Consider the following 57,671-nt stretch of genomic DNA (forward strand, 5'->3'; position numbering starts at 1 on the left):
CCGTAAAGGGGCGTTACTGTGGTTAAAACAAATCGTGAATACCTATAATGCCGGTTTGCAGGAACGCCCGCAGTCCTCTGATGTCACAGCCGGTCTGAACACACTGAGTGGTATGCTGCGCCCCGGTGCCCGTCTGGTAGTCATCAGCGATTATTATCGCTTATCACAGAAAGACTTTCTGATGATCCGTTATCTGCGCAAACGGCATGAAGTCAATCTGATCCAGGTTTATGATGCTCTGGAACGTCAGGTTACAGGGGACGGAATATTAGGTGTGGCAAATACCAGCGGAACCGGTTTTTTATTGGAAAATGAAGACTTCAGAAATCATTACGCCCGACTGGCCAGCTTTCGCCAATTTGAGCTGGAAAGAAAACTCTGTGGCTATGCCAAACAATTAGTCGCTTTTGATGCATCAAAACCACTGGCAGAACAACTATAAATGAAAGTACCACTGGCACAATTGCATGATATTTTACCCGGACCAGATACAGGAATTATTGATAATCTGAATCTGGTTGCGTCTGCTTTTCTGATTTTTATTCTTGCAATTTGTTTTCTGTACAGAATATATCATACATGGCCACGGCACCGGCTTTTCCGCCAGGCAAGACGTGAATTAAATCTCATATTTAAAAACCATCAGAGCAATTACATTCCGGCCGTAAATGCGCTGTTGAAAAAAACAGCATCCATTTACTGGAAACGGGAAGATTTTGCTGGTTTATATACCCATGAGTGGCTGAAATTTCTTGACGACGCATCCTCATGTCATTTTTCCAGATATTCTGATCAATGGGAAAGCTGGTCCTATTCTGGCTCGGAAATCTCAGCAAAAGAAAAAAAAGAAGTCCTTCGTGAATGCAGAAAATGGCTCAGATCAAATCGTAACAGGAGACCGCTGTGATTAACTTTGCCTGGCCATGGTTTGCCTGTTTATTACCTTTACCATTATTAATATATTGGTTCGTGAAGCCAAGAAAGACGCAGCATGTCGTGATCGATGCGCCTACCCTGCCCTATTTTGTAAATAATGCGTCAGGTAATAAATCCAGACATTTTCTGACAAAAATATTATTAGTAGTAAGCTGGTTATTGATTGTTGTTTCACTGACGCGGCCTCAATGGCTGGATACCCCCGTCGTTCAGACTTTTCCATCCCGCGATTTATTGCTGGCTATCGATATATCTCAAAGTATGCAAATTAAAGATATGTCTATCGAAGGGCAAGTAGCAGATCGCCTGAATATGGTTAAATCATATTTGCAATCTTTTATCAAACAGCGTCAGGGAGATCGTATCGGCGTTATACTGTTTACAGATCACGCCTATCTTATGACTCCGCTAACTCAGGACTGGCAAACGACTGGCCTTCTGCTGAATGAAATTAATGCGGGTCTGGCGGGTCAATTTACTGCTACCGGTGAAGCCATCACTCTTGCAGTGAAAAAAATACTGCATGATTCCATGCAGAATAAAACGCTGATCCTGCTCAGTGATGGCAAAGATAATGTTAATACAATCAAGCCGCTTGATGCTGCCGCTCTGGCCAAAGCCAGCGGATTGAAAATTTATACTATCGGAATAGGTGCTGACTCGTCCGAAGCTAACGCAGAAGATGAGTTGAACGAAACTGAACTTGAAGATATCGCCAGAATCACAGGTGGACAATATTTCCGCGCCCTCAGTGAACAGGATCTATCCGAGATCTACCAACAAATTAACCTTGTTGAACCACTGTCATTAAAAACCATTAAATATCAACCACATAAAGAATTGGTGGAGTGGTTTTTGTATTCTCTGTTGCTTGTCATCGGAATGTTGCTCTGGATATTAAGAAATGACTGACATTATCTTTCTGAGACCATATGCCTTTATTTTAATTTTGCCTTTGCTGGCTCTGTTCTATTTTTCTACATCGAGGAAAGTAAAACAGCAGAGCTATATCTCTGCTCATCTGCTAACCGTATTAACGAAAATCGCCCCACGCAAATCAAAACTCAATATCTCATTGCTGCTATTCGTTCTGCTGTGTCTTATTATTGTCGCATTAGCGGGTCCCGCCATGCCAAAGAAAACAGCATTAGTTAAGAGAAACATGCATACTATTATTTTATTCAGCATGGATAAAACCATGTATGCAGATGATTTAAAACCTTCCCGTCTGGTTTTAGCCAAACAGAAAGTCAATGCTTACTTAAAGAGCAATAAGGCTGTCAATACAGCTTTAATTGCATTTGCCGGTTCAACACATATTATTTCACCATTTACTGATGATTATAATACACTAACTAATTTTATCGATGCGTTGGATCCAGCATTAATGTCTGCATCAGGTTCAAATGTCCTCGATGCCATGAAACTTGCCGGCACGCTCGTATCACAAATGAAACAGGATAGTCAGCTAAAGATATTATTAATCACTGACCAACTGACTACTTTACAATCAGAAAAACTGATTGATTATATTAAACCTCTGGGCTGGCCAGTTGATATCATTTCTGTCGGTACACAAAATGGTTCGGTCGTTCCCTTACCCGAAGGTGAATTGCTCCGCACACATACCGGACAGTTAATTGTGGCTAAAACCCCATTAACTGTATTAAAAGATACCGCTTCAAAACTGGGCGGACACCTAATTGACATCACGACACTGGATCAGAATTCGAATGATAACAATCCGGACGGTGATAACAACAAACTACAGGAAGTCATTGTTTATAATGAAGTAGGTTACTTGATACTAATACCATTGGTCTTTATTTCTTTGCTTTTCCGCCGTGGATATATATTCATTTTCCTTTGCTTTTCCTATTTACCGGAAAGCGCATATGCTCAGGAATCCGGATTAACATTATTCAATCAAGGGAAATACATCCAGGCCGCTGATGCTTTCAATGATTATACATGGAAAGGCAACGCGATGTATCGCGCTGGTAACTTTAATCAGGCGATTAAATTCTATGAAGAAGTAAACACGCCGGTAGCTCATTATAATCGTGGGAACGCGCTGGCACATTCAGGAAATATTAAAGAAGCCATCATTGCTTATAATCAGGCCATTCAATTACAACCTGACTTTAAGGAAGCAAAAGATAATAAAGAAATTCTTGAACACTGGTTAAAAAACAACAACACAGAAAACACTGACGCTGCTATAGCTGCTTTACAAAAAAAAGATGGAAATATTGAGAAAGCACTGAATTTTCTTAAATCACTTCCTGAAGAATCTGGTAATCTGATGCAGAAAAGATTACAACTACAACAACATAATAAGTCAAACTAGGTTATTAATGTGAAATTACCTTACTCCGGTTTATGTGGTTTGGCACTTATCTGGTGCACATCAGGCAGTGCTGTTCAGCTCACTGGTCAGGTTGATTCACAAACATTGTCGCTGGGTGATAACCTGACCTACACCGTGACTGCGGATGAACATCTGGCTGATGATGCACTGGATATTCGCCCCCTGTTCAGAGACTTCATCATTGGTAATATTCAGGTCACCCATGCCTCAGCAACCGAAACAAGCTGGGTTATTCCGTTACAGCCAGTGATTACCGGCGACATTACGATTCCGGGGTTAAGTGTTCCTAATGCAGAGTCTGCGCCTGTGACCATCTCGGTCAGTGGTGATGCGCAGGAAACAAATTACGAGACTCCAGCGCCAGAAGCGTCACCGGAAATGGAAACTCAGGCCCCAGCTCATCTTATAGAAAGCCAAATTGGTGCTGAAAGTGCCTATCGGGGAGAACTCATTACCTATAGCGTCAAAGTGGCGAAACGAGCCGATCCGGAAAACCGCCCGCCTGTTCTATCATCGGCACAGGAAAGCAAAATCATCCCGGTTGGCGAGCCAACAGAAGATAAAGAGATATTTGCAGACCATTATCAGGAAACCGTCACCTATCACTACATTATTATCCCTGATAACACAGGTTCACTGAAAATTCCGGCCGCTACCCTCGCCTCCGATGCAGCACAAATGTCGGATGAACATATTATTGCGATCAAACCCATTCCAACCGCTTTTCAGGGAACTGAAAAAGAATGGCTTCCAAGTGCAGGTATCACGATCGAAGATCGCTGGGAACCGCAAACAAGTTACGTAAAACCCGGCCAGCCTTTAACGCGTGTTATTACACTGACAGGCATCAATAACTCACAGGAACAATTACCAGACCTGGATCTTCCCGTCATCAATGATGTCCGTGTTTACAGTGACGGTCAGAAAAATGAGCAGGAGTACCAGAATGGTATGTTGATCAGCCGTAAAACCTTCCGGCAGGTTTTTGTTCCTGAAAAAAATAACGCTTTCACTGCGCCTGCTGTGCATTTGAACTGGTGGAATGCAATCAGTGATCGTGCCCAGGTTGTTTCTCTGAGTGAACGCAAATTTCTTGCTTCTATTGCAACAGAAAACCTTAAGGAAAAGGCTGTTGTTCCTGCTCCTGTCAAGAAAGAACAATCCATTATCAGTTATCTGATCCCTTTGCTGCAAAAAGTATTAATGGCCTTTGGATTGCTGATTGCTTTGCTAACCCCGATCCTGGCGATCACCTGGTATTATAAAGAAGCACTCAGGGCTCGTTATGAATGTTATAAGCTATGGCAAGGCCTGCAGCATGCCTGTAGCGTGAATGATGCGATGACGGCTTACCAGATGCTATTGTTCTGGGCATCTCATCGCTGGAAACAAGCCTTTACCGGTATTGAGCAACTGCCTTTTTACTCTCATCTGAAAAATGAATTAGACGAATTGCAGGCAGCCTGTTTCAGTGGTTGTGAAATGACATGGAACGGCCGGAAATTAATTAAGAAATTACGCCGTACACGGGTTATCAAAACGGTAACCCCTGTGTCTGAAAACCAGTTTGATGAGTTCAGTTACTGAATATTGGATAACAAAAAGCCGGTCGTTATGACCGGCTTTTTATTTACTCATCACCCTCACCGCCATCGGTTTCTTCAACCGGACGGGCATGTTCTACCCGCGATTTCAGTTTCTGTCCCGGACGGAAAGTAACGACCCGTCTGGCAGTGATCGGGATATCTTCGCCTGTTTTAGGATTTCGCCCTGGACGCTCGTTTTTCGTCCGGAGTTCGAAATTACCAAAGCCAGATATTTTAACCTGCTCGCCATTTTCAAGGGCCAAGCGGATATCTTCAAAAAACGTCTCTACCAACTCTTTGGCGTCACGTTTGCTTATTCCCAACTCAGTAAAGAGATGTTCTGCAATATCGGCTTTGGTCAAGGCCATAGCTAGTCCCTCAAAGTAGCATTGAACTCTACCCGGAGCGCTTCAACAACTTGTTCCATTGTTTCCGCAATCTCCTTATCTTCCAGAGTGCGTTCTACATTCTGCAGAATCATGCTGAAGGCCAGACTCTTTTTGCCATCCGGCACACCAGCACCCTGGTATGTGTCAAATAAGTTTATGCCAACTACCTGATTTCCGCCAACTTTTCTTGCTAATCGGAGAATATCATCTGCAGAAATTGCTTGGTCTACCACAATTGCCAGGTCACGGCGGTTGCCCGGGAATTTGGAAACTTCGGCAAATAACGGGATATTCCGCTGCAGAATAGCCGCCAATTCCAGTTCAAAAACAATGGCTTTGCTCTTCAGACCCAGTTTTTTCTCCAGTGAAGGATGAATCACACCGATATAACCCACTGATTTTCCATTGAATTCAATGGCAGCAGACTGACCAGGGTGCAAAGCCGGGTGTTCACAACGCACAAAACGGTAAGCATCCGCATTGGCTGTCAGCTCCAGCAGAGCCTCAACATCGCCTTTCAGATCGAAGAAATCAACAGCACGGCTAGGAATTGTCCAGTTTTCATCAGCCGCATTACCTGTGATGACACCAGCCAGCATCTCTTCCTGACGGATGCCGTTTTCCGCATTTGCATCACGGATAAAACGCAAACCTGATTCAAACAGGCGAACACGGGGCTGCTGACGGTTCTGGTTATAAACCACAGCACCGAGCAGGCCTGGCAGCAAAGATACGCGCATTGCTGACATATCTGACGCAATCGGATTCGGCAGAACGATTGGATCTGCAGAGGGTTCCAGTAATGACAGCACTTTAGGATCAACAAAGCTGTAAGTAATCGCTTCCTGGAAGCCACGATCAACCAGCAGATCGCGCAAGCGTTTCAGCGGCTGCTCTGCTTCTTTATGCTCTGACATGGTCAGGTGTGCTTCCGGAGCAATGTTCGGAATATTGTCATAACCGAAGATACGGGCGATTTCTTCAACCAAATCTTCTTCAATGGCAATATCGAAACGCCAGCTTGGCACAGTTGCCTGCCAGCCAGCTTCTGTCGCAGTAACAACCAATCCCAGACGAGTCAGAATATCGGTGACTTCGGCATCATCAAATGCCATACCAACCAGACGGGTCAGTTTTTCACGGCGCAGTGACACTGTTTTAACCGCAGGCAATGCCTCTGCAGCGGTTTGATCGATAACAGGACCACAGCTACCGCCACAGATATCCAGCAACAGCGCAGTAGCGCGTTCCATGGCTTTATACTGCACCTTTGAGTCAACGCCACGCTCAAAACGGTGGGATGAATCAGTACGCAGGCCATAGGCACGAGCACGGCCAGTGATAGACAGCGGCTGGAAGAAGGCACATTCCAGCATAATGTCAGTAGTAGTCTCAGCATCAACACCGGTATCTGCGCCACCGAAAATACCCGCCATAGCGATCGGACCACGGTCATCGGCAATGATCAGCGTGTCATCACGCAGGGAAACTTCGGTCTGATCCAGCAGTGTCAGCTTCTCACCGGCAGTTGCACGACGAACCTGAATCGCGCCCTGCAGTTTGGCCAGATCGAACGCATGCATCGGCTGACCCAGTTCCAGCAGAACGTAGTTGGTTACGTCAACGATCGGATCGATAGAACGCAGGCCACAACGACGCAGACGCTCCTGCATCCACAATGGTGTATCCGCTTTCACATTCAGACCACGCAGAACACGGCCTAAATAGCGTGGACAATCAGCGGGAGCCTGTACATTAATCGGATAGGTATCTGTCAGCGCTGCGTTGACAGTTTTGATTTCCGGCTCTTTAAGTTCACAACGGTTTAATACGGCAATTTCACGCGCCAGACCCAGCATACCCAGGCAGTCAGCGCGGTTAGCGGTCAGATCAACTTCGATGCAGGAATCATTCAGTGACAGATATTCACGCAGATCCGTACCAATCGGCGCATCAGCAGGTAATTCGATGATACCGCTGTGATCAGAACCAATGCCCAGTTCCGAGAATGAACACAGCATGCCGTGTGAAGGCATACCACGCAGTTTCGCTTTCTTGATCTCGAAATCTCCAGGTAACACCGCACCAACAGTAGCAACCGCAACACGCAGGCCCTGACGGCAGTTTGGCGCACCGCAGACGATATCCAGCAGTTCAGCTTCGCCCACGTTCACTTTAGTAACACGCAGTTTGTCAGCATCAGGATGCTGAGCACACTCAACAACTTCACCGATCACAACGCCATTGAATGTACCGGCAACAGGCTCGATACCATCAACTTCCAGACCGGCCATAGTGATCTGCGCAGCCAGCTCTTCTGCAGACAAGGAGGTAGGAACCAGCTCATCAATCCAGGCTTTATTGAATTTCATGTTGATTGATCCTTATTTGAACTGCTTGAGGAAACGAAGGTCATTTTCGAAGAACGCACGCAAATCGTTAACGCCATAGCGCAACATTGTCAGACGCTCTACCCCCATTCCGAAGGCAAAACCAGAGTATTTTTCAGGATCAATGCCAACTGAGCGCAGTACATTCGGATGTACCATGCCGCAGCCCAACACTTCCAGCCAGCGACCATTTTTACCCATCACATCCACTTCAGCACTTGGCTCGGTGAACGGGAAATAGGAAGGACGGAAACGGATCTGTAAATCTTCTTCAAAAAAGTTACGCAGGAAATCGTGCAGAATCCCTTTCAGGTTGGAGAAACTGATATTCTCATCAACCATCAAACCTTCTACCTGATGGAACATCGGTGTATGAGTCTGATCGTAATCATTTCGATACACGCGGCCAGGTGCGATGATCCGAATTGGTGGCTGCTGTTTTTCCATAGTGCGGATCTGCACACCAGAAGTATGAGTACGCAGCATCAGTGTCGGATTGAAGTAGAAGGTATCGTGATCAGTACGCGCAGGATGATGACCCGGAATATTCAGCGCATCGAAGTTATGAAAATCATCTTCGATCTCAGGACCATACTCAGCACTAAAACCTAACTCGCCAAAAATGCGCTCAATGCGTTCAATGGTGCGGGTAACCGGATGAATGCCACCATTTTCAAAACGACGACCAGGTAAAGAAACATCAATGGTTTCCGCTGCCAGCTTTTTCGCCAGCTCAGCAGTAGTTAATGCTTCACGACGATCATTTAATGCATTCTGTGCTTTTTCTTTTGCCTGATTGATCAGCTGGCCTGCGGCAGGACGCTCTTCCGGAGACAAACCCGCTAACGCTTTCATCTGTTCAGTAAAGACACCTTTTTTACCGAAATATTCAACACGTAATGCTTCCAGGGCATTGTTGTCCGTAGCTTCGGCAATTTTCGCCAGTGCACTGGCGACGACTTCTTCTAGTTGCTGCATGTTTCCCTCATTACCCTTGTCCGTACAAGGTTTTGTTCTGCAGATTTTTGCTCTCTCGAGCGATAACCAATTACGCTTTGATCATAACCCCCTAGTATAAATCGGGAATAATGTGATCAAAAGGATGAATCACAGATTAGATCAGGTTGATGACAATTAACTGCTTGATCGCTAACTGGATCAGTTAAAACAGATTGGCTTATGGCGGCAGAGAGAATTCATATTGCGAAAAAATAAAAAAAGGGAGGCAAATTGCCTCCCTCCTTCGCACTTGTTCAATTAAACCAGAGCGGCTTTAGCTTTCTCTACCAGAGCGGTAAAGGTTGCTTTGTCATGAACTGCGATATCGGAAAGGATCTTACGATCGATTTCGATAGAAGCTTTCTTCAGACCGTTGATGAAACGGCTGTAAGACAGGCCGTTTTGACGAGATGCAGCGTTGATACGTGCAATCCACAGTTGACGGAATTGACGTTTTTTCTGACGACGGTCACGGTAAGCGTACTGACCAGCTTTAGTAACTGCTTGAACAGCTACGCGGTAAATACGGGAACGAGCACCGTAGTAACCTTTAGCTGCATTCAGAACTTTCTTGTGACGCGCACGTGCAGTCACACCACGTTTAACTCTTGGCATTTATCAATCCTTCCCTTATGCGTATGGCAGCATTGCTGAAACTTGAGCCAAATCAGATTTGGCAACCATGCTTGGCGCACGCAGGTGACGCTTACGCTTGGTAGTTTTCTTGGTCAGGATGTGACGTTTGTTGGCGTGTTTGCACTTAAAACCACCGGAACCGGTTTTTTTGAAGCGCTTAGCAGCACCACGGTCAGTTTTCATTTTTGGCATTTACGAACTCCGCATTGTTTTTGCCAGTTATGTAAATCAGGCGAAAAAAACCATCAGACCGAAATCTGATGGTCTTCTTACTTGTATGGCCTGATTACCGTTTTTTAGGGGCTAGCATCATGACAGCCTGGCGACCTTCCACTTTCGGGAAGGACTCCACTACAGCAATCTCTTCCAGATCCGCTTTTACACGTTCCAGAACGTTCATGCCGAGGTCTTGATGCGCCATTTCACGACCACGGAAACGTAGTGTTACTTTGGCTTTATCCCCATCTTCCAGAAAGCGAATCAGGTTGCGTAGTTTTACCTGATAGTCGCCTTCATCAGTTCCAGGTCGGAATTTAATTTCCTTAATCTGGATCTGTTTGGTTTTCTTTTTCTGTTCTTTAACAGATTTACTCTTTTCGTAGAGGAATTTGCCAAAGTCCATAATGCGGCAAACTGGCGGTTCAGCAGTTGGGCTGATTTCTACCAGATCGACGCCGGCTTTAATCGCAGCATCCAATGCCTCTTCAATAGAGACGATACCGAGCGCTTCACCATCGAGACCAACTAAGCGAATTTCTTTAACACGAATCTCGCCGTTGATACGGGTACGTGGTGCTTGTTTTCCAGTTTTCTTTGCGCCGTTTATAGCTTATTCCTCCACAACATTTAATCCACGAGTGCTGATTTCTTTGCGTAACTTTTCTACTAAATCAGTTACTTTGAATTTACCTAAATCAACACCTTTACGGGTTCTTACTGCGATTTCGCCTGCTTCCATTTCTTTGTCACCGCAGACAAGCATGTAAGGAACGCGTTTCAAAGTATGCTCACGGATTTTAAAGCCAATCTTCTCATTTCTCAAGTCCGCTTTTGCACGAATCCCTGATTCATTCAAAGTATTAACTACTTGTTTCACATATTCTGCCTGATTATCGGTGATATTCATCACGACAGCCTGCAAAGGAGCCAGCCAAAGTGGGAAATAACCCGCGAACTCTTCAGTCAGAATACCGATGAAACGTTCAAGTGAACCCAGGATTGCACGGTGAATCATCACCGGCACATGGCGTTCGTTGTCTTCACCGACATAGGTCGCACCTAAGCGGCCCGGTAATGCGAAGTCCAGCTGAACAGTACCGCACTGCCATGCACGATCCAGACAGTCATGCAGCGTGAACTCGATCTTAGGACCGTAGAACGCGCCCTCGCCCGGTTGCAGTTCAAATTCGATATTGTTGTGTTTTAATGCTTCGCTCAGTGCTTCTTCTGCACGATCCCACATTTCGTCACTACCAATACGTTTTTCCGGACGGGTAGACAGTTTTACTGCGATATTCTGGAAACCAAAGGTACTGTAAGTGTCATACACCATACGGATACAGGAAGAAACTTCATCCTGGATCTGGTTTTCCGCACAGAAAATATGCGCGTCATCCTGAGTGAAACCACGTACACGCATCAGACCGTGCAGAGAGCCTGATGGCTCATTGCGGTGACAGCTACCGAATTCAGCCATACGCAGCGGCAGATCACGGTATGATTTCAGACCCTGGTTAAAGATCTGAACATGACCCGGGCAGTTCATCGGCTTAATCGCGTATTCGCGGTTTTCAGATGAGGTGGTGAACATGGCATCGGCATATTTGTCCCAATGGCCTGAACGTTCCCACAGTACGCGATCCATCATGAACGGGCCTTTAACCTCTTCATAATCGTATTCGCGCAGTTTCTGACGAATAAAAGTTTCCAGCTCACGGAAAATGATCCAGCCATCGTTATGCCAGAACACCATACCAGGCGCTTCTTCCTGCATATGGTACAGATCAAGCTGTTTACCGATTTTACGGTGATCGCGTTTGGCTGCTTCTTCAAGACGTTGCAGATACGCATTCAGCTGTTTCTTGTCAGCCCATGCAGTACCATAAATACGCTGCAACATTTTGTTTTTGGCATCGCCACGCCAGTATGCGCCGGAGGTTTTCTGCAGTTTAAAGTGATGGCAGAAACGCATGTTTGGCACATGCGGGCCACGGCACATATCAATGTATTCTTCGTGGTGATACAGACCCGGCTGGTCGTCACGGGCGATGTTTTCATCCAGAATCGCAACCTTGTAGGTTTCGCCACGGGATTCAAATACATCGCGAGCTTCCTGCCAGCTCACTTTTTTCTTCACGACATCGTAATCTTTCTGCGCCAGCTCAAGCATACGAGCTTCCAGCGCCTGAATGTCTTCTTCGGTCAGGGTACGATCAAGATCTACGTCATAATAGAAGCCATTATCAATGACCGGACCGATAGCCATCTTGGTTTCAGGCCACAGTTGTTTGATAGCATGACCTAATAAATGCGCACAAGAGTGACGCAGAATCTCCAGACCTTCCTGATCCTTGGCGGTAATGATCGACAGAGTAGAGTCTGATTCAATCAGTTCACAGGCATCAACCAGTTCGCCGTTAACGCGACCAGCAATACAGGCTTTCGCCAGACCAGCACCGATGCTTGCAGCAACGTCATACACGGAAACAGCATGATCAAATGCGCGTTGGCTACCATCGGGAAGTGTAATTACAGGCATGATGTATCCTTACAGTGGTGACACACACCAAGTGTCACTTGTTGATAGTGAGGTTAAGTTGAAAGGCAATGTCCGCTACATTCGGACATGTCGGGCAAGAGTCTAATGAAATGTGAATACGGGTGCAAACAAAGATGCTGCCTTTGACCCTAAAAATAAAGGCAGCCGAAGCTGCCTTTATTTCACTGTCCAAGCAATTAAGCGCGGATGAAGTCCAGGTGAACTACTTTTGGCTTAACTGGATGACGTTGAACCGCAGCTACTTTAGCTTTAACTTCTTGGCCATCAACAACCAGAGTCAGAACTTCGCTGTAGAATGCAGCTTCTTGCTGAGCAGTGATGATTTTGTTGTGGTCCAGAACCAGAGAAACGGCTTCCTGACCTGCACCGTACAGGATTGCAGGAACTTGTTCAGCACGACGCAGGCGGCGGCTCGCACCTTTCCCCAGGTCTTTACGAACTTCAGCTTGGAATGAAAAAGACATAGTTATCTCACTTCTTATATAAATGAATGTATGGCACCGAATGCGACCGTTCGATACCTGTTTAATAGCGGCGCGGATACTACCACTCATTTACGATAGCAACAAGTAAAACTGTTACCACAGGCCCAGCCAGTTCTGGCCAATGACGGCGCCCCAAACCACGCCATTAAGCACTAATGTGATAAACACCGCAGCAGATCCCATGTCTTTTGCCCGGCCGGACAGCGTATGCATTTCGCCACCAAACCGATCAACCACCGCTTCAACAGCAGAGTTTAGTATTTCAACAATGACAATCAGCCACGCCAACGCCAGCAACAGGAGTTGCTGAGTCAGGCCTGCGCCAACAATAAATGCAGTCGGCGTCAGCAATAACATTAATATGACTTCCTGCCGGAACGCCGCTTCATGTTTCCATGCGGCCTTTATTCCCTGCATGCTATAAATGCTTGCTTTATAGACACGGTATAACCCTTTGTTTCCCGGCTTCACACTCACTTCCTCTTCTGACAGGCTTCATCACTGACTTGCCATGGAATAAACAATGTCTGGCCTTCTGCCTGACTACGAATTGTCTTGAGACGGAAAACCTGTTCGATCAGATGCTCATCAAATTGCGTCACCACATCTGAAAAAACCAGCTTTCCTTGCTGTAAACACCAAATAACATCACAGTGGGCAACAGCCAGATTAAAATCATGAATTGATGTCATGATTGTGAGCCCCTGTAATCTGAGCTCATTGAGCAGGCCCAGCAATATAAGCTGATGATGCCAGTCCAGCCCGGCGAGCGGTTCATCCAGCAACAACAAACGTGCCTGCGGATTGAGTGATGGCCAGACCTGCAATAACGTCTTTGCCAGTAAAATCCGCTGCTGTTCCCCACCGGAGAGCTGGCTAAAATCACGGCTCAGATAATCCGCCAGTTCTAAACGGGCGCAAACTTGTTCAATCGCTGACTCTACAACCGACTCATGACGATTCAAGGGCGCTGCGCCCAATGCAATGACCTGATGACAGGCGATCGGTAGCAATTGCGCGGTTCGCTGCGGCAACATGGCTCTTTTAACTGCGGCCTGCTGCATTGACCATTGCCGGATATCCTGTTTTTCCAGTTGTAGCTGGCCTTGCGATGCAATTAACCCTGCAATACCCAGTAACAGGCTGGATTTACCACTGCCATTCGGCCCAAGCAAAGCAATGTGCTGACCCGGTGACACCGAGGCGGTAACCGGACCGACTCTGTTTGCGACCGAAAAATCAACCAGAGAGAGCATGACGACGCACCAATAACCAGATAAACACGGGCGCGCCGATAGTCGCGGTCACAACCCCTACCGGCAGCTCGCCGGCACTGACCACCGAACGGGATAATATATCGGCGACCAATAACAACAGGCTTCCCGCCAGCACAGAGGCAGGAATAGTAAAGGCAGGACCATCTTTACCGGCAAGCCGTAATAAGTGCGGTACAACCAGTCCGATAAATCCGATAACGCCGGCCAGCGCAACACACATACCGCTAATAAAACAGACCGCCCAAACCAATTTACGTTGTGTTTTTTGCAGATCTAACCCCATTAGCTGTGCCTGATATGAACCGAGTTGCAGCAATGCCAGTTTCCGGTGCTGACAAGCCAGCCAGCCGCAGACAAGGATAAACGGTAACCACCAGTAAGCCGGGTGAATCTGACCATAGGCCAGACTTCCCATCATCCAGAACATGATCTCGCGTAATGCCTGATCATCGGAAAAATACAGCAGCCAAGTAGTCAGCGCATTACTGGCGATACCAACAGCAACACCAAGCAAAAGTAGCCGGCTTCCACCCATTTGCCCCTGATGAGACAGCCGGATAAGCAGCATGGTTACTAATAAGGCACCACAGAATGCAGAGACGCTCACGCCCCAGGCTGGGATTGAAATACCAAACTGATGACCGGCAAAAATAAGTAATACAGCTAATAAACTGGCCCCACCGGAAATGCCGATCAGACCCGGTTCTGCGACCGGGTTATGCAATAATATCTGTAATACCGCGCCACAAAGAGCCAGCCCGCCGCCCACGGCGATAGCAAGAACGGTCCGGGGCAGACGCAACTCAAGGATTATCTGTTGCTGTATCTGTGTTAACCCCTGCCACCAATCGGTCATGCCAATATGATAACTGCCGGATGACAAACTGATGATGACAGCAAGTAATAAAGAACAGCATAGGACCGTCAGCCAGAGCTGACGCCGCCAGCGTTGTTGATGTCTGATTATTTGCAATGACACAGAGCCGGATCCAATTCAGCTTTAATTCAGAACGGTAATTGTATCATTACGAGGCTTATCCGCGAACTTGTGATTCCGAATCTCTTTCATACCTGTAATCTGTGCTTGCATTTTTTATCAGGCACGGTATTTTGTTAGGCATTGGGACAATAAAGAAGCAAATTAGCAATAATGACCTTACTGAAGACTGTGCATCACCATCACCGCCATCATCCGGAATAGTCTTTCAGGAGGATTGCTGCTGGAAGACACAAACGTGACTTCCCAGTGGTTCCCAAGCCAATCACTAAACCCTCGGAAGCCACTACTTCCGAGGGTTTTTTCATTTACAAGGATATAACTATGGATAGCAAACGTCTGCGCATCGCGATGCAGAAATCAGGTCGCCTGAGTCAGGATTCTCAAGAACTGCTGAAAAGCTGTGGTTTTAAAATCAATCTGCGTGAAGACCGCCTGATTGCGCATGTTGAAAACATGCCAATCGATATTCTGCGTGTTCGTGATGATGATATTCCTGGCCTGGTAATGGACAAGGTTGTCGATCTGGGAATTGTAGGTGAAAACGTACTGGAAGAAACCATGCTGGAACGCCAGTCTCAGGGCCTGGCTACTGCATTCAAAAAGCTGAAAGATCTGGATTACGGTGGATGTCGTTTGTCTCTGGCCATTCCTCGTGAACAGGAATGGACCGGTGTCGCTGCTCTGCAAGGCAAAAAAATTGCCACTACTTACCCTCACCTGCTGAAACGTTTCTTGGCTGAACAAGGCGTGACCTTCAAACCGGTCCTGCTGACTGGTTCTGTCGAAGTTGCTCCTCGCGCCGGTCTGGCCGATGCTATCTGTGACCTGGTTTCTTCCGGTGCCACACTGGAAGCTAATGGTCTGAAAGAAGTTCAGGTTATCTACCGCTCCAAAGCCACCCTGATTCAGGCGGACACTGAACTGTATCCGGAAAAACAGAAGCTGGTTGACCGTCTGTTGCCACGTCTGGAAGGCATGCTGCAGGCCCGTGAAAGCAAATACATCATGCTGCACGCACCAAAAGACAAACTGGCTGAGATCACCGCGCTGCTGCCTGGCGCTGAAAATCCAACCGTGATGCCACTGGCCAGCGATACCACGCATGTCGCGATGCACGTTGTTGCTACCGAAACCCTTTTCTGGGAAACCATGGAAAAACTGAAAGCGCTGGGTGCCAGCTCTATTCTGGTACTGCCAATCGAAAAAATGATGATGTAACGGGGGCAGACTATGCAGATCGTTCAGTGGGCAAATCTGAATGCGGAACAGCGTCGTGAGACGCTGACCCGTCCGGCAATGAGTAACTCAGCTGAAATCACAAGTATTGTCAGCAACATCGTGAATCGCATCCGGACCGAAGGTGACCGCGCGCTGCGCGAATTCACCGCGAAATTCGATAAGGTCAGTGATGGTGACCTGCGTTTAAGCGATGCCACTATCAAAGCCGCTTGTGAACGCACCACTCCTGAGCTGAAAGCAGCTATCCAGCATGCTTACAATAACGTTGCCACTTTCCATCAGGCACAAAAATCCGCACCGCTGTCTTTAGATACACAAGCGGGCGTCCGTTGCGAACTGCACTATCAACCAATCAACCGGGTAGGTTTGTATGTACCGGGCGGCAGTGCTCCTCTGGTTTCTACCGTATTGATGCTGGCTATTCCGGCGAAAATTGCAGAATGTCGTAAAGTGATCCTGTGCTCTCCTCCGCCGATTGCTGATGAAATCATCTATGCAGCAACACTGTGTGGTGTGAACGAGATTTATACCATGGGTGGCGCACAGGCGATTGCTGCCATGGCTTATGGCACAGAATCCGTATCAAAAACCGATAAAATCTTTGGGCCTGGTAATGCGTGGGTAACCGAAGCCAAACGTCAGGTGAGCATGGACTTCCGTGGTGCCGCGATTGATATGCCTGCCGGTCCGTCAGAAGTGCTGGTTATTGCGGATGATACCGCGAATGCTGCATTTGTTGCCGCCGACTTGCTGTCTCAGGCTGAACATGGCCCGGATTCTCAGGTAGTGCTGGTAACGCCTTCTGTTGAGTTGGCGAATAAAGTCGATGCAGAGCTGGAAAAACAGCTGGCCGAACTGAGCCGTGCTGAGATTGCCCGCAAAGCATTGGAAAGCAGCCGCTCTATCATCTGTGCCGATCTGGAAGAAGCTTGTGCGATCTCCAATGAATATGCGCCGGAACACTTGATTGTGCAGACGGCAGAGCCTCGCGCCCTGCTGAGCAAACTGGAGAATGCCGGTTCCATCTTCCTGGGTAACTGGACACCTGAATCTGTCGGTGATTATGCCAGTGGTACCAATCACACTCTGCCAACCTATGGTTATGCCAAAACGGCATCCAGCCTCGGCCTGGCCGATTACCAGCGCCGTTATACCGTGCAGGAACTGAGCGCGGATGGTCTTAAAGGTCTGGCGACGACGGTAACCACCATGGCAGACGCTGAAGGTCTGACTGCGCACAAACGTGCCGTAACTATTCGTATGGACAGCATTAACAGCCAGGAGGCGAAATAATGAGTACTGCTCCAACCAGCTTAACCAAACTGGCCTGTCAGCGTGTACAGGATCTGACTCCTTATCTTTCCGCGCGTCGTATCGGCGGTAAAGGTCATGTATTCCTGAACGCCAATGAAGCACCTAAAAGTGAACAATATACGCTGGATAGCAGCCGTCTGAACCGTTATCCGGAATGTCAGCCACCACAGGTTATTGAATCCTATGCTGCCTATGCCGGTGTTAAACCCGATCAGGTATTGGTCAGCCGTGGTTCTGACGAAGCGATTGAGCTGCTGGTTCGTACCTTCTGTGAACCAGGAAAAGAAGAGATCCTGATTTGCCCGCCGACTTACGGCATGTATTCCATCAGTGCCGAAACATGCGGTGTCGGCATCCGTACTGTTGCGCCATTGCCAGATTTTCAACCGAATGTGCCTGCTATTCTGGAACAGCTGGATGGTGTGAAGGTTATTTTCTTCTGTTCACCGAATAACCCAACCGGCACTGTGCTGGATCGCGAGAAATTGATCACGGTACTGAATGCCACTCAGGATAAAGCCATCGTGGTAGTGGATGAAGCCTATATCGAGTTCTGTCCGCAGTTCAGCATGATCGATCTGATCAACAATTACCCTAACCTGGTGATCACCAGAACCTTATCCAAAGGCTTTGCGCTGGCTGGCCTGCGTTGTGGCTTCACCATTGCCAATCCGGAAGTGATCGGACTGCTGCTGAAAGTGATCGCGCCTTACCCTATTGCGGAACCGGTCGCTCAGATCGCGGCACAGGCGTTAAGTCCTGCCGGTCTGGAAACGATGCGTCAGCGTATTCAGTGGCTGAACGGATTGAAACAGAAATTCAAAGCCGACATCGCTGCATTGCCATGCGTGAAAGATATTTATGACGATAACGGTAACTTTGTTCTGATTCGTTTTACCGACAGCGCAAAAGTGTTTGCCGCTATGGTCGAACAAGGCATTATTCTGCGTGATTTCGCTAATAAGCCGATGCTGGATAATTCCGTGCGTGTCACTATCGGTGACGAAGCGGAAATGCAGGCGGTATTAACCGTGCTGCAATCATTGGCCTGACAGGGAGAACGCCGTGAGCCAAAAACAAAAATTTCTATTCATTGACCGTGACGGTACTTTGATTGAAGAGCCTGTGATTGATAAACAGGTAGATAGCCTGGATAAACTGCGTTTTGAACCGATGGTCATTCCGGCGCTGCGTGATTTACAAGCCGCTGGCTATGTATTAGTGATGGTGACCAATCAGGATGGTCTCGGCACTGAGAGTCTGCCACTGGAAAACTTCCAGCCGCCACAAGACCTGATGATGCATATCTTTGAATCGCAGGGCGTGACCTGGGAAGCCGTACTGATTTGCCCGCACTTCCCGCATGATGACTGTACCTGCCGCAAACCGAAACTGGGTATTGTGAAAGACTATATGCACTCTGGTCGCATTGATCATGCTAACTCCTATGTGATCGGCGATCGTATCACTGATGTACAACTGGCGGAAAACATGGGTATCCATGGTATCCGTTACAATCCGGAAACCTGCAACTGGGTTCAGATCCGTGACATGCTGCTGAATAAAGGCCGCAAGGCACACGTGATCAGAAATACCAAGGAAACCCAGATCAGCGTGGATGTCGATCTGGATAAATCCGGTGGAAATCAAATTGATACCGGTATTGGCTTCTTTGATCACATGCTGGATCAGATCGCGACGCACGCTGGTTTCAGCCTGCAGCTGAGCGTGAAAGGCGATCTGCACATTGATGATCATCACACGGTAGAAGATACCGCCATTGCACTGGGCGAAGCGCTGAAAAAAGCACTCGGTAATAAGCGCGGTGTGGGTCGTTTTGGTTTCCTGTTGCCGATGGATGAATGCCTGGCTCAGGTCGCAATTGATTTGTCGGGTCGTCCTTTCCTGGTATTTGAAGCCAACTTTGGTCGTGAGCAGGTGGGTGAATTCAACACTGAAATGGTTGAGCATTTCTTCCGCTCACTGACAGATGCCATGGCGATCACGCTGAATCTGTCTGTCACTGAAGGTAATACGCATCATCAGGTTGAAGCGCTGTTCAAAGGCTTTGGTCGTGCATTGCGTCAAGCAATCAAGGTAGAAGGCAACGAACTGCCCTCTTCCAAAGGTGTTCTGTAAGGAGTTCAGCATGAAACTGACCATTATTGACACCGGTTGTGCCAACCTGTCTTCGGTCAAAATGGCGATCCAACGCCTGGGCGTTGAGCCGATTGTCAGCTGCGATGCGGCTGACATCAAATCTGCCGATAAGCTGATCCTGCCGGGTGTGGGTACAGCCAAAGCGGCAATGCGCAATCTGCAGGAACGCAATCTGGTTGACCTGATCCGTGAAGCCAAACAGCCACTGCTGGGTTTCTGTCTCGGTATGCAGATGCTGGCGCAGGCATCTGAAGAAAGCATGGACGGTGAAGGTGATATCCAGTGTCTGGGCATCATTCCGGGCAAAGTAAAACTGATGCAGGTAGGCAATCTGCGTCTGCCTCACATGGGCTGGAACCAGATTGAACATGATGGTACTCACCCGCTGTTCAAGGACATTCCTTCCGGTAGCTATTTCTACTTCGTACACTCTTATGCACTGGAAATCACAGACGCCACTCTGGCACGCTGTGATTATGGCCAGCCATTCAGTGCCGTAGTAGGTAAAGATAATTTCTTTGGTGCGCAATTCCATCCGGAACGTTCCGGCAAACTGGGTGCGCAACTGATTCGTAATTTCCTGGAGATGTGATGATTATTCCGGCTATTGATTTAATCGACGGTAAAGTAGTTCGCCTCTATCAGGGAGACTACGGTCAGAAAACTGAATATTCCGCCGACCCGCAAGGTCGCTTTGATGACTATGTGGCACAGGGCGCAACCCAGCTGCATCTGGTTGACCTCGACGGCGCCAAAGACAGCACCAAACGTCAGCTGACTGTTATTCGTAAACTGCTGGCCAATACCAACGCTCCGGTTCAGATTGGCGGTGGTGTACGTACCGAGCAGGACGTTAAAGACCTGCTGGATGCTGGCGCCAATCGTGTGGTGATTGGTTCGACTGCAGTCAAAGATCCGGCGACGGTTGCTGGCTGGGTTGAGAAATACGGTGCCGACAAGATTGTACTGGCACTGGACGTCAATATTGATGCAGACGGTAACCGTAAAATTGCGGTCGCTGGCTGGCAGGAAGACAGTGGTGTCACCATTGAAGCGCTGCTGGCGCATTATCTGCCGGTTGGTCTGAAACACGTGCTCTGCACAGACATTTCCCGCGACGGCACCCTGAAAGGCAGTAATGTCGCCCTGTATCGCGATCTGGCAGCCCAGTTCCCGCAGATCAGCTGGCAAGCGTCTGGTGGTATCGGTGGTATTGAAGATATCGAAGCGCTGAAAGGTACCGGTGTTGGTGGTGTGATCCTTGGCCGTTCACTGCTGGAAGGCAAATTCACCGTGAAGGAGGCGATTGCATGCTGGCAAGACGCATAATCCCCTGTCTGGATGTTAAAGACGGTGTCGTTGTTAAGGGCGTACAGTTCCGTAATCACGAAGTGATGGGTGACATTGTTCCGCTGGCAAAACGTTACGCAGATGAAGGCGCCGATGAGCTGGTATTTTATGATATCACTGCTTCTTCTGATGCCCGCGTGGTGGATAAAAGCTGGGTGAGCCGTGTTGCTGAAGTCATCGATATTCCTTTCTGCGTTGCAGGCGGGATCAAATCGGTGGAAGATGCCAAACGCATTCTGGAGTTTGGTGCGGATAAAGTATCCATCAACTCCCCTGCGCTGGAAAATCCGGCGCTGATCACCGAGCTGGCGGATCGTTTTGGTGTGCAGTGCATCGTGGTCGGTATTGACTCCTATTTCGATGCCGCTACTGGTCAGTACCAGGTAAAACAATATACTGGCGACGAGAATCGCACCCGCATTACCAAATGGACTACGCCAGATTGGGTAGTCGAGGTACAGAAACGCGGTGCCGGTGAAATCGTACTGAATATGATGAACCAGGATGGCGTGCGTCAGGGCTATGATTTGACGCAGCTCAAACTGATCCGTGAATTGTGCAAAGTACCGCTGATTGCCTCAGGTGGTGCCGGCGAAATGGTGCATTTCCGCGATGCGTTCCAGATTGCCGATGTTGATGGCGCGCTGGCCGCTTCCGTCTTTCATAAGGGCATTATTCCGATCCCTGAATTAAAAGCTTATCTGCGTAGCGAAGGAGTGCAGATCCGTGACTGAGATGAAAATTGTTGATCCAAATCGTCTGGATTGGGAAAAGACTGACGGCATGATCCCGGCGATTGTGCAGCATGTCTATACCGGCGAAGTTCTGATGCAGGGCTACATGACCCGTGAAGCATTGGAAAAAACCATCGAAACCGGACATGTGACTTTCTTCAGCCGCAGCAAAGGTCGTCTGTGGACTAAAGGCGAGACTTCCGGCCATGTGCTGCAACTGCGCGCGATCACCACCGACTGCGATAACGACAGTTTGCTGGTTGCGGCTGATCCAATCGGCCCAACCTGCCACCGTGGTTGCCCGTCCTGCTTTGATGAACACCCTGCTCTGCCACTGGGCTTTTTAGCTGAACTGGAACAGATTCTGGCTGGTCGCAAAAATGCGGATCCGGAGTCCAGCTATACAGCACGTCTGTATGCCAAAGGCACCAAACGTATTGCTCAGAAAGTGGGTGAAGAAGGTGTGGAAGTTGCTCTGGCGGCCATGGCAAAAGATCGTGAAGAACTGATCAATGAATCAGCCGATCTGCTGTATCACCTGACCGTTCTGCTGCAAAACGAAGGCCTGCAACTGGCTGACGTCGTGAATTGTCTGAAAGAGCGTCACAAGTAATTATCCAGGCAGAACAGAATTTTTCTGTTCTGCCTTTCAAATCCCTTCCCTCTCTTTTTATTCCTTTATTTTCAATAAATTATATTTAACCCTTTAATTCTCTATGCAAAATCCGGGGATTCAAGGTAAGCACTTCCTGCTGGTGAGTTTATAATCAATTTAATAGATCACTCAATTTTGCTGACCGTATTCTGAGTCTATGAACAAGATATTATTGATTGAAGATAGCCCGATGTTTTCCCGTGCTCTCAGTTCGGGGATCACTCAGGAGCTCACTACCAAAGTGGACTGTGCTTATACCCTGTCGGAAGCCAGCGCCCTGCTGGCGGCCAATCATGAGTACTTCGTCATACTGGCCGATCTGACGCTCCCCGATGCAACCGAAAGTGACATTTTGGACGAAGTGCTGCAGTGGCATATTCCGGTGATTGCCATGGCCACCGGTTTTAGTGAAGAAAAGCGTGATGATTTGCTGGATCGCGGCGTGCTGGATTACGTTATCAAAGGCACGAAAACGTCATTTCATTATGTGATTAACCTGTTACACCGGCTTTTCCTTAACCGGTTTATTTCTGTGCTGGTTGTGGAAGATACCTTCAACAGTATGCCATTTGTTACGCGACAGCTAAGACACTGGCAACTCATCGTGCATGAGGCAGCAACGGGGGCGGATGCACTTGCTATTCTCGGTAAACATCCGGAAATCAAACTGGTCCTTACCGATTATCATACGCAGGGTATGAACGGGACCGATTTGATAAAAAGCTTACGGGAAAAGCGGAGCAAAGAGGATTTAGCCATTATCGGTATTTCCGCTATTAATGAAAAATCACTGGCTGCCCGCTTTATCAAGTACGGCGCGAACGACTTTCTGACGAAACCTTTTGCGCCGGAAGAACTGCTGTGTCGGGTAAATCAGAACCTGGAACAGCTTGAACTGCTTACAAAGTTACGTGAGATGACATATCGCGATTACCTGACACAATTATTCAATCGCCGTTATCTGTTTGAAAAAGTTGAAAAACAATTTCATGCCGCCAAATCGGCAGGCCAACAGGTGACGCTCTGTGTCATGGATATTGACCACTTTAAACGGATCAACGACGCCTATGGTTCTCACTCCGGCGATACCATCCTGCGAACCATTGCTGCGCTGTTTGCAAAACACTTTCCCGACTTTATTACCTTCCGTTTAGGAGGTGAAGAATTCGGGTTGATTGCATTCAATACCTCATTTGAACTTACGCTGAACCGGATTGAACAATTCAGAACCAGCCTGAAGAACACACCGATGGATCTTGGACATCCGGTGTACGTGACCGCCAGTTTCGGGATCACCGATGAGCTAACCGACAAGCTGGATGACATGGTTCAGGCGGCTGATCGGTTGCTCTATCTGGCGAAACAACAAGGCCGAGATCAGGTCTGTTCTAATACAGATACAGACTAATGTTCATCACGCAGCTTTGCCCTGGCTGGCGACGGCATGGGATTTCGCGGCAATTTCTTCCGGATTGCCTAGATAATAGTGTTTGACCGGATTCATGTTGTCATCGAACTCATACACCAGCGGTACCCCTGTCGGAATATTCAATTCCAGAATGTCTTTCTCGCTGATGCCATCGAGGTGCTTCACCAGCGCACGTAATGAATTGCCATGAGCAGCAATAATGACCCGTTCGCCTGATGCCACCCGAGGCTTAATGACTGCATTCCAGAATGGGATGACACGATCAATGGTGATCGCCAGACTTTCGGTCAGCGGCAACTGTTCCCGGTTCAATTGGCTGTACCGGGGATCATGTCCGGGAAAGCGTTCATCATCCTCCGTCAGTGCCGGCGGTGTGATCGCAAAGCCCCGGCGCCAGAGCAGCACCTGTTCATCGCCATATTTCTGCGCGGTCTCCGCTTTGTTCAGGCCCTGCAACGCTCCGTAGTGACGTTCATTCAGCCGCCACTCTTTTTCGACCGGAATCCACTCCAGCCCCATCTCCTCCTGAATATACCAGAGTGTGGCGATGGCACGTTTAAGCACAGACGTGTAGGCGTAGTCGAAGGTATACCCTTCTGCCTTGAGCAGTTTTCCGGCCTGATGGGCCTCTTCTACCCCTTTCGCGGAAAGCGCCACGTCGGTCCAGCCGGTGAAACGGTTTTCCTGATTCCAGGTGCTTTCACCATGACGGATTAATACTAATTTTTTGATCGCCATAATATTGCCTCTCATTACTATCCCTTCTTAATGATAATTATTATCAATAACGTAAATGAGAAGCAATTTTATTTGGCCTATTTATCTGAAAAGTTTTTCCTATCGATGTCACCGGTTTTCTGTGCTCATGATGACATTGCCTGAAGACGGAGATTATCGATTTTCTGAGGGAAGATGTGGGGAGTGTTCGGAGAGCCGCTTGGGTGAAGGCCTACATTATTGAACATAACATTTGCGACACTGAATATCACTCTCCCCTGCGCATCACGGTCAGATCCGCAGTCCAAAGCCTGATACGGCCACCAGCGTTACAGTGATATCCACTAGCCATCTCTTTAAGGAACCATCGGCTTACTCCTCTGCCTCTTCTCGAAATCTGGGAAAAATTGCGAAATACCAGTGAATTATCCTGTCGCGCAGCTTCCGAGACAGAATATTGCTTTCTTGTGTATTGCTATGCCCGAAACAGAAGCGCATAATTAGTTGCATAGGCAACTAATGCCTAATCAATTATTGTGAGGTCAACTAATGTCTAAGCAAGAATCAGGAAAGATGGAACCTTTATCGGAAAGCCTGGGTTTTCTGATCGGGCACACTAACCTGCTGAAAGATCGCTTACTGGATAAACATCTGGAACCGGAAGACATTACTGCGGGTCAGGCTAAAGCCTTATTTAATATCTATCGGTTTAATAAAAACCGTCCCAGCGATATCGGTAAATCACTCGGCGTGGATAACAGCGCCATAACCAGAATGCTGGACCGCCTAGAAAAGAAAGAGCTGATTTGTCGTTATCCGGCACCGGAAGATCGCCGGGCCCAGCTCATCGGATTAACCGATAAAGGGTATGAGACGATTCGTCGCGCTCAGCCATTAGCCGTCGATGCCATTGCCGAATTAACTCATAGCCTGACAGAAGAAGAGAAATCTCAGCTGAAACATTGTCTGAGAAAAATTCTGGCCTCCTCGGGTTGTGCGTTCGCGAAAGAACACTATTCAGTACCAGAATCATCCGATCCGCAGGAATAAAAAATGCGTCCGTATTTTCTTTTATCTTCATTTACAGCCGCGATTCTCTTGTCCGGATGTGCAGCACCTGATGATATCCGTCCGCAAAATACCTTAGCGGATACCGTTATTCTGAATCACAGCCAGAGCCTGAACACGGGCACACTGTCACCGGCGAACTGGCCACAACAGGATTGGTGGAATAGCTTTGGTGATCAGAATCTGAACGCATTGATTACGGAAGCGCTGAAAAACAGTCCGGACACGCAACTGGCCGCCGCCCGGTTAAATCAGGCCAATGCGCAGGTCGCTGCCGCAGATAGCCGTTTTGATCCAACTTTGAGCGCCGATGCCAGTCTGCAGCGTGCCCTTCTTTCTCGTCTGGAAGACCCTCAGGGTGAAGGCAACCGTTACTCGACGACGCGTTCACTCGGGTTAACGTTTAACTACAGTTTCGATTTATGGGGCGGAAAGCGTGCAGCCTGGGAAGCTAGCGTCAATAACCTGAAAGCGGCCGAGATCGATCAACAAGCGGCCCGTATCGCGCTTTCAACCAGTATTACCCAGACTTATGTGCAACTGGCTAATGCGTATGCACTGGAAGATCTGGCGAAAAAGGATCTGGAACGAAATCAGGGTATCGCAGATATCACCGAGCGGTTACTCAAGAATGGTCTGACTTCCGAGGATCGGCTTTACGCTGCACAAAGCGGCGCCGCCAGTGCGAAACAATCGCTGAAACAACATTCACTGACAGTCGCTCAGCTTAAAAATGCCCTGGCTGCGTTGACCGGAACAGGGCCGGACCGCGCGCAAAGCATCCCTCGCCCGGCGATTTTTGTTCAGGCCGATTTCCGTTTACCAAAAAATCTGCCGGCATCTTTGCTCAGTCACCGACCTGACATTACCGCTGCCCGCTGGCGTGCAGAAGCGGCTGGCAAACAGATCGATGCGGCTAAAACCCGTTTCTATCCCGATTTTAATCTGACCGCGATGGCCGGGTTTAAATCAGTATTGGGCGATGCCGTCTTTGCCGATGTCAGTCGTTCCTGGAATGTGACGCCCGCTATTTCTCTGCCGATCTTTACGTCCGATCTGAAAGCCGATCTGATGTCCAAGACCGCGGATTACGATGCGGCCGTCGCGCAATATAACAAGACGTTAATCACCGCACTGAATGATGTCAGCGATAACGTGCTTTCACTGCAATCAATGGAACAGCAGTTACTGGATGCCAGAGAGAGTATGGACCTGGCAGAGAAAAGTTATCAAATCACGGAAAAACGCTATCAGGCAGGAATGGGAAGCCAGCTGGAAGTGCTGATGGCAGAGCAACAGTTGCTGCAGGCTGAATCGGCATTTACAACATTGAAAAATCAGCAGCAGACAACGCAGGTCCGGTTGATCCAGTCCTTAGGGGGCGGATTCTCGGATCAGCAGCAGACAACTTCCGCAAATAATAAACAGAATAGCTAGTTTTTGAGGTTTCCTATGAATCAGACAACATCTGAAAAACACGTCGCGGCACATGCCAGACAACGTAAAAAAGGCCTGACAATCTTTGCCGCAGCGCTGCTGATCGCAGGTGCCGGTTCCGCTTACTGGTATCTGAATTTTGGTACAGGTTCGGAATCGACCGATGACGCTTATGTAAATGGCAATTTAGTTCAGCTTACTCCGGAAATAGCCGGTACCGTCACCCGTATCGCCGCCGATGATGGCGATTATGTCACGCAGGGACAGGAGCTGGTGCGTTTCGACAGCAGTGATGCCGATATCGCTTTTGATAATGCCGAAGCCAGTCTGGCACAGGCAGTCCGTCAGGTACGGGCCATGTTCAATAACGCCGAGCAGGCCCGGGCCGTCGTGGCAGAACAGAAAATCGCATTACGCAAGGCCGAGTCTGATCTGGCCCGTCGTAAAAATATGGTGAAAGCCGGCGGTTTATCGCAGGAAGAGTTAAGTCACGCGCAGGAAATGGCGAATTCCGCCGAAAAAGCACTGGCGGTCGCGGAACAGCAACTGAAATCACAGGAAGCGTTAGTCCGCAATACCACCGTGGAGACTCATCCACTGGTTAAAAGTGCGATTGGTCAGTTACGTCAGGCTTATCTGGCCAAACAGCGCACCAGTCTGGTTGCGCCGGTATCCGGTTACGTGGCCCGCCGGAATGTTCAGGTCGGTCAGCGTATGACGCCGGGCGCGACACTGATGGCGGTGGTACCGCTGGATCAGGTCTGGGTGGATGCCAACTTTAAAGAAACGCAGCTGAAAACCATGCGTATCGGTCAGCCGGCAACCATTATTGCCGATTTGTACGGTGATAAAGTCGAGTATCACGGCAAAGTGGAAAGTCTGGGGATCGGTACCGGCAGTGCCTTCTCCTTACTGCCGGCACAGAATGCGACCGGTAACTGGATCAAAGTCGTACAACGTCTGCCTGTCCGTATTCAGCTGGATGAGAAAGATCTGAAAGAACATCCGCTGCGGATTGGTTTATCCATGATGGTGGATGTCGATACTCAGGATACACAGGGTGAATTGTTATCCCGGGCAGCGCCGGCCAAACCCCGTTATCAGACGGATGTGTATACCCGTCAGCTGGATGGCATTGACAGTATTGTGTCGCAGATCATCGCGGCCAACGATACTGCCTCATCCAGCCTGTACGCCAAGCAATAACAGGGTTTCAGTATGAGTCAGCAACAAGGATTCCAGCCGGCGAATCTCGCGCTCTGTACATTTGCGATTGCATTGGGTGTTTTCATGCAGGTGCTCGACAGCACTATCGCAAACGTATCTCTGCCAACGATAGCCGGCAACATGGGTGTCAGCCTGAATCAGGGTACCTGGGTTATTACCTCCTTTACGGTGAGTAATGCGATCGGATTACCGGTCACTGCCTGGTTGAGCCGCCGGATTGGTGAAGTACATCTGTATGTGGGCGCCCTGATTTTCTTCCTGATCACCTCATTCTTATGCGGCATTGCACAGTCCATGAATGAATTGGTGATCTACCGTACGCTACAGGGCTTTGCCGCGGCGCCGCTGTTTCCGATGAGCCAGGTGCTGTTGATGTCTATCTTCCCGGCAGCTAAACGCAGTATGGCACTGGCACTGCTGGGGATGGTTGCCGTCGTCGGTCCGATTGTCGGACCGATCCTGGGTGGCTGGCTGACCTATGATTACAGCTGGCCATGGATCTTCTTCATCAACATTCCGATTGGTATTTTTGCGGTAATGGTAGTGCTGTCTCAGCTCAAGGATCGTCCGCATAAACCTGTCAAAGCGCCATTGGATTACATTGGCTTTACCGCGCTGGTATTAGGTGTCGGTGCGCTGCAGGTTGTGCTGGATAAAGGGAATGATCTGGACTGGTTCAGTGATCCGTGGATTATTGGAGGCTCCGTCTTCGCGGCCATCATGCTGGTGTTTCTGGTGATCTGGGAACTGACCGACGATCATCCGATCATTAATTTGCGTCTGTTTGCCAACCGGAATTTCCGGCTGGGTACGATCATCCTGACATTGGGATACGCCGGATTTTTCAGTATTAACCTGATCCTGCCGCAGTGGTTACAAAGCCAGATGGGGTATACCTCGGTGTGGGCGGGTCTGGCAGCGGCGCCAATGGGCATGATCCCGCTGTTTCTGACGCCAATCCTGGGTCGTCTCGGCCCCCGGCTGGACATGCGCAAACTGGCGGCATCATCGTTTGTCGTGATCAGTCTGAGCTGCTTTATGCGGTCGAATTTCACCACCGATGTGGACTTTTATACGATAGCAAGCATCCAGCTGTTTATGGGGATCGGTATTTCACTGTTCTTCATGCCTATGACTACTATTCTGCTGTCTGATCTGAATGGTCCGGCTATTGCGGATGCGGCTTCGCTTTCCACATTTATCCGGACGTTGGGCGCCAGTTTTGCGTCATCGGTGACGACCTGGTTCTGGACCCATAACGCCAGCCTGCATCATTCGGTATTAACAGAGCATATTAATCCGTATAACCCGCTGGCCGCGTCATTCAGTGGTGAGAACTCAACCAGCGCGCTGATGAGTATCAATAATACGATCGATCATCAGTCCTACATGCTGTCTACACTGGATCTGTTTAATATCCTGATGTGGATGTTTGTCGTGCTGATCCCGTTTGTGTTCCTCACTGTCCGCCCACGGCCTGCACCGGCGCATGGTGGTGCCGCACATTAGTTAACCGAGGTGGCTGTGCCGTTCTGTACGTTCAGGTAACGTCAGGTTGGCCAGCCCCTGCACTATCCTGCACTCATCCACCCCTTGCTGCTGATGGCATTGCTGACGCAGTGTTTTCAGTTGCCCCACCAGCATCGTCAGTTCGGATATCCGATCTTCAATATGATGGATATGCTCATCCAGGATCTCATTGACCGACTGACAGCTCTCGGCATGAGCATCCACCAGCGCGATCAGCTGACGGATCTCATCGTGCGACATATCGAAAGCACGGCAGTTACGGATAAACCGCAGTCGTTCCAAATGTAGCGGCTCATAATCACGGTAATTACTCTCCGTACGCAACGCTTCCGGTAATAACCCTGTTTTCTCGTAAAAGCGAATCGTCTCTACCGGACAATTGGTCAGTCTGGCTAATTCACCGATTTTCATTTTTTTCTCCGCAGAAAACTTGACCCTGTAGTTACTATAGGGTGTTAAATGATAAAAGATATCATTTATATGTAAATTTGTATTCTCAGGAGATGTGGTATGGGACAACCGGAAATAAAAAAAATCAGCAGGATCACACCGCTATCTCCCGGAAAAAACAATGCTGTTCGCCGGGATCCCTCCCCAGCTTCCGCCTCTGGAAAAAAGCCAGCGCTTAAAATTAGCGGTATCGCCTGCGGATGCGGCTCTTGCGAGACTGAAACACCAAAGCAGGAACTACCGCCTTCTGAACCAAAGCTCACCAGCACGATCAGCTGTGGTTGTGATTCCCAACTTCTCACATCTAATCAGAAACTGGTATTAGCTGGTATTTTTGCGATCGCCGCCGAGGCTATCGACTGGTTCGGTTTGTCTGAATGGCTGGCTGCGCTCTTTGCCTTGATCGCCGTTGCGTTAAGCGGTGTGGCGACCTACAAAAAAGGCTGGCAGGCATTACGTCGTTTTGACCCTAACATGCATGCCTTAATGAGTATTGCCGTGACGGGAGCCTTTCTGATTGGCCAGTGGCCGGAAGCCGCGATGGTCATGGTGCTGTTTAATATTGCCGAATTTTTGGAAAGCAAATCGCTGGAACGGGCCCGTAACGCAATACAGGAACTGATGACACTGACGCCGGAACAGGCATTGGTGCAACAATCTGACAACACGTGGAAAGAACTGTATATAAATACAGTAGGCGTCAATCAGGTCATAAGAATCAAGCCCGGCGCGCGAATTCCGCTGGACGGAATTGTTATTCGTGGCAGTTCAAGTATCGATCAGGCCCCTATTACCGGTGAAAGTCTGCCTGCTGAAAAAAATGAAGGCGATGTGGTGTATGCCGGTACGATTAATCAGCAAGGATCGTTCGATTACCGGGTCACTGCAACAACGAAAAATACCCTGCTCGCCCGGATAATTCACTCGGTGGAAGAGGCACAGGGAAAACGTGCCCCGATCCAACGTCTGGTTGATCGTTTTGCCCGTATCTATACGCCAATCATTCTGACTATTGCGCTATTGGTGGCGCTAGTTCCGCCATTATTCTTTGCGGCGCCCTGGTTTGATTGGCTTTATAAAGCACTGGTATTGCTGGTGATTGGCTGCCCATGTGCACTGGTACTCTCTACACCGGTAGCGATAGTTACCGCGCTGTCGGTTGCCGCGCGTCATGGCATCCTGATTAAAGGCGGTCATTACCTTGAGATGGGGCGTAAACTGCAGGTGCTGGCGCTGGATAAAACCGGCACGATCACTACCGGAAAACCCGAACTCACGGATATGATTCCGCTAGCTGATATCAGCATCACAGAATGTCAGCAGATAGCCGTGGCGTTGGCTTCACATTCCGACCACCCGGTTTCACAGACGATTGTCCGTGCCTACCCGCAAACCGCAGACTTAGCGGTTCAGGATATTACGTCATTAACCGGTGCGGGTATTCAAGGTATCATCGCCGGAGAAACATTTCGCTTAATCAGCCCGAGAGCTTTTTCCGCTAATGACACGCTGATGCCTCAGGTTGCTCAGCAGATCGGCCAGTCAGAAGCACAAGGTAAAACGGTAGTTTTGTTAGTGAAAGGCAGTCATCCTCTGGCGCTGTTTGCTGTCGCTGATACGATAAAAACCAGCAGTCAGCAGGCCATTGCCGAATTACATCACCTGCATATTCATACTGTCATGCTGACCGGCGATAACGCCCATACCGCGACCCGGATTGCGGCGCAAGCCGGCATAGATCAGGTTTACAGTAATCAGTTGCCGGAAGACAAGCTGAATCAGATAGATGCCATGAGTAAACAGCAGATCGTCGGCATGGTGGGTGACGGGATCAATGATGCGCCTGCGTTAGCGCGTGCCAGTATCGGTTTCGCGATGGGTAGCATGGGAAGTGATACCGCGATCGAAACGGCAGATATTGCGCTGATGGATGACGACTTGCGCAAAGTGCCGCTGTTTGTCCGGCTGTCACAGGCAACCTGGCGCAACATAGTGCAAAACATCACCGTGGCGCTCGGAATCAAGGTCGGATTCCTGCTGGCGACACTGCTGGGATTTGGTACGTTGTGGATGGCTGTCTTTGCCGATATGGGAACCAGCCTGCTGGTGGTGGCGAATGCCTTGCGGTTGCTGCGGTTTAAGTAGTTACCGGTTAATGTTTATTTTGACCGGAGCCCATCGTTCAGGATGACAGTTTCGTTTATTCTGAATTATGGGCATCCGGGCTGATACGCTGAAGACAAGGAGACGAAGATATATGGATATTCAATACGCGGTAAACAAACCCATTTCCGCAGCGCAGTTTATCGGTTTATTAAAAGAAACCACGCTAGGTGGTCGCCGTCCCATCGATAAACTCGATCGCATTCAGGGCATGCTGGATAACGCCGATCTGATTGTCACTGCCTGGGCCGGTGAAAAACTGGTTGGCATCGCCCGTTCAGTGACCGACTTTAACTTCTGTTGTTATCTCTCCGACCTGGCGGTATCAGAAACCGTTCAGGCCAGCGGTATCGGCAAAGAGTTGATCCGTAAAACATTTCTTGAATTAAAAGAAGGCTGTACGCTTTACCTTGTCGCTGCGCCACAGGCGGTCAACTATTACCCGAAAATCGGTATGACACAGCATCACAGCGCCTGGACACTGTCGGATATTGCGGCGCTGAAGTAAGCAGAATCGGGGAAGAATACAGTGCCGGGTTACCGGCACTGATAGGGTTTCGGATTTATCGTCTTTTCATGTATATGTGCGACAAGATTATCCAGAAAGGTAAAAAGTAATTCATTCATATTTTTCGTGTCGCTATTCAAAATAGTTTCTTTATCCTGAACCCACTTTTTGTGGCCAACGTGTTGAGGTTCGAAAGCAAACTCAATCAGTTCGGAAACGCTCGCTCTGGTGAACTCCAGGTGACACTGAAATCCGTAAACCAGATCCATGAACTTCACTATTTGTCGTGGGCATCCCTGACTTTCCGCAAGCACTTTGAATGAGGGTAATAATCCCGGCATATCGTTATGCCAGTGTCCGACTAATTCAGTATTTTTGAAGTGTTTCAACAGCGGATCCTTCCGGCCTTCCAGAGTTAGCTCAATCGGAAAATAGCCGATTTCTTTCTCGGGACTGTGACTGTATTTCGCCCCCAGTGCATCACCGATCAATTGCGCGCCTAAGCACACACCAATCACGGCTTTACCCGCACTGATACTCCGGACAATCAAATTCTTCTCTGCTTCTGCATCAAAATGCGCACATTCTGCCTGTGGTGTGTCAGGTGACTGCGGGCCGCCTAACACCACTAACATATCAAAATTCAAATCCTGCGGCAGGGTTTCACCGCAATAGAGCCGGGTCGCCGTTTGTTGAAAACCTTTACGTTCCACCCACTGGCTGAATGCACCGGGGCCTTCATACGACTCATGAATGACAAAATGAACACGCATCTTTTTACCTCATCCGTTTCTTGATTTTGACTATCAATCTGACTCTGCGTATATCCATGCATTTAAACAAATGTTCAGGCTGACTCCAAACCAATACAGGAAAATGCATTTAACCCTCCCCTGATTCAAGGGAGGGAATTTGTTTTCTCTTCCAGTGTTTCTTTCAGAAACGCGACTGTTCTCGCCCAGCCATCTGTCGCTGCTTTGAGGTTGGCGCCATTCATGCCGTTTTGCTGACGTAAAAAGGCATGTCCGGCTCCCTCATAGATTTTCACATCATAGCGTTTGCCCAGTCGTTTCATTTCTTCCTGTGTCGGTGGCACGGTATTGGTGACGCGGGCATCATCACCGCCATATAAGCCGAGCACGGGTGCTTTGATGGTGCTCAGTGTTTCCGCTTTCGGGGATACGCCGTAATAGACGATGGATGCCCCCAGTTCCGGCTGCTGAGTCACCCAGTTAAATGCCACACCGCCGCCCCAGCAGAAACCGACTACACCGTATTTTTTACCTCCTGCCGGCTGGCTGGTTGCCCATGCTGCGGTAGCATCCAACCGACGTTTCAGCTCTGCCGGATCAAGATTACGGATTGCGGTACGCACATCATCGCCTTTGAATGACGGTGTTCCGGCTCCGCCCTCACCTTTGCCGCTGAGGAAATCTGGAGCAATAACCAGAAAACCTTCCGCAGCCAGTTGATCGGCGGTGGCCCGGGCCCAATCAGTCAGACCGAAGATTTCATGGATCAAAATCACCACTGGCGCTTTATCGCCGCGTTCCGGATAAACCACCCACGCATCAACTTTGTCGCCTTGTCCGGCATCGTATTTCACCCATTCACCATGACGTGGTGAAGCCTTCAAAGCTGCCATTGCATCCACTTCTACTGGTGGGAGTTTTAACGGTTGAGCATTCACCGATATTGCACAAAAAAATATCAGGGCAAGTGCTGATATGAACTGGCGCATGTGAAACCTCGCAGAATCTGAATGAGAATCAGATTTATTATAGGTTATATCTGCGAGGACGCTGAGGATGCAAAACAGCTATGGTTAATTGTGCGAAAAGACCACCAATCACGCCGGTGTCACCCAACGCAACGAGCCGTCGGTCAAGCGTTCCTTTTTCCAGAACGGCGCACTGGTTTTCAGCTCATCGATCAGAAACTCGCAAGCTGCAAACGCCGCTTTGCGGTGGGCACTGGCGACTAGAATCAACACTATCTGATCGTTGATGGTGAGATCCCCTACCCGATGGATCAATGTGCAGCCTTGAATCGGCCAGCGTTCATACGCCTGTGCCACCAGCCTTTCCAGACTTAACTGTGTCATCGCTGGATAATGTTCCAGATGTAATCCGGCTACATCGCTGTTTTGGTTAAAGTTACGCACCTTCCCAATAAAGCTGACGATAGCGCCGGTTTCCGGGTTATCACTAAGGTGCGCATATTCTGCCGCCACATCAAAATCTGCTACCTGCACCAGAATTCTGTCGGTCATCTCAGCCTCCCGTTACCGGAGGGAAAAAGGCGACTTCATCGTCAGCGGATAAAGGTGTATTCCACGGCACCAGGCACTGATTGACGGCCACCAGCAGCGCCGAATCCTGTAAGGCCAGTTGCCATTTATCGCCGCGACCGGCCAGAGCATCTCTCAGCTGTTGTGCGGTGAAATAAGGTTCATCGATCGTGAGTCCATCAACGCCCACCAGTTCGCGGGTTTGGGCAAAAAACAGTACTTTCATATCTTCCTCCGGCTTGCCTACTTTTAGGTGATCGGGTTACTAAACCTGAAAATCGCCGGATTTACCGCCGGTTTTACTCAGCAGCCGCACTGACTCAATCACCATGTCTTTCTGTAATGCCTTGCACATGTCATAGATGGTCAGCGCGGCGACTGAGGCTGCCGTCAGCGCTTCCATCTCCACGCCGGTTTTGCCGTTGAGTTTGCACAGTGTTTCGATCCGTACCTGATTACGCTCCGTGTCAGCGGTTAACTCCACTTCCACCTTGCTCAGTGCCAACGGATGACACAGCGGGATCAGATCGGACGTCTTTTTCGCCGCCATGATCCCGGCAATACGGGCGGTGGCGAAAACATCGCCTTTGTGGTGATCACCCGCCATCACGATCCGCAGTGTTTCGGCGGACATCGAAACGATCGCCTCGGCACGTGCTGTGCGGGTGGTGATCGCCTTTTCGCTGACATCCACCATGTGTGCTTCGCCACTACTGTTGATATGCGTTAATTGGTTCAGCTGCATAATAATTCCTTAGCGACGCAGATGGGGCACGAAGTTACATGGCTTGTGACGAGAATCGAGTTGCGACTGGATGATGTGATCCCATGCCGTACGGCAAGCGTTGGTCGAACCCGGCATACAAAAAATCAGCGTCTTATTGGCCATGCCTGCCAGCGCGCGGCTCTGGATGGTAGAAGTGCCAATTTCATTGAAAGAAACCTGACGAAACAGCTCGCCAAAACCTTCAATGGTTTTATCAAACAGCGGAGCGACTGCTTCAGGCGTGGTGTCACGACCGGTAAAACCCGTGCCGCCCGTCACCAGCACTACCTGTACATTTTTATCCGCGATCCAGCGTGACAGAATGGCGCGGATATCATATTTGTCATCAATGACGATCTGCTTTTCGATCAGATGATGGCCGACAGATTGCAGATTATCGACTAGCGAACGACCGGAGGTGTCGGTCTCCTCGTTACGCGTATCCGATACGGTCAATACAGCAATATTCAGTGGTACAAATTCAGTAGCAGCATGCGTCATAGTGATATTCCTTGATAAGTTCCATTTAACAGAAGCTGGCACTGGCACCACTCTTCCGGGGTATTGGTATTGTTGAAGCAATGGCGGTATTTGGGTGATACCGGTAATTTGGTGATATGTGCGTTACGATAAAATTGCGTGATGCTGCGTTGGTTAGGCGGCGTATCGGATGACAGCAATTCGGTGAGGATCTCGCGGTTGCTTTCATTATTTATCAGCAACAGTGGGAACTGGGCATCCGCGTAGCTGACGCCACTGCCTTCAAAGCGAAAATGCATCAATAGTTGCACCAGCGCACTGGTCATATATGGCATATCGACCGGCAGGATCAGTAATCTCTCCGTCTGGCAGGCTTCCAACCCAGCAGCGATCCCGGAAAGTGGCCCGAGTGGCGCGGTATCAATGACACAGCGATAACCATCATAGTTCCCACTGATTAGCACCTGGCTACAGCCCGCTTGTTCCAATAACCGCATTGTTCTGTGCAGCAAGGTTTCGCCGTTAATCTCCAGTAAGGCTTTGTTGGTGCCCATCCGGCTGGATCGACCGCCGGCGAGCACTAATCCAGTTACGTTGTGCATATCAGCCCCCGATTGATGCCAGATGTGGTGTCACACCACTGTTTCCTTCATGCAGGAAGTGGGTTTCACGTTTATGGGTTAAGCCCTGCAAAATGCGGCTTTGTAATTCACTATTCTGTTCATCGACTTGCAGCAAATCGCGCAGTGGCACACCTTCTTCGCCGAACAGACAAAGGTGCAATTTGCCGACTGACGAAACCCGCAGCCGATTGCAGTTAGCACAGAAATCCTTGCTGTACGGCATGATGAGACCGATCTGCCCCTGATAATCTGGATGAGAAAACACTTCAGCTGGGCCATCAGTCAGATCACGGCTTTGCTGAATCCAGCCTTCGCGTAACAGACGCGCTTTTACCGGCAGGCCGCTCTGATGGTGTTTCTGAAAACGGGCATCCATTTCGCCGGTTTGCATCAGTTCGATTAAACGCAGTTGGATCGGCTGATTTTTCAGCCAGAACAGGAATTGCGACAGCTCATGATCATTGAGGTTTTTCAGCAATACGGTGTTCACTTTGATTTTGCGAACCCCAGCCTGCTGTGCGGCATCCAGCCCGGCTAAGATCTCAGCCAGTTTGTTTTCACCAGTAATGAGCTGGAACTGGCGTGGGTCGAGGCTGTCAATGCTGACATTGAGGGAACGTAACCCGGCATCAAACCACTGCTGCGCTCGATCTTTCAGACGATAGCCGTTGGTGGTCATCGCCACGTTATCAATGCCGCTGATATTGGCGACCGTCTCAATAATCGCCGGCAGATCACGGCGCATCGACGGCTCACCGCCGGTCAGGCGGATCTTCTTTACGCCCAATTCGGCAAAGGTAGTCGCCACCCGTCGAATTTCGTCGACAGTGAGGAAGGATTTGCGTCCGTCGGGGCGATAGCCGTCCGGCAGACAATAGGTGCAGCGAAAATTACAGGCTTCTGTTACTGACAGACGCAGGTAATGAAAGCGGCGGGAAAAACCGTCTTGTAACATCATATACACCTTTCCAAATTCGGGAGGCCAGTGCATTTCTTTACTGACCCTCGCAGGGCAACTGCTCGGCTGCATGGCCTTATCAGAGACTTAGGCGATGCAGCTCGGTGTGTTGTTTGTGTTTTGAATCCGTTGTCTCATTTGTAAAGACAACAGATTCATCTCGTTTGAGTATCTAATTCCTGATCCCCACATACTGCACAGCTACTATTTTTCTTTAATTTCATTGATCTAAACTGCCCACTTAATCCATCAATTACCAACAACTGACTACTCATTGGTGTTCCGGCCTTCGTCAGCAGTTTCAACGCTTCCATCGCCTGTAAACTGCCGACCACCCCCACTATCGGGGCCAGCACGCCAGCTTCGACGCAGCTTTGGCCTTGATTGGAGGAAGATGGAGAAGAAAAAAACTGGCTGAAGCAGTGGTAGCAGGGTTCGTCTTGCAGCCAGCGAAAAACGGCAACCTGACCTTCAAAGCGGATCGCCGCACCAGAAACCAACGGGGTTTGCTGATGAAAGCAGGTCAGATTTAATAAATTACGGGTATCCAGATTGTCACTGCAATCGAGCACCAGATCGTGCGCAGCTACCAGTGACAAAGCCGAGGATTCATCCAAATAACGCGGTATCACTTCAAACTGACAGGTTGGATTCAAAACCGCCAAGGTCTGACGCGCGGATTCCGCCTTGTTCATGCCGATCCGGGCATCATGATGTAATACCTGCCGTTGCAGATTAGACACATCAACGGTATCGCCATCCACCAGCGTGAGTTGCCCGACACCGGCAGTGGTCAGATATTGCGCGGCAGCACAACCAAGACCGCCCAGACCGACCACCAGCACACGCGCATTTTTCAACGCCATCTGACCATCAATATCCACACTACGCAGATTGATCTGACGGTGATAACGCAGCAGTTCCTGATCAGTCAGTTCTTTCATTCGTCACCTCAGCTCACGATCTCGTTAAACAATTCAATGGTGACGATTTCACCGACAGTGACTTCCTTTTCCACGATGACGAAACAATTGGCAGCACACAGCGAGGTAAACATGCCGGAGCCCTGAGCACCGGTCGAACGTACGCTGATCTGCCCTTCGGCATTCACACTGATCACACCACGTTGGAAGTCGACACGATTTTTGGCACTGCGGAAATGGTGTTCCGCAATGGCAGGAATGCGTAATGGCGAGACAGAAATTTCACCCGCCAGTTTGCGCAGCGCCGGCTGAACCAGCTGGTAAAAAGTGACAAACGCCGATACCGGATTCCCCGGCAAACCAAAGAAATGTTTATTGCGGATCGAGCCAAACGCGAACGGTTTGCCCGGTTTCATTGCCACCGACCAGAACCCCACTTCGCCCAACTCCAGCAGCAGATCTTTGGTGTAATCCGCCTCACCGACTGAGACTCCACCGGAGGTAATAATGGCGTCGGCTTCCTGTGCCGCCTGAATAAAAGTGTCCCGCAGTTGCGCCGGATCATCCGGAATAATGCCGTAGTTCAGGCATTCGATGCCCATCCGATTCAGCATGGCTTCGATGCCGTAACGGTTGGAATCGTAGATTTCACCATCTTGCAGCGCTGTTCCCGGCACTTTTAATTCATCGCCGGTGCTGAAAATCGCGACTTTCAGGCGACGTACCACCTTCAATTCCGGCAACCCCAGCGTCGCCAGTAACGGTAACGCGCGGGCATGCAGACGAGAGCCTGCTTTTAACACCACATCACCGGTACGAATTTCTTCACCCAGATAACGGATATTCGCTTTGGCTTTGGGTGGCTGAGTAAACAGCACCCCCTCCAGTGTCTGCGCAGTTTGTTCCTGCATGATCACCGAATCCAGCCCGTCAGGCACCTGTGCACCGGTCATGATCCGCAGACAAGCACCAACTGGGATCTCACCGCTAAAGGGTTGTCCGGCTAAAGCGGTGCCAGCAACCGGCATCGCACAACCATCCTGCCATTCAGCAAAACGGAAGGCGTAACCGTCCATGGCGGAATTATCAAACGGAGGCATATTCAGCGGAGACAACACGTTCTCCGCTAAGATATGCCCCTGTGCGGTTGCCAGTGGCACAGTCATGAACGCTTGTACTGGTGCTATCTGCGCCAGCATGGTCGTTAATGCATCCTGAACTCTCATTGCACCTGCATCACAGCAACTCATAACGACTTCCTTATTCCGCTTTTAACCAGACTTCGTCACCGCGAACATCTACCGGCCAGCTTTTTACGGCGATCCCCGGTGCATCTAGGCAACGCCCGTCGGCCAGTGCGAAATGCTGCTTATACAGCGGTGATGCCACACAGAGTTCATCCTGAATATCGCCGATGATGCCGCGGGAAAGCACGAAGGCTTCACCCAGCGGATCCCAGTTATCCAGTGCATACACCGATGGAATTTCATTCGGAATATAAAACACTGCCACCTGCTTGCCATTGACCAGGGCTGTCCGGCCGGAATGCTCAACCAGGTCGTTCAATTCACAAATTTTCTGCCAGCTCATACCAACTCCTTGATCAGAATTAACTCTTCGTCAGCTTTAGGGATCGCCTGCTCACGCACGATCTGACGCGGTGGCATATACGCCTCGTCACTGTTGAGGAACGGCGCAAAACGTTTCAATTTTTCGGGATCTTCAATGGTGGTTTTCCATTCGCATTGATAGGTGTCAATCAGGTGCAGCATCTGGTCTTCCAGTTCCGCCGCAATGCCGAGTTTGTCGTCGATGATGACCGATTTCAGGTAATCCAGACCGCCTTCCATGTTTTCCATCCATACGGAAGTACGTTGCAGACGGTCGCCGGTACGGATGTAGAACACCATCAGGCGATCGATGTATTTGATCAGATCTTCATCGCTGAGATCGGTGGCGAACAGGTCGGCATGGCGTGGGCGCATCCCGCCGTTACCACAGACATACAGGTTCCAGCCTTTTTCGGTGGCAATCACGCCAAAATCTTTGCTTTGCGCTTCGGCACATTCACGGGTGCAACCGGAAACGGCAAATTTGATTTTGTGCGGCGCACGGATGCCCTTGTAGCGGTTCTCTAGTGTGACTGCCATGCCGGCAGAATCTTTGACGCCGTAACGGCACCAGGTTGAACCAACACACGATTTCACAGTACGCAGTGATTTGCCGTAGGCATGACCGGTTTCAAAACCGGCATCAACCAGTTCCTTCCAGATCACAGGCAGTTGATCGACACGGGCACCAAACAAGTCAACACGCTGACCACCAGTGATTTTGGTGTAGAGGTTGTATTTCTTCGCCACCTGCCCCAGCACGATCAGCTTGTCGGGGGTGATTTCACCACCGGCGATACGTGGCACGATGGAATAGGTGCCATCTTTTTGCAGGTTACCGAGGAAAGCATCGTTAGTGTCCTGCAGTGGCTGATGAGGCTTTTCCAGAATATGGTCGTTCCACAATGACGCCATGATGGAACCAATCATTGGTTTGCAGATATCGCAGCCACGACCTTTGCCATGCTTGCTCAATACCTGTTCAAACGTTTTCAGCTCACCAACACGGATCTGATGAAACAACTCCTGACGGGTAAAAGCAAAGTGTTCACAGACATGGTTGTTGGCTTCCATACCCATTTCGGTCAACGTCTGATCAACCACCTGTTTCAGCAGGTTTGAACAACCACCACAACCGGTACCGGCCTTGGTGCAAGCTTTGATATCCGCCACGGTGTGATTGCCGGCTTTAACGGCCGCCACTACATCGCCTTTGGTGACGTTATGGCAGGAACAGATGGTCGCGGTATCGGGCAGCGCCAGAGAAGTCGGTTTCGCGCTACCGCCTTCCGGCAGCAGCAATGACAGTGTAGGATCAGGCAGTTCCATCTTGTTCAGATAGAATTGCAGCAGTTGATCGTAATCGCTGTTATCACCAATCAGGATCGCACCGAGCAGAATTTTGCCGGTTTCATCGGTGACCAGTTTTTTGTAGATGCCGGATGGACGATCCAGCAGCAGTAACTCTTGTGAGCCCGCAGTGGCGGCATGGCTGTCACCGATGGCGCCCACATCAACGCCCATCAGTTTCAGCTTGGTGCTCATGTCGGCACCTTTAAAGCGGGTTTCACCACCCAGAAGGGTACTGACCGCAGAGCGTGCCATCTGGTAGCCCGGCGCGACCAGACCAAAAATTTTACCTGACCACAGCGCACATTCACCGATAGCCAGTACATCAGGATGCGAGGTCACACACTGTTCATCAATGGTGATACCACCGCGTTCGCCCACGGTCAGACCGGCTTGGCGTGCCAGACGATCTTCCGGGCGGATACCGGCAGAGAACAGAATGACATCGGTTTCGAGATGAGTGCCGTCTTTAAACATCATGCGATGCAGCGCGCCTTCGCCATCGACGATTTTGTCGGTCGCGGTATCAACATGCACTTTTACACCCAGGCTTTCGATTTTGTTTTTCAGCATGTCCCCGGCGACTGGATCCAGCTGCACCGGCATCAGACGCGGGGCGAATTCGATGACATGCGTTTCCAGCCCGAGCAGACGCAACGCATTAGCCGCTTCCAGACCCAGCAGACCGCCACCAACAACCACACCGGTGCGGCCACCAGCACAGGCATCACGGATTTCATCCAGATCAGCCAGTGTGCGATAGACATAGCAGCCCTTACGCTCGTGACCAGGAATAGGTGGAACGAACGGATAAGAACCGGTTGCCAGTACCATTTTGTCAAAAACATAAGATTCGCCCTGTTCGGAAATAATTGTCTTGTTTGCCAGATCCAGCGATTCCGCTTTGCAGCTCAGGATCAGCGACACACCTTTTTCGGCATACCATTCCGGATCGGCCATCTGCAGTTCTTTCGGTGCGCGACCGCCGAAAACTTCGGACAGATGTACCCGGTCATACGCACTGTCTGGCTCTGCGCCTAATACGGTGACTTCGAATTGTTCCAGACCACCGGCGTTGACCAGCTGTTCCACAAAATGGTGACCAACCATGCCGTTCCCGACGACTAACAGACGTTGCTTGCTCATGTTTATGTTCCTTAAACTACGGCACTATTTTCAGTGGATCCGTTTCAGGGGGTCCGTTTCAGTGGTGTTCCCCCTGTTGGTGTAATACTCAAAAAAAAACGCCCCACTGGTAAATTCCAGTGAGGCGTCATTGCCTGAGTGACCAAATTGTTGGGTAGCCCGTTTGACTAATCCGTTAACAATTTAGATACATTCAGCTTTCATGCCAGTTTTTAAAGTCTCTTAAAACATGGCATTTAGATGTATTTTTAACGATTTTACGGAGTTTTCGTGACTCACGACGGTGCAACTGCACCAGATCAGTCAACCAGCATGGCGAAGTTTTTGTGAGTCAGATCGCACGAAAAGTGTATTTTAGCCAGCATGGAAAATCCGGTAAAACAGCTGAATCAAGTTTCCCAGCAGCAAAATCAGCGCAGTTAGCTTCCAGAATAAAACCGGATTCTGTTCCAGGATCGGCCGATGCTGTAAATCGGCTTCCAGCTCCCGGTTGGGTGCCGATATATCAGTAAAAAACTCGGAAAATGCCTCATAGCGGTTTTCCGGATCAGGCTGTAGCGCTTTTTGAAGCGCAGCATCGACCCAGACCGGCAGATCTTGGCGAAAATACTTTGCGGGGGTGTAAGTCAGTTCAGCATAACTTTTAAGCTTTCCGGCACGTGGTGAGCGTTCTTTATACGGCAGTTTGCCCGTTAGCATTTCATAGACAATGACGGCCAGCGAGAACAGATCTGAACGCATACTGCCAGTGAACCCCATCAGGTATTCCGGCGCGATGTAATTCACACTGCCCTGCGGGATCGATTTATCCAATGGCGAATTCTTCTCTTGGCTGCCCGCGATCAGCACAGTGCCAAAATCGAGAATTTTGACCTTGCCCTCGGTGGTAAGCATGATGTTTTCCGGTTTCAGATCCTGATGCACCATGTCGTTGCGCTGAAAAGCGCGTAATCCGGCAATGACTTGTTTGGTGATGTCTCTAACATCGGCCAATGCCGGTTCCGGGTGTTCGTTGATCCAGGTTCTGAGATCACAACCCACGATGTATTCACCCAGATAATACATAAACTGTTTCGGTCGCAGCGGCTTATAGGTCTTCATCACATTGGGATGATCGATGGTGAGCCCAACCCACTCTTCGCGGATAAAACCATCCAGATACAGCAGATCTTCGGTGAAATATTCTGACGGCGCTTTCAGCACAAACAGCGCACCGGTTTCCATGTCTCTGACTTTGTACATATGACTGCGGGTGCCGCTGAAGATAATATCCAGCACCTCATAACCGTCGATTTTATTGCCCACTTGCAGTACAGGCGGAATGGGCAATTGCGTCAGCCGCTGCTGCGTTTCATCCAGTGTTTCATTAGGCAGCGAATCCACCGCGAGAATCAGTGCCGTGAGATTATCGTCACTGGCTTTATACAACGCCAGATTGACCAACGCCTTGGCTTGTGCCTCCGGGTCATGTTCACGGTCAAGTACATCCCGCATCATTTCCGGTGTCAGCACACTATGCACACCATCGGAGGTGAGAATGATGCGATCACCTTCACTGAGCAGACGTTTTAAATAATCAACTTCAAGGTGAGAATCAGCCCCTAGTGCGCGGGTCAGATGCGTGCGTTTGCCGCTGGTTGCAACATGATCAGTGGTTAGTTTTTCGAGTTGTTGATTGCTATAAAGATAGATGCGGGTGTCGCCGACATGAAACGCATGCAGCGTGGACGATTTAATCACAGCAGCGGTGAAGGTGGTCAGCATGCTGTCTTTGATGCCGTGGTTTTGCTGATTTTTTTGATATAACCAGCGATTCAGGCTGGTGATCACTTTGGAAGCGCTGGTGCTGACACTCCAGTTTGGTGAGGTGCTCAGATAATCATTGATGAAGCTGGTGACGGCAGTCTGGCTGGCAATATGCGAGTCTTCACAGCTGCTGACGCCATCAGCAATAACTGCGACTATCCCCTTATAATCTAATTCATGACTGTCGGGGATCTTGACGGCAAACGCATCCTGATTGCTGGCTTTTTGTCCGGCGATTGAATACCCGCCAACCCGGATCTGAAGGGATTTTGCCATTTTGCTTTGCCCATGATTTCTGAAAAGAGAAACGGCTATTCATGAGAATAGCCGCTTTTATCCCGATAACTTAACTCACTTTGATAAGTTCTACCGAACCGTCATCGTTAATTTCAGCCATATGACCACGCGGTTCATTCATGAACAGGATGGCGATGATGCCAAGAATCGCAGTTGCTGCAATCACGATGAAAAAGGTTGCGTAATCAACGAACGACAGCACCGTCAGGAAGAACACACCACCGGTATTGCCATACGCACCGGTCATACCCGCGATTTGGCCGGTCAGACGACGCTTAATCAGTGGCACCACCGCAAACACGGCACCACACCCCGCCTGCACACAAAACGAACAGGTGATCACCACCAGCACCGCGAGCAATAACGGCCATGCACTCGTGATCATCGACATCGCGCAATAACCCGCCGCTAGCCCAGCAATGACAAACATCAAGGTCTTTTTACGGCCAAAATGGTCACTCAACCAGCCACCATAAGGCCGCGCAATCAGGTTCATAATGGCAAACAACGACCCGACTAAACCGGCATAGACCATATCTAGCTTATACACATCGGCAAAAAACATTGGCAGCATGGAAACGACCGCTAACTCAGAGCCAAATGTGGTGAAATAGAGAATGTTAACTGCCGCAACTTGCTTAAATTGGTAACGCTGAATTTCTGGTACGGGTGTATGAAAGATCTCTTTATTGACTTTATAAACACAGAAACAGTCGTAAACCAGAATCGCCGCGAGAACTGCATACACACCAGAGGCCATGGAATCAGTTATCAGCGCGACACCGTGCGGTGACAATTTCCAGGTCACCAGCACCAGCGCGATATACATCGGCAGTTTCATCAGCAGCAAGAAGAAGAAGTCACCCTTACTGGTCACTTCCAGACCGCCCATCTTTTTGGATTTAAAATAGGTGGAACCTTTCGGTGAATCAGACACGTTGAAATACCAGATAAAGCTGAACGCCAGACAAACCAGACCTGACATGGCGACCGCATAACGCCAGCCGTCATCGCCACCAAAGAATAACGCAACGGTTGGCAGCAAAATCGCAGCAGCAGCGGAACCAAAGTTGCCCCAGCCGCCGTAGATCCCTTCGGCGATCCCTAATTCATTGGCCGGAAACCATTCACTGACCATGCGGATGCCGATAACAAAGCCGGCACCGACAAAGCCAAGCAGCAAACGAGCCATCGCCAGCTGCGCAAAATCGGTCGCGAAAGCAAACCAGAAGCAGGGAATGCTGCCTGCAAACAGCAAAAAGCTGTAGGTCAGACGCGGGCCGAATTTATCGGTCAGCATCCCGATAATGATACGGGCCGGAATAGTTAACGCCACGTTCAGGATCAGCAGCGTTTTTACTTCCGCCATGCTGATATTGAGGGATTCTGCAATCAAACCCAGCAACGGTGCATGGTTAAACCACACCACAAAGGTGATAAAAAAGGCCATCCAACTCAGATGAAGAATCTTCATTTTGCCGGTAAATGACAGCATATTAAATTTATTATCTTGATTCATAATGATTCCCTAAGCTACGGCACTGCTTTGGTTGTGTTTGCTGCTTTTCAGCCGGGTAACCTTGCTCTGTTTTTCATAGAGGAAGCTCAGTACCTGCTGGCGTAAATGGTGATAATGCGGGTTATCTGCCAGCTCGACGCGGTCACGCGGACGCGGCAGATCAATATGCAGGATCTCGCCAATGGTCGCGGCCGGACCGTTGGTCATCATCACGATGCGATCCGATAGCAGCACGGCTTCATCGACGTCATGCGTGATCATGATGACGGTGTTGTTCAGCTCGGCCTGGATCTCCATCACCGAATCCTGCAGATGAGCGCGAGTCAGTGCATCCAGCGCACCGAACGGTTCGTCCATCAGCAACACTTTGGGTGACAGTGACAATGCTCGGGCGATACCGACGCGCTGTTTCATCCCGCCGGAGATCTCATGTGGTTTCTTATCCAACGCATGGTCCATCTGCACCAGCGACAGGTAGTAACGCACTTTCTCGTCTACGTCCTTTTTGCTGGCTTCTTTCATCACCTGACGTACCGCCAGCTCGACGTTTTGATACACAGTCAGCCATGGCAGCAGTGCGTGGTTTTGAAAGACGACCGAGCGCTCCGGGCCGGGACCATCGACTTCACGACCATCGAGAATGATGCCGCCGGAAGTCGCTTCGGTCAGACCAGCGACCAGATTCAGCACGGTACTTTTACCGCAACCGGAGTGACCGATCAGAGAGATAAACTCGCCTTTGGCAATCTTCAAGTTCACATCCACCAATGCTTCAAAGAAGCCCTTGTCGGTTTTGAAACGCATGCCCACGGCACTTAAATCGAGATAGGTTTTGCTCATTTTCAATATCCCCATTAATCAGCGCAGTTCACTGCGTTTATCCCACGAAAACCATTTCTGCAGTTGCAGCATGCCGCGATCCAGCATGAAGCCGATGACACCGATGGTGACGACCGCGACCATGATGCGCGCCAGCGATTGCGAGCTGCCGTTCTGGAATTCATCCCACACGAATTTGCCCAAGCCCGGATTTTGCGCCAGCATCTCGGCAGCAATCAGTACCATCCACGCCACCCCCAGAGACAGACGCAGTCCGGTGAAGATCATTGGCACCGCTGACGGCAGAATGATTTTGCGAACATGAGTGATTGGGTCGAGTTTCAGCACACGGCTGACGTTTTTCAGGTCCGGATCAATATTGGCAACACCAACCGTGGTGTTCAGCAGTGTCGGCCACAGGCTGCACAGCGTGACGGTGAACGCCGAGTTGATGAATGACTTCGCCACCACCGGGCTGTCACTGACATAGACCGCACTCACCACCATGGTCACCAGCGGCAGCCAGGCCAGCGGCGAGATAGGTTTCAGGATCTGAATCACCGGATTCAACGCCTGATACATCCACTGATTCAGACCCAGAATGATGCCCATCGGGATCGCGATCAGACTCGCGACCAGAAAGCCGGTGGCTACCGTGATCAGACTGGTTTTGATCTGATCAAAGAAGGTTGGCCGTCCGGTATACGGGCGGATGGTGACTTTCGCCGTCGGATCGGCTTTCAGCTTGTCCGCATTACGCTGTTCCTGCCGCTGATAAAATGCGGACTTTTTATCCTGTTCGGTCTCATGTTCATCCACCAGCCCCATAAACTGCTGGGCGGTAGCAACCGGGCCCGGTAAAGAGCCCAGCGTGGTCGTTACCTGACTGGCCGCGATTTGCCAGAAGAACAGGAAGGCCAGCAAACCCACCAACGGGAACGCCATGTTTTGCCATTTGATTTTCAATAATGCTGACATGGTTTAAATCTCCTCAGCTTCAGCCTTAACCCTAATCTCAACCTATACCTGACATTTAAAGTTTCTGATCGCCTTTCAAACCAATCGGGAATTGCTTCAGATAGTCGTTCGGTTTGTGACCATCGTAGGTAATGCCATCAATGAACTTGTTGTCTGGCGCTTTGTAGCCGGTCTCTTTGGCAAAATCAGGGAAGTCGCTCGCCTTCATCTTGCCTTCGGCAATCAGCTCTTCTGCGGCCTGACGGTACACTTCCGGTTTGTAAACCTGCTTCGCCAGATCGGCATACCAGCTGTCTGGTTTCGCTTCCGGGATTTGTCCCCAGCGACGCATTTGGGTCAGATACCAGATCGCATCGGAGTAATACGGGTAGGTCGCGTTATGACGGAAGAAGATGTTGAAGTCGGCAGCCGGACGTTTGTCGCCTTTCTCAAACTCAAAGGTGCCGGTCATGGAGTTCGCAATCACTTTGGCATCGGCGCCGACATATTCCGGTTTTGCCAGCAGATTGACGGCTTCCTGACGGTTAGCGTTGTTGTTTTCATCCAGCCAGTAAGCGGCACGGATCAGTGCTTTCACCAGATGAATGTGCGTATTCGGGTATTTTTCTGCCCATGATTTGGAAACCCCGAATACTTTCTCTGGGTTGTTATGCCAGATTTCATCGTCAGTCACGACCGGCACGCCAATTCCCTTAAAGACCGCAGCCTGGTTCCACGGCTCACCAACGCTGTAACCGAGGATAGTGCCTGCTTCCAAGGTAGCCGGCATTTGTGGTGGTGGCGTTACCGACAGCAGCACATCGGCCTGTTGCTGGCCGGTGTTATCACCTTTCAGTGGCGCATAAAAGCCAGGGTTCAAACCACCCGCCGCCAGCCAGTAACGCAGCTCGTAGTTGTGAGTAGAGACCGGGAACACCATACCCATGTTGAACGGCTTACCCTGATCTTTGTAAGACTTAACGACCGGTTTCAGCGCATCCGCCTTGATTGGATGCACTGGTTTACCATCAGCACCCACTGGTACGTTGGCTTTCATCGCCTCCCACACCTTGTTGGAAACGGTGGTGGCATTACCGTTCAGATCCATGCTGAAGGCAGTCACTACATCGGCTTTTGTTCCTACGCCTGCAGTAGCACCCAGCGGCTGACCAGCCAGCATATGCGCACCATCCAGTTCACCGGTGATCACGCGATCGAGCAGCACCTTCCAGTTGGCCTGCGCTTCCAGCGTGACATACAGCCCTTCATCTTCGAAATAGCCCTTCTCATAAGCGACGGCCAGTGGCGCCATGTCGGTTAACTTGATAAAGCCTAATTTCAGCTCTTCTTTCTCAGGGGCACCTGTCTGTGCCTGCACCGCCGTTGAAGCCAGCACCGCACTTACCATCCAAGCTACTGCATTGCGTTTTAATGTGATCATTCCATTGCTCCAAAAAAAACGCCTCACTGGTTAATTCCAGTGAGGCGTCATTGCCTGAGTACCAAATTGTTGGGCAGCCGCCGTTGGCTAATCCGTTAACATATTTGATACATTCAGCATTCGTGCCAGTTTTGAAAGTTGTCAAAACATGGCTTTTTTATGCATTTTTAGTGGATTTAATGGATTCCCATGATTCAGAACGGTGCAGCCGCACCGGATCAGTCAGCCAGTGTGGCGAGAATTCGGCGCGCCAGATCAGCCATCGACTGGCTGTTTTTCATCGCGGTAGAACGCATCACTTTATAGGCAGTTTCTTCATCCAGCCCCTGCACTTTCATCAGGCGCGCTTTGGCCTGCTGGATGAGTTTGTTTTCTTCCAGACGCTGCGTCAGATCATCGACCGCCAGTTGCTGTTTACGCATCACCTCTTGCTGCAGACGCGCCTGTTTCAGCCAACCTTCTACCGGCTCTTTTTCTTCGACCCGGTGCGGCACCAGCGTCACGCCCGCTTCCAATAAGAGTTGCTGCTGATTTTCCGGCAGGTTTTCCATAAACAACACCACCGGCAAGCCCTGACTGGCCAGTGTCGTCGCAATTAATCGCCATTCCGCCGTTAACCGCCGGCAATCGAGCATCACCCCATGGATATCACCCGGCGGGTGCATAGGATCGATCTGTTTGACCAAATAAGGCTCATGACCATAGCGGCTCAATAGCAAACCCAGGCGGTTGGCCTGGGCTATATCGTCGCTATAAATCAGGATCTTCGAATAACTCATCCATGATTCCTAAATAGAAGATCTAGGCTACCGATTGCAGCAAAGTTTCCGCCATATCACCTAACTCAGCACGCAACTGAACCACCTCACCCATGATCATTAAAACGGGCGTTAATCCGCTTAAAGTATGAGTGGTTTGTTCCAGACACGCGAGTGTCGTCACTTCAACGCGCTGCTGACGTGTCGTTCCTGCCACTACCAGTGCAATTGGCAAATTTGCCGGCGCACCGGCCTGCAATAAGCCGCGGCGCAATTCCGTTGCCCGCTCTAACCCCATGTAAAATACCAGGGTGCCACCACTTTTAACCAACCCACTCCAGCCGTGAAATTCACCACCGTCTTGCACATGCCCGGTCACCAATGTGACCGAACGAGATAGACCACGATGCGTCAACGGAATACCGGTTGCGGCAGCACAGCCAATCGCCGCCGTGATCCCTGGTACTACTTCAAATGGCACATTGTTCGCCACCAGCAATAGCGCTTCTTCACCACCACGACCGAACACATAGGGATCGCCACCTTTAAGACGCACAATCCGTTTGTGTTTCCCGGCCAGTGTCACCAGCAGTTCTGAAATGGCTTCCTGTTTCAAACTGGGTTGCCCGCAACGTTTACCCACGTCATAACGGGCAGCCGAAGCCGGGATCAGATCCAGAATTTCATCACTGACCAGTCGGTCATACACCACGACATCGGCCTGCTGAATGCTGCGCAATGCTTTAACTGTCAACAGATCCGGATCTCCGGGGCCGGCGCCCACTAACGAAACAAAACCGTTCATCATGCCCACTCCTCTTGCTTCGTTATCAGGCTTCATTGCTGCTGGTGTGTTTATGCAGCAATTTCTTCAATTCCACCACGCAGGTGCCGCAGTTCGTGCCACAACGCAGCAGACTCTGCAAACCGCTCAGCTCACTGATGCCCTGTTCGCCAATCGCATCGACAATCTGTTTTTCACTGACACGGAAGCAGGAACAAATCATGCGACTATCACCCGCCAGCGCCTGTTCCAAGGTGGTGGACAGCGCCGTGCTATTCATCGGCAGACCGAGTAATCCGGCCAATAAATCGATATTCACCTGCTGATGCGTGGTGCTAACCAGCAATAAACCGATGATGCGTCCCTGGTTCAGTTTCACGGCCAGCCAGCCGCCTTTCAGTGGCAGACGTAACCAGCGACCCTGTTGGGCTAACTGGAACCAGACTTGCTCGGCAGTACGGGTTTCATCGGTCAGACGACGGCATTCACCGGCATCCAGCGGACGACGCGCCCACCAGCTTACCTCTAATTCCGGTTCATGCTGACCGACCCAGAGGCCATGCCATTTCACATTGACCGCTTCCGCCATTACTTCGGTTTGCTTGAATTGTGGCTGACCAGACACAGCATCCACAACTGGCGCTACCAACCGGTTCACACCGGAACAGGAAGAAAAATCATCCGACCAGTGCATCGGCATAAATGCTTCGCCATCACGCAGGCCGTCATCACGGCCTAACAAGGTCATCACCGATCCCTGCAGCGAATTGATGCGGATCAGCGCACCTTCGCTAAAGCCGCTCGCCTGTAACGTATGCTGATTGACATAGACTTTCGGCAGCGGTTCAGTTTCCATCAGACGCGGCAGATGCCCAGTACGTGTCATGGTGTGCCATTGATCACGCAGGCGACCGGTATTTAACAACCAGCTACCTTCCTGTCGTTCCGCCTTACGCTTCAGAACCGGCTCCTGCGGCACAACGGTCAACAAATTAGCTTTGCCATTCGGCGTAGAGAAACAGCCATCACCGAATAAACGCTGGCTGGCAGCATTTTTACCGGCCGGTAACGGCCATTGCCGCGGTGTGAATTGTTCATATTCGTCATCGGTCAGCGTTGCCAGTGCGGAAATATCAAATTGACGGCTGCTATTTTCAAAACCTGATAGCGCCGCATGTTCGCGGAAAATATCGACGGTATCATTGTAGTTAAATGCATCAGCAAAACCGAGGCGCTTGCCTAGTTCTGCCATGGCCCACCAGTCCGGTTTCGCTTCACCGGGCGCGTTGGTAAAGGCACGCTGACGAGTGATACAACGTTCAGAATTGGTCACCGTACCACCGCGTTCGCCCCAACCTGCGGCAGGCAGCAGCAAGTCGGCAAACTGGGCCGTATCAGTTTTCGGTGTCATTTCAGAAACCACCAAAAACTCACACTTGGCTAAGGCCTCGCGCACCATCACCGAATCCGGTAAAGAAACCGCCGGGTTGGTCGCCACCACCCACAGTGCGCGAATTTTACCGCTGCGCACCGCTTCAAACATGTCTACCGCTTTCAAACCCGGCTTGCGGGCAATATTAGGTGCATTCCAGAAACGGGCAACCCGATCGCAGTTTTCATCGCTGAAAGTCATGTGTGATGCTAACTGAGTTGCCAGCCCACCCACTTCTCGGCCACCCATCGCATTCGGCTGGCCGGTCATCGAAAACGGTGATGCCCCCGGCTTACCCACCCGTCCGGTCAGCAGATGGGTGTTGATCAGCGCATTGCCTTTATCAGTACCCTGATTGGATTGATTGATCCCCTGACAGAACAACGTCACTGCTTTTTCGTTCTCACCAAACCAGCGATAGAAGGTTTGCAGTTCACTGACACTCAAGCCGCATTTTTGCGCCACATTCGCCAGTTCATAATCCGGCGTCATCAGCTGGGCATGTAGCTCGCTGAAACCGTTAACGTGCTCTTCGATATAGGCGTTATCGATCAGATCATGATCCAACAGATAACGGCTTAAGCCATTAAACAGCCAGACATCGCTACCCGGCCGCAGCGCCAGATGCAGATCAGCCTGCTCCGCGGTCATGGTCTTGCGTGGATCAATCACCACCATTTTCATTTCTGGACGACGTGCCCGCGCTTGTTGGATGCGACGGAAAATTACCGGGTGTGTCCAAGCCGTATTGGCACCGGTGATCACCAGCAGATCGGTAATTTCCAGATCGTCATAACAGCCCGGCACCACATCTTCACCAAAAGCACGGCTGTGTGCCATGACGGCGGATGACATACACAAACGGGAATTGGTATCAATATTGGCCGCGCCGATGAAACCTTTCATCAGCTTGTTGGCGATATAATAATCTTCGGTCAGCAACTGGCCGGAGACATAAAAAGCAACGGACTCTGGCCCGGTTTCAGCGATGATACGACCAAACTGCGCGGCCATTTCATCCAGCGCCGTATCCCAGCTCACCTGCTGGCCGTGCAGCCGCGGATAAAGCAGCCGGTTTGGAAAAGCCAGCGTCTCCATCAAACTGCCGCCTTTGACACACAACGCCCCGCCATTCGCCGGGTGTTCCGTATCGCCAGCTAAGGTCTTGGCATCATCTACCGTAATGCCACAACCGACTCCACAATAAGCGCAACTGGTATGAACACGACTCATCCTTGCCTCTCAGAATAAAAAAACGCCCGGCCCTTCAAGAGAGCGCGGACGTCGGTGTCCCAAATCTAATTTAATATTTTAGATACAAGTTTCATGCCTGATTTAAACAAGCTGATAACACAGGATTTTTCTGAGGAAAGGAAAGAAAATGCACCAGAATTGAACAATAAAAAGGAAGGCGCGCCCTACGGGAGCACAAATTCCACTATCCCTTCATTACGCAATGCGTCTCTGAACAGATATATTAGACATATATAACTCTCTGATCGTTAGCCCCCCATGACCTCTCTCGAATCGCTGCTCACCGATGTCCGTGCCTGCACGCTTTGCGCGGAGCACTTACCGCTCGGCCCTCGCCCGGTAGTGCAGATCCACGAATCTGCACGAATTCTGATCGCAGGACAGGCGCCGGGAAGAAAGGTGCATGAAACAGGTATTCCGTTCAATGATGCCAGCGGTGACAGGCTGCGCGCCTGGCTGGGTGTTTCACGCGACGTGTTCTATGACGCCAGCCAGATCGCCATCTTGCCGATGGGTTTCTGCTTCCCCGGAACCGGCAAATCCGGTGATCTGCACCGAGACCGGAATGCGCTCTGGCCTGGCGGGCACCATTGCTGTCGCATCTGAAAAATCTCAAGCTGACACTGGTCATCGGCCAGTACGCCATGGCCTATCACTTTCCGGATGAAACAGGGACGCTGACAGAGATCGTTCAGGCTTGGCACAAATACTGGCCGCATACTGTTCCCCTGCCACATCCCAGCCCGCGAAATAATCTCTGGCTCAAGCACAACCCCTGGTTTGAGCAAGAACTGGTGCCACTGCTGCAAAATCGGGTAGCGGAAATCCTTGCAGGTGATGCACCCCGGGCAATGTTGGAATAGTCCGTCGTCTGCTGCTATCTTCAAATAGAGGATCCATCCACTTAGGGAGGCGAGTATGAACAGTCGTGAAAAGGTTCTCGATTATCTGGCCACCGATTACCACGTAAATGGCCTTACCGCCGGTGAAGCTTTTATCGGCATAACACCTGATATGGCGATGTACTTGACTCAGGACGACAAGCACTTCTTCCAGGTCCACTGCGATGACCCTTGTCATGAGGTTGCCAAAGCATGTCATGCCGGGCATGTATGGCACGGTGACGAGAACATGAAATAGCGTAGCCAAATCGGCACTAGTTCATTAGTACGTGCAAGACAGTATGTTCAAGGCCGTCGCTCGTCAGAGCTGCCGGCCTTACCCTTCTTTCAAACCGGCATCAACAGTAAGCCGGTTTCGCCCGCACATGAAAGCCGATAGCACTACACCACACAAATGACACCCACTGAGACTGTTACTCTGCAGCAATTCTTTTTATAGTGGTCTTAAAATCAACCAGATAAAGAGGTTCAGCAATGAAAGTGCTCTTTGCTGCGGAAGAACACGCCTGGGGCGGTATCCTTGGTAAATTCCGTCAGGCGTTGCCCGATGTGGAGTTTGTGGCAGCAGGTGGTTACGGAACGCAGTCACTGCAAGGTTTTGATGTGCTCATCCCCACCATGACCAAAATTGACGCCCGTTTGCTGGCAACCGCTGACCAGTTGCAGCTTATTCAACAGATTGGTGCCGGTCTGGAAGGTGTCGACCTTGATGCCGCCAAACAGCATCAAATCGCCGTGGCAAATGTGCCGACCGATATTTCCGGTAATGCCGATTCTGTCGCGGAGTTAGGCATCTACATGATGCTGGCGCTGGCGCGTAACGCACATGGAATTCCCCGCCATTTTCAGCAACGTGAATCAGGGCGGCCCATGGGCCTCGGGCTGAAAGGCAAAACTGTCGGTCTGATCGGCTTAGGCGGCATCGGTAAAGCACTGGCGAAACGCCTGGCTGCGTTTGATATGCGACTGATCGGCATCAAACAGCATATTGATCCTGATTTTGCCAAAGCCCATCATCTGGACTGGCTCGGTACACTGAACGAACTGCCAACCTTACTGCATCAAGCCGATTTTGTGGTGCTCAGTCTGCCGGATAGTCCGGAGACCCATCATATTCTGAATTCACAAACCTTCAGCCAGATGAAGCCGGGAAGTTTTCTGGTCAATCTCGGACGAGGTGGTTTAATTGAGAAAGATGCGCTCGAAGCTGCATTGAAAAGAGGGCATCTTGCCGGTGCCGGGCTGGATGTGTTCTGGCAGGAGCCGCCGGATCCGGCCGATCCGATCTTCCAGCAAAACATCATTGCGACACCGCATATAGGTGGAGTGACAGATATTTCCGTACAAGGGATATTCGAAGCCGCATGTGACAATATCCGCCGGTTACAAGCCGGAGAACCGATTCTTCATCGTCATGCCTGATGCAGATCAGGCAAATTTATTGCCGAGGTATTAATGAAACCAAACGTCGTGCTTTACCGCAAAATTCCCGATGACCTGTTAGCAAAATTGCAGGAGCAATGTCAGGTCACTTTTTTCGATGGCATCAATGCAGATAACCGTGCTGCTTTTATCAAAGCGTTAGCTGAGGCAGAAGGTGTTATCGGTGTTGGTGTCAAATTTACCGATGAAGTGCTGGCCGCCGCGCCAAAACTCCGGGCCGCTTCGACTATTTCAGTCGGTTATGACGACTTTGACGTGGCAAAACTGTCTGCACGCAGTATTGCGCTGATGCATACTCCCGGTGTGCTGACCGAAACTACTGCAGATACCATTTTTACGCTGGTGCTCTGCGCGGCCCGCCGTATCACCGAACTGGCAGATAAAGTGAAAAACGGTGAATGGCAAGGCAGTATAGGGCCTGACTGGTACGGGTCAAATGTGCATGGCAAAACCATCGGTATCCTGGGGATGGGACGTATCGGCTATGCCGTGGCGAAACGTGCGCATTTCGGTTTTGATATGAACGTGATCTATTACAACCGTTCCGCCAAACCGGAGGCCGAACAGCAATTAAACGCCCGTCGTTGCTCACTGGACGAAGTGCTGGCCGAAGCCGATTTTGTCTGTAACGTACTGCCGCTCATGCCGGAAACCCGCCATATAATTAATCGTGAAACGCTGGCAAAAATGAAACCGTCTGCCTTTTTCATTAACGGTGGCCGGGGTGCTTCAGTAGATGAAGCTGCGCTGGTTGACGCCTTAAAATCAGGCGTGATCAAAGGTGCCGGGTTAGATGTGTTTGAAACAGAACCGCTGCCAGTCAGCTCGGAATTGCTGTCGTTGCCGAATGTCGTCGCCCTGCCCCATATCGGCTCTGCCACCCACGAAACCCGTTATGAAATGTCAAAAATGGCGGTAGAAAACCTGCTGGCAGCACTGAACGGTGATCGCTCAAAAAATTGCGTGAATCCGTAGGTTTCACGAGGATTTTCCAGGGTGATCAGGGTTGCCTGATCACCTTATATTGCTACCTGTTCTGCACCCATTCTGAACACACATACACGTCACCTGAAAGCAATTCACTGATAAATAAGCGTCATTTTTTCTATCAATCGGTTCCCATATGCCATGCTTAAGGAGGATACTTCTCTGGCATACATCTCAACATGGAGCGAGTGATGACTGATCCTGCATTCTCTTCTTCTGATTTCCATGCTCAATCTTCTGAACACGTCTTAATCAATATTCAGTCCCAGACTGATGGCCTTTCCGGCGAACAAGTTA

General features: G+C 50.0%; 57 protein-coding genes, 1 pseudogene, 1 riboswitch and 1 other annotated feature (2 of these 60 running past the window's edge). Of the genes and pseudogenes, 25 read left to right on the top strand and 33 right to left on the bottom strand.

The annotated features are described in order from the left end of the window. The 5 genes in view from HNR75_RS03540 to HNR75_RS03560 are tightly spaced (at most 9 nt apart) and all read left to right on the top strand, a layout consistent with a single transcriptional unit that may run on beyond the window. A protein-coding gene (locus tag HNR75_RS03540) for a DUF58 domain-containing protein (RefSeq protein ID WP_188025645.1) crosses the window boundary here: on the top strand, nucleotides 1-442 show its 3' portion. 437 nt of this gene lie to the left of the window's left edge; 442 of the gene's 879 nt are visible here — the last part of the coding sequence; its start codon lies off the left edge, out of view; the stop codon is at nucleotides 440-442. Next, entirely contained in the window at nucleotides 443-907 is a 465-nt protein-coding gene (locus HNR75_RS03545; RefSeq protein ID WP_188025646.1) for a DUF4381 domain-containing protein, read from the top strand. It abuts the gene before it with no gap. Continuing rightward, nucleotides 904-1,848, top strand: coding sequence for a VWA domain-containing protein (locus HNR75_RS03550; protein WP_188025647.1), 945 nt, complete (start codon nucleotides 904-906; stop codon nucleotides 1,846-1,848). Before HNR75_RS03545 ends, HNR75_RS03550 begins: the two co-directional genes overlap by 4 nt. After that, nucleotides 1,841-3,286, top strand: a complete 1,446-nt coding sequence (locus tag HNR75_RS03555) for a tetratricopeptide repeat protein (protein WP_188025648.1) — start codon at nucleotides 1,841-1,843, stop codon at nucleotides 3,284-3,286. The genes HNR75_RS03550 and HNR75_RS03555 overlap by 8 nt, the downstream gene beginning before the upstream one ends. Nucleotides 3,287-3,295: 9 nt before the next feature. After that, nucleotides 3,296-4,894: a BatD family protein gene (locus HNR75_RS03560; RefSeq protein WP_188025649.1), complete on the top strand. Its 1,599-nt coding sequence runs from the start codon at nucleotides 3,296-3,298 to the stop codon at nucleotides 4,892-4,894. A 43-nt stretch (nucleotides 4,895-4,937) separates the two neighbouring features. Here the strand turns inward: HNR75_RS03560 and ihfA are convergent, their stop codons facing one another. From ihfA to btuC, 11 genes are all read right to left on the bottom strand, one after another. Further along, nucleotides 4,938-5,261: an integration host factor subunit alpha gene (ihfA, locus tag HNR75_RS03565; RefSeq protein ID WP_188025650.1), complete on the bottom strand. Its 324-nt coding sequence runs from the start codon at nucleotides 5,259-5,261 to the stop codon at nucleotides 4,938-4,940. Nucleotides 5,262-5,263: 2 nt separating this feature from the next. After that, nucleotides 5,264-7,654: a phenylalanine--tRNA ligase subunit beta gene (gene pheT / locus HNR75_RS03570; RefSeq protein WP_188025651.1), complete on the bottom strand. Its 2,391-nt coding sequence runs from the start codon at nucleotides 7,652-7,654 to the stop codon at nucleotides 5,264-5,266. Nucleotides 7,655-7,666: 12 nt separating this feature from the next. Then, nucleotides 7,667-8,650, bottom strand: a complete 984-nt coding sequence (gene pheS, locus HNR75_RS03575; protein WP_188025652.1) for a phenylalanine--tRNA ligase subunit alpha — start codon at nucleotides 8,648-8,650, stop codon at nucleotides 7,667-7,669. Nucleotides 8,651-8,929: 279 nt separating this feature from the next. Continuing rightward, nucleotides 8,930-9,286, bottom strand: coding sequence for a 50S ribosomal protein L20 (rplT, locus tag HNR75_RS03580; protein ID WP_188025653.1), 357 nt, complete (start codon nucleotides 9,284-9,286; stop codon nucleotides 8,930-8,932). Between the two features lie 15 nt (nucleotides 9,287-9,301). Then, nucleotides 9,302-9,499 carry a 50S ribosomal protein L35 gene (rpmI, locus tag HNR75_RS03585; RefSeq protein WP_188025654.1) on the bottom strand — a complete coding sequence of 66 codons (198 nt, stop codon included), beginning with the start codon at nucleotides 9,497-9,499 and terminating at the stop codon, nucleotides 9,302-9,304. A gap of 94 nt (nucleotides 9,500-9,593) precedes the next feature. Continuing rightward, the gene (gene infC / locus HNR75_RS03590) at nucleotides 9,594-10,133 is read right to left on the bottom strand and encodes a translation initiation factor IF-3 (protein ID WP_188025823.1); all 540 of its coding nucleotides are present in this window, start codon (nucleotides 10,131-10,133) and stop codon (nucleotides 9,594-9,596) included. 3 nt (nucleotides 10,134-10,136) lie between these two features. Continuing rightward, nucleotides 10,137-12,065 (bottom strand): threonine--tRNA ligase, encoded by a 1,929-nt coding sequence (gene thrS, locus HNR75_RS03595; RefSeq protein ID WP_188025655.1) that lies wholly within the window; start codon nucleotides 12,063-12,065, stop codon nucleotides 10,137-10,139. 197 nt (nucleotides 12,066-12,262) lie between these two features. Continuing rightward, nucleotides 12,263-12,550, bottom strand: coding sequence for a 50S ribosomal protein L25 (rplY, locus tag HNR75_RS03600; protein ID WP_188025656.1), 288 nt, complete (start codon nucleotides 12,548-12,550; stop codon nucleotides 12,263-12,265). A gap of 114 nt (nucleotides 12,551-12,664) precedes the next feature. Then, nucleotides 12,665-12,988, bottom strand: a complete 324-nt coding sequence (locus HNR75_RS03605; RefSeq protein ID WP_188025657.1) for a diacylglycerol kinase — start codon at nucleotides 12,986-12,988, stop codon at nucleotides 12,665-12,667. A 56-nt stretch (nucleotides 12,989-13,044) separates the two neighbouring features. After that, nucleotides 13,045-13,827, bottom strand: coding sequence for an ATP-binding cassette domain-containing protein (locus HNR75_RS03610; protein WP_188025658.1), 783 nt, complete (start codon nucleotides 13,825-13,827; stop codon nucleotides 13,045-13,047). After that, nucleotides 13,811-14,827 (bottom strand): vitamin B12 ABC transporter permease BtuC, encoded by a 1,017-nt coding sequence (gene btuC, locus HNR75_RS03615; protein ID WP_188025659.1) that lies wholly within the window; start codon nucleotides 14,825-14,827, stop codon nucleotides 13,811-13,813. The genes HNR75_RS03610 and btuC overlap by 17 nt, the downstream gene beginning before the upstream one ends. Nucleotides 14,828-15,024: 197 nt before the next feature. Next, nucleotides 15,025-15,153 (top strand) — a sequence feature (His leader region). A gap of 16 nt (nucleotides 15,154-15,169) precedes the next feature. On the opposite strand from btuC, the gene hisG reads away from it, so the two are divergent. The 9 genes from hisG (at nucleotide 15,170) to HNR75_RS03660 (ending at nucleotide 23,708) form a co-directional block, all read left to right on the top strand. Beyond that, a complete protein-coding gene (gene hisG, locus HNR75_RS03620) occupies nucleotides 15,170-16,066 on the top strand; it encodes an ATP phosphoribosyltransferase (RefSeq protein WP_188025660.1) in 897 nt (298 codons plus the stop codon). Between the two features lie 12 nt (nucleotides 16,067-16,078). Then, nucleotides 16,079-17,380, top strand: coding sequence for a histidinol dehydrogenase (gene hisD, locus HNR75_RS03625; RefSeq protein ID WP_188025661.1), 1,302 nt, complete (start codon nucleotides 16,079-16,081; stop codon nucleotides 17,378-17,380). Continuing rightward, the gene (hisC, locus tag HNR75_RS03630) at nucleotides 17,380-18,453 is read left to right on the top strand and encodes a histidinol-phosphate transaminase (RefSeq protein WP_188025662.1); all 1,074 of its coding nucleotides are present in this window, start codon (nucleotides 17,380-17,382) and stop codon (nucleotides 18,451-18,453) included. The genes hisD and hisC overlap by 1 nt, the downstream gene beginning before the upstream one ends. Before the next feature lie 13 nt (nucleotides 18,454-18,466). Further along, nucleotides 18,467-19,540 (top strand): bifunctional histidinol-phosphatase/imidazoleglycerol-phosphate dehydratase HisB, encoded by a 1,074-nt coding sequence (gene hisB, locus HNR75_RS03635; protein WP_188025663.1) that lies wholly within the window; start codon nucleotides 18,467-18,469, stop codon nucleotides 19,538-19,540. Nucleotides 19,541-19,550: 10 nt separating this feature from the next. After that, nucleotides 19,551-20,153, top strand: a complete 603-nt coding sequence (gene hisH, locus HNR75_RS03640; RefSeq protein ID WP_188025664.1) for an imidazole glycerol phosphate synthase subunit HisH — start codon at nucleotides 19,551-19,553, stop codon at nucleotides 20,151-20,153. Further along, the gene (gene hisA / locus HNR75_RS03645) at nucleotides 20,153-20,890 is read left to right on the top strand and encodes a 1-(5-phosphoribosyl)-5-[(5-phosphoribosylamino)methylideneamino]imidazole-4-carboxamide isomerase (protein WP_188025665.1); all 738 of its coding nucleotides are present in this window, start codon (nucleotides 20,153-20,155) and stop codon (nucleotides 20,888-20,890) included. The genes hisH and hisA overlap by 1 nt, the downstream gene beginning before the upstream one ends. Continuing rightward, nucleotides 20,872-21,645: an imidazole glycerol phosphate synthase subunit HisF gene (gene hisF, locus HNR75_RS03650; RefSeq protein WP_188025666.1), complete on the top strand. Its 774-nt coding sequence runs from the start codon at nucleotides 20,872-20,874 to the stop codon at nucleotides 21,643-21,645. Before hisA ends, hisF begins: the two co-directional genes overlap by 19 nt. 1 nt (nucleotide 21,646) lies before the next feature. Continuing rightward, nucleotides 21,647-22,258, top strand: a complete 612-nt coding sequence (gene hisIE, locus HNR75_RS03655; protein ID WP_188025824.1) for a bifunctional phosphoribosyl-AMP cyclohydrolase/phosphoribosyl-ATP diphosphatase HisIE — start codon at nucleotides 21,647-21,649, stop codon at nucleotides 22,256-22,258. 199 nt (nucleotides 22,259-22,457) lie between these two features. Continuing rightward, nucleotides 22,458-23,708, top strand: a complete 1,251-nt coding sequence (locus HNR75_RS03660; protein ID WP_188025667.1) for a diguanylate cyclase — start codon at nucleotides 22,458-22,460, stop codon at nucleotides 23,706-23,708. A gap of 6 nt (nucleotides 23,709-23,714) precedes the next feature. On the opposite strand, the gene gpmA is transcribed toward HNR75_RS03660, so the two are convergent. Beyond that, entirely contained in the window at nucleotides 23,715-24,482 is a 768-nt protein-coding gene (gene gpmA, locus HNR75_RS03665; protein WP_223157745.1) for a 2,3-diphosphoglycerate-dependent phosphoglycerate mutase, read from the bottom strand. Between the two features lie 513 nt (nucleotides 24,483-24,995). Here gpmA and HNR75_RS03670 point away from each other — a divergent pair. From HNR75_RS03670 to HNR75_RS03685, 4 genes are read left to right on the top strand one after another with little or no spacing between them, the layout of a single operon-like run. Then, nucleotides 24,996-25,496 carry a MarR family winged helix-turn-helix transcriptional regulator gene (locus HNR75_RS03670; protein ID WP_188025668.1) on the top strand — a complete coding sequence of 167 codons (501 nt, stop codon included), beginning with the start codon at nucleotides 24,996-24,998 and terminating at the stop codon, nucleotides 25,494-25,496. Nucleotides 25,497-25,499: 3 nt separating this feature from the next. Beyond that, nucleotides 25,500-26,951, top strand: coding sequence for an efflux transporter outer membrane subunit (locus HNR75_RS03675; RefSeq protein ID WP_188025669.1), 1,452 nt, complete (start codon nucleotides 25,500-25,502; stop codon nucleotides 26,949-26,951). A gap of 15 nt (nucleotides 26,952-26,966) precedes the next feature. Then, complete coding sequence (locus HNR75_RS03680) at nucleotides 26,967-28,157, top strand: HlyD/EmrA/EmrK family protein (RefSeq protein WP_188025670.1); 1,191 nt, start codon at nucleotides 26,967-26,969, stop codon at nucleotides 28,155-28,157. 12 nt (nucleotides 28,158-28,169) lie between these two features. Further along, nucleotides 28,170-29,687 carry a DHA2 family efflux MFS transporter permease subunit gene (locus HNR75_RS03685; RefSeq protein ID WP_188025671.1) on the top strand — a complete coding sequence of 506 codons (1,518 nt, stop codon included), beginning with the start codon at nucleotides 28,170-28,172 and terminating at the stop codon, nucleotides 29,685-29,687. Here the strand turns inward: HNR75_RS03685 and cadR are convergent, their stop codons facing one another. Next, nucleotides 29,688-30,119, bottom strand: coding sequence for a Cd(II)/Pb(II)-responsive transcriptional regulator (gene cadR, locus HNR75_RS03690; RefSeq protein ID WP_188025672.1), 432 nt, complete (start codon nucleotides 30,117-30,119; stop codon nucleotides 29,688-29,690). It abuts the gene before it with no gap. Nucleotides 30,120-30,218: 99 nt separating this feature from the next. Here cadR and HNR75_RS03695 point away from each other — a divergent pair, with 99 nt between their 5' ends. Together HNR75_RS03695 and HNR75_RS03700 are read left to right on the top strand one after the other, a co-directional pair. Beyond that, entirely contained in the window at nucleotides 30,219-32,303 is a 2,085-nt protein-coding gene (locus tag HNR75_RS03695) for a heavy metal translocating P-type ATPase (protein ID WP_188025673.1), read from the top strand. 112 nt (nucleotides 32,304-32,415) lie between these two features. Then, the gene (locus tag HNR75_RS03700; protein ID WP_188025674.1) at nucleotides 32,416-32,829 is read left to right on the top strand and encodes a GNAT family N-acetyltransferase; all 414 of its coding nucleotides are present in this window, start codon (nucleotides 32,416-32,418) and stop codon (nucleotides 32,827-32,829) included. 29 nt (nucleotides 32,830-32,858) lie between these two features. Here the strand turns inward: HNR75_RS03700 and HNR75_RS03705 are convergent, their stop codons facing one another. From HNR75_RS03705 to HNR75_RS03800, 20 genes are all read right to left on the bottom strand, one after another. Continuing rightward, the gene (locus HNR75_RS03705; protein ID WP_188025675.1) at nucleotides 32,859-33,602 is read right to left on the bottom strand and encodes a glutamine amidotransferase-related protein; all 744 of its coding nucleotides are present in this window, start codon (nucleotides 33,600-33,602) and stop codon (nucleotides 32,859-32,861) included. A gap of 125 nt (nucleotides 33,603-33,727) precedes the next feature. After that, the gene (locus tag HNR75_RS03710; RefSeq protein ID WP_188025676.1) at nucleotides 33,728-34,474 is read right to left on the bottom strand and encodes a dienelactone hydrolase family protein; all 747 of its coding nucleotides are present in this window, start codon (nucleotides 34,472-34,474) and stop codon (nucleotides 33,728-33,730) included. A 204-nt stretch (nucleotides 34,475-34,678) separates the two neighbouring features. Continuing rightward, nucleotides 34,679-35,101: a molybdenum cofactor biosynthesis protein MoaE gene (locus HNR75_RS03715; protein WP_188025677.1), complete on the bottom strand. Its 423-nt coding sequence runs from the start codon at nucleotides 35,099-35,101 to the stop codon at nucleotides 34,679-34,681. Nucleotide 35,102: 1 nt separating this feature from the next. Then, nucleotides 35,103-35,345, bottom strand: coding sequence for a molybdopterin synthase sulfur carrier subunit (gene moaD / locus HNR75_RS03720; RefSeq protein WP_188025678.1), 243 nt, complete (start codon nucleotides 35,343-35,345; stop codon nucleotides 35,103-35,105). Between the two features lie 39 nt (nucleotides 35,346-35,384). Then, nucleotides 35,385-35,864, bottom strand: a complete 480-nt coding sequence (gene moaC / locus HNR75_RS03725; RefSeq protein ID WP_343043240.1) for a cyclic pyranopterin monophosphate synthase MoaC — start codon at nucleotides 35,862-35,864, stop codon at nucleotides 35,385-35,387. A 9-nt stretch (nucleotides 35,865-35,873) separates the two neighbouring features. Beyond that, the gene (gene moaB, locus HNR75_RS03730) at nucleotides 35,874-36,386 is read right to left on the bottom strand and encodes a molybdenum cofactor biosynthesis protein B (protein WP_188025679.1); all 513 of its coding nucleotides are present in this window, start codon (nucleotides 36,384-36,386) and stop codon (nucleotides 35,874-35,876) included. Continuing rightward, nucleotides 36,383-36,967, bottom strand: coding sequence for a molybdenum cofactor guanylyltransferase (mobA, locus tag HNR75_RS03735; RefSeq protein WP_188025680.1), 585 nt, complete (start codon nucleotides 36,965-36,967; stop codon nucleotides 36,383-36,385). Before mobA ends, moaB begins: the two co-directional genes overlap by 4 nt. Nucleotide 36,968: 1 nt before the next feature. Continuing rightward, a complete protein-coding gene (gene moaA, locus HNR75_RS03740) occupies nucleotides 36,969-37,946 on the bottom strand; it encodes a GTP 3',8-cyclase MoaA (protein ID WP_188025681.1) in 978 nt (325 codons plus the stop codon). Beyond that, nucleotides 37,934-38,065, bottom strand: a riboswitch (molybdenum cofactor riboswitch). Its footprint overlaps the gene before it by 13 nt. Nucleotides 38,066-38,101: 36 nt before the next feature. Next, nucleotides 38,102-38,890, bottom strand: a complete 789-nt coding sequence (moeB, locus tag HNR75_RS03745; RefSeq protein WP_188025682.1) for a molybdopterin-synthase adenylyltransferase MoeB — start codon at nucleotides 38,888-38,890, stop codon at nucleotides 38,102-38,104. Nucleotides 38,891-38,898: 8 nt separating this feature from the next. After that, on the bottom strand, nucleotides 38,899-40,119 hold the full coding sequence (moeA, locus tag HNR75_RS03750) for a molybdopterin molybdotransferase MoeA (protein ID WP_188025683.1): 1,221 nt from the start codon (nucleotides 40,117-40,119) through the stop codon (nucleotides 38,899-38,901). 10 nt (nucleotides 40,120-40,129) lie between these two features. After that, the gene (gene nirD, locus HNR75_RS03755; RefSeq protein ID WP_188025684.1) at nucleotides 40,130-40,459 is read right to left on the bottom strand and encodes a nitrite reductase small subunit NirD; all 330 of its coding nucleotides are present in this window, start codon (nucleotides 40,457-40,459) and stop codon (nucleotides 40,130-40,132) included. Further along, nucleotides 40,456-42,975 (bottom strand): nitrite reductase large subunit NirB, encoded by a 2,520-nt coding sequence (gene nirB / locus HNR75_RS03760; protein ID WP_188025685.1) that lies wholly within the window; start codon nucleotides 42,973-42,975, stop codon nucleotides 40,456-40,458. The genes nirD and nirB overlap by 4 nt, the downstream gene beginning before the upstream one ends. 354 nt (nucleotides 42,976-43,329) lie before the next feature. Then, the gene (locus tag HNR75_RS03765; protein WP_188025686.1) at nucleotides 43,330-45,057 is read right to left on the bottom strand and encodes a bifunctional protein-serine/threonine kinase/phosphatase; all 1,728 of its coding nucleotides are present in this window, start codon (nucleotides 45,055-45,057) and stop codon (nucleotides 43,330-43,332) included. Between the two features lie 70 nt (nucleotides 45,058-45,127). Beyond that, the gene (locus HNR75_RS03770) at nucleotides 45,128-46,597 is read right to left on the bottom strand and encodes a NarK family nitrate/nitrite MFS transporter (protein ID WP_188025687.1); all 1,470 of its coding nucleotides are present in this window, start codon (nucleotides 46,595-46,597) and stop codon (nucleotides 45,128-45,130) included. Between the two features lie 9 nt (nucleotides 46,598-46,606). Beyond that, the gene (locus tag HNR75_RS03775; protein WP_188025688.1) at nucleotides 46,607-47,437 is read right to left on the bottom strand and encodes an ABC transporter ATP-binding protein; all 831 of its coding nucleotides are present in this window, start codon (nucleotides 47,435-47,437) and stop codon (nucleotides 46,607-46,609) included. Nucleotides 47,438-47,455: 18 nt separating this feature from the next. Then, nucleotides 47,456-48,394: an ABC transporter permease gene (locus HNR75_RS03780; protein WP_188025689.1), complete on the bottom strand. Its 939-nt coding sequence runs from the start codon at nucleotides 48,392-48,394 to the stop codon at nucleotides 47,456-47,458. Nucleotides 48,395-48,449: 55 nt separating this feature from the next. Beyond that, nucleotides 48,450-49,814, bottom strand: coding sequence for a CmpA/NrtA family ABC transporter substrate-binding protein (locus HNR75_RS03785; protein ID WP_188025690.1), 1,365 nt, complete (start codon nucleotides 49,812-49,814; stop codon nucleotides 48,450-48,452). A gap of 218 nt (nucleotides 49,815-50,032) precedes the next feature. Continuing rightward, nucleotides 50,033-50,593 carry an ANTAR domain-containing response regulator gene (locus HNR75_RS03790; protein WP_188025691.1) on the bottom strand — a complete coding sequence of 187 codons (561 nt, stop codon included), beginning with the start codon at nucleotides 50,591-50,593 and terminating at the stop codon, nucleotides 50,033-50,035. Nucleotides 50,594-50,615: 22 nt separating this feature from the next. After that, nucleotides 50,616-51,380 (bottom strand): uroporphyrinogen-III C-methyltransferase, encoded by a 765-nt coding sequence (gene cobA / locus HNR75_RS03795; protein ID WP_246358721.1) that lies wholly within the window; start codon nucleotides 51,378-51,380, stop codon nucleotides 50,616-50,618. A gap of 22 nt (nucleotides 51,381-51,402) precedes the next feature. Further along, on the bottom strand, nucleotides 51,403-54,021 hold the full coding sequence (locus HNR75_RS03800) for a nitrate reductase (RefSeq protein WP_188025692.1): 2,619 nt from the start codon (nucleotides 54,019-54,021) through the stop codon (nucleotides 51,403-51,405). Between the two features lie 279 nt (nucleotides 54,022-54,300). Between HNR75_RS03800 and HNR75_RS03805 the strand changes: the two are divergent. The 5 genes and pseudogenes from HNR75_RS03805 to HNR75_RS03825 form a co-directional block, all read left to right on the top strand. Beyond that, nucleotides 54,301-54,905 (top strand): annotated as a pseudogene (locus HNR75_RS03805) (uracil-DNA glycosylase family protein). A 55-nt stretch (nucleotides 54,906-54,960) separates the two neighbouring features. Continuing rightward, complete coding sequence (locus HNR75_RS03810) at nucleotides 54,961-55,182, top strand: hypothetical protein (RefSeq protein WP_188025693.1); 222 nt, start codon at nucleotides 54,961-54,963, stop codon at nucleotides 55,180-55,182. A 236-nt stretch (nucleotides 55,183-55,418) separates the two neighbouring features. Beyond that, complete coding sequence (locus tag HNR75_RS03815; protein ID WP_188025694.1) at nucleotides 55,419-56,366, top strand: 2-hydroxyacid dehydrogenase; 948 nt, start codon at nucleotides 55,419-55,421, stop codon at nucleotides 56,364-56,366. A 33-nt stretch (nucleotides 56,367-56,399) separates the two neighbouring features. Next, on the top strand, nucleotides 56,400-57,362 hold the full coding sequence (locus tag HNR75_RS03820) for an NAD(P)-dependent oxidoreductase (RefSeq protein WP_188025695.1): 963 nt from the start codon (nucleotides 56,400-56,402) through the stop codon (nucleotides 57,360-57,362). A 203-nt stretch (nucleotides 57,363-57,565) separates the two neighbouring features. Continuing rightward, nucleotides 57,566-57,671 carry the 5' end (the start) of a cation-translocating P-type ATPase gene (locus tag HNR75_RS03825; protein WP_188025696.1) on the top strand. Its footprint extends 2,624 nt past the window's final position, so only the first 106 of its 2,730 coding nucleotides appear in the window; it begins with the start codon at nucleotides 57,566-57,568; the stop codon falls past the right edge of the window.

Source organism: Tolumonas osonensis, from assembly GCF_014202415.1.
Lineage (GTDB): Bacteria > Pseudomonadota > Gammaproteobacteria > Enterobacterales > Aeromonadaceae > Tolumonas > Tolumonas osonensis.

Coding starts and splice junctions, on each gene's coding strand:
- HNR75_RS03545 (WP_188025646.1), top strand. CDS start 443: ATGAAAGTACCACTGGCACAATTGCATGATATTTTACCCGGACCAGAT.
- HNR75_RS03555 (WP_188025648.1), top strand. CDS start 1,841: ATGACTGACATTATCTTTCTGAGACCATATGCCTTTATTTTAATTTTG.
- ihfA (WP_188025650.1), bottom strand. CDS start 5,261: ATGGCCTTGACCAAAGCCGATATTGCAGAACATCTCTTTACTGAGTTG.
- pheT (WP_188025651.1), bottom strand. CDS start 7,654: ATGAAATTCAATAAAGCCTGGATTGATGAGCTGGTTCCTACCTCCTTG.
- pheS (WP_188025652.1), bottom strand. CDS start 8,650: ATGCAGCAACTAGAAGAAGTCGTCGCCAGTGCACTGGCGAAAATTGCC.
- rplT (WP_188025653.1), bottom strand. CDS start 9,286: ATGCCAAGAGTTAAACGTGGTGTGACTGCACGTGCGCGTCACAAGAAA.
- rpmI (WP_188025654.1), bottom strand. CDS start 9,499: ATGCCAAAAATGAAAACTGACCGTGGTGCTGCTAAGCGCTTCAAAAAA.
- thrS (WP_188025655.1), bottom strand. CDS start 12,065: ATGCCTGTAATTACACTTCCCGATGGTAGCCAACGCGCATTTGATCAT.
- rplY (WP_188025656.1), bottom strand. CDS start 12,550: ATGTCTTTTTCATTCCAAGCTGAAGTTCGTAAAGACCTGGGGAAAGGT.
- HNR75_RS03605 (WP_188025657.1), bottom strand. CDS start 12,988: ATGCAGGGAATAAAGGCCGCATGGAAACATGAAGCGGCGTTCCGGCAG.
- HNR75_RS03610 (WP_188025658.1), bottom strand. CDS start 13,827: ATGCTCTCTCTGGTTGATTTTTCGGTCGCAAACAGAGTCGGTCCGGTT.
- hisG (WP_188025660.1), top strand. CDS start 15,170: ATGGATAGCAAACGTCTGCGCATCGCGATGCAGAAATCAGGTCGCCTG.
- hisD (WP_188025661.1), top strand. CDS start 16,079: ATGCAGATCGTTCAGTGGGCAAATCTGAATGCGGAACAGCGTCGTGAG.
- hisC (WP_188025662.1), top strand. CDS start 17,380: ATGAGTACTGCTCCAACCAGCTTAACCAAACTGGCCTGTCAGCGTGTA.
- hisH (WP_188025664.1), top strand. CDS start 19,551: ATGAAACTGACCATTATTGACACCGGTTGTGCCAACCTGTCTTCGGTC.
- hisA (WP_188025665.1), top strand. CDS start 20,153: ATGATTATTCCGGCTATTGATTTAATCGACGGTAAAGTAGTTCGCCTC.
- hisF (WP_188025666.1), top strand. CDS start 20,872: ATGCTGGCAAGACGCATAATCCCCTGTCTGGATGTTAAAGACGGTGTC.
- hisIE (WP_188025824.1), top strand. CDS start 21,647: ATGAAAATTGTTGATCCAAATCGTCTGGATTGGGAAAAGACTGACGGC.
- HNR75_RS03660 (WP_188025667.1), top strand. CDS start 22,458: ATGAACAAGATATTATTGATTGAAGATAGCCCGATGTTTTCCCGTGCT.
- gpmA (WP_223157745.1), bottom strand. CDS start 24,482: ATGAGAGGCAATATTATGGCGATCAAAAAATTAGTATTAATCCGTCAT.
- HNR75_RS03670 (WP_188025668.1), top strand. CDS start 24,996: ATGTCTAAGCAAGAATCAGGAAAGATGGAACCTTTATCGGAAAGCCTG.
- HNR75_RS03675 (WP_188025669.1), top strand. CDS start 25,500: ATGCGTCCGTATTTTCTTTTATCTTCATTTACAGCCGCGATTCTCTTG.
- HNR75_RS03680 (WP_188025670.1), top strand. CDS start 26,967: ATGAATCAGACAACATCTGAAAAACACGTCGCGGCACATGCCAGACAA.
- HNR75_RS03685 (WP_188025671.1), top strand. CDS start 28,170: ATGAGTCAGCAACAAGGATTCCAGCCGGCGAATCTCGCGCTCTGTACA.
- cadR (WP_188025672.1), bottom strand. CDS start 30,119: ATGAAAATCGGTGAATTAGCCAGACTGACCAATTGTCCGGTAGAGACG.
- HNR75_RS03695 (WP_188025673.1), top strand. CDS start 30,219: ATGGGACAACCGGAAATAAAAAAAATCAGCAGGATCACACCGCTATCT.
- HNR75_RS03700 (WP_188025674.1), top strand. CDS start 32,416: ATGGATATTCAATACGCGGTAAACAAACCCATTTCCGCAGCGCAGTTT.
- HNR75_RS03705 (WP_188025675.1), bottom strand. CDS start 33,602: ATGCGTGTTCATTTTGTCATTCATGAGTCGTATGAAGGCCCCGGTGCA.
- HNR75_RS03710 (WP_188025676.1), bottom strand. CDS start 34,474: ATGGCAGCTTTGAAGGCTTCACCACGTCATGGTGAATGGGTGAAATAC.
- HNR75_RS03715 (WP_188025677.1), bottom strand. CDS start 35,101: ATGACCGACAGAATTCTGGTGCAGGTAGCAGATTTTGATGTGGCGGCA.
- moaD (WP_188025678.1), bottom strand. CDS start 35,345: ATGAAAGTACTGTTTTTTGCCCAAACCCGCGAACTGGTGGGCGTTGAT.
- moaC (WP_343043240.1), bottom strand. CDS start 35,864: ATGCAGCTGAACCAATTAACGCATATCAACAGTAGTGGCGAAGCACAC.
- moaB (WP_188025679.1), bottom strand. CDS start 36,386: ATGACGCATGCTGCTACTGAATTTGTACCACTGAATATTGCTGTATTG.
- mobA (WP_188025680.1), bottom strand. CDS start 36,967: ATGCACAACGTAACTGGATTAGTGCTCGCCGGCGGTCGATCCAGCCGG.
- moaA (WP_188025681.1), bottom strand. CDS start 37,946: ATGATGTTACAAGACGGTTTTTCCCGCCGCTTTCATTACCTGCGTCTG.
- moeB (WP_188025682.1), bottom strand. CDS start 38,890: ATGAAAGAACTGACTGATCAGGAACTGCTGCGTTATCACCGTCAGATC.
- moeA (WP_188025683.1), bottom strand. CDS start 40,119: ATGAGTTGCTGTGATGCAGGTGCAATGAGAGTTCAGGATGCATTAACG.
- nirD (WP_188025684.1), bottom strand. CDS start 40,459: ATGAGCTGGCAGAAAATTTGTGAATTGAACGACCTGGTTGAGCATTCC.
- nirB (WP_188025685.1), bottom strand. CDS start 42,975: ATGAGCAAGCAACGTCTGTTAGTCGTCGGGAACGGCATGGTTGGTCAC.
- HNR75_RS03765 (WP_188025686.1), bottom strand. CDS start 45,057: ATGGCAAAATCCCTTCAGATCCGGGTTGGCGGGTATTCAATCGCCGGA.
- HNR75_RS03770 (WP_188025687.1), bottom strand. CDS start 46,597: ATGAATCAAGATAATAAATTTAATATGCTGTCATTTACCGGCAAAATG.
- HNR75_RS03775 (WP_188025688.1), bottom strand. CDS start 47,437: ATGAGCAAAACCTATCTCGATTTAAGTGCCGTGGGCATGCGTTTCAAA.
- HNR75_RS03780 (WP_188025689.1), bottom strand. CDS start 48,394: ATGTCAGCATTATTGAAAATCAAATGGCAAAACATGGCGTTCCCGTTG.
- HNR75_RS03785 (WP_188025690.1), bottom strand. CDS start 49,814: ATGATCACATTAAAACGCAATGCAGTAGCTTGGATGGTAAGTGCGGTG.
- HNR75_RS03790 (WP_188025691.1), bottom strand. CDS start 50,593: ATGAGTTATTCGAAGATCCTGATTTATAGCGACGATATAGCCCAGGCC.
- cobA (WP_246358721.1), bottom strand. CDS start 51,380: ATGATGAACGGTTTTGTTTCGTTAGTGGGCGCCGGCCCCGGAGATCCG.
- HNR75_RS03800 (WP_188025692.1), bottom strand. CDS start 54,021: ATGAGTCGTGTTCATACCAGTTGCGCTTATTGTGGAGTCGGTTGTGGC.
- HNR75_RS03810 (WP_188025693.1), top strand. CDS start 54,961: ATGAACAGTCGTGAAAAGGTTCTCGATTATCTGGCCACCGATTACCAC.
- HNR75_RS03815 (WP_188025694.1), top strand. CDS start 55,419: ATGAAAGTGCTCTTTGCTGCGGAAGAACACGCCTGGGGCGGTATCCTT.
- HNR75_RS03820 (WP_188025695.1), top strand. CDS start 56,400: ATGAAACCAAACGTCGTGCTTTACCGCAAAATTCCCGATGACCTGTTA.